The 57,671-nt window shown below is 57.1% G+C and carries 48 protein-coding genes (2 of these 48 cut by a window edge); 36 read left to right on the forward strand and 12 right to left on the reverse strand.

Features of this window, described 5'->3' with window-relative positions; genetic code table 11:
* Positions 1-1,707, forward strand: partial view of an NADP-dependent isocitrate dehydrogenase gene (locus MIH19_RS00465; RefSeq protein WP_249007038.1) — the 3' portion only. 534 nt of this gene lie to the left of the window's left edge; 1,707 of the gene's 2,241 nt are visible here — the last part of the coding sequence; its start codon lies beyond the left edge, outside the window; it ends in the stop codon at positions 1,705-1,707.
* A 90-nt stretch (positions 1,708-1,797) separates the two neighbouring features.
* Here MIH19_RS00465 and MIH19_RS00470 read toward each other — a convergent pair whose 3' ends face one another.
* Both MIH19_RS00470 and ybaK read right to left on the reverse strand, forming a co-directional pair.
* Entirely contained in the window at positions 1,798-2,751 is a 954-nt protein-coding gene (locus tag MIH19_RS00470) for an IS1595 family transposase (protein ID WP_249007039.1), read from the reverse strand.
* Positions 2,752-2,858: 107 nt separating this feature from the next.
* Entirely contained in the window at positions 2,859-3,329 is a 471-nt protein-coding gene (gene ybaK, locus MIH19_RS00475) for a Cys-tRNA(Pro) deacylase (protein ID WP_249007040.1), read from the reverse strand.
* 478 nt (positions 3,330-3,807) lie between these two features.
* On the opposite strand from ybaK, the gene MIH19_RS00480 reads away from it, so the two are divergent.
* The 3 genes from MIH19_RS00480 to MIH19_RS00490 all read left to right on the forward strand — a co-directional run bounded on the left by MIH19_RS00480 (position 3,808) and on the right by MIH19_RS00490 (position 6,651).
* Positions 3,808-4,209 (forward strand): PA2779 family protein, encoded by a 402-nt coding sequence (locus MIH19_RS00480; protein WP_249007041.1) that lies wholly within the window; start codon positions 3,808-3,810, stop codon positions 4,207-4,209.
* Between the two features lie 133 nt (positions 4,210-4,342).
* Positions 4,343-5,188, forward strand: a complete 846-nt coding sequence (locus MIH19_RS00485) for a PA2778 family cysteine peptidase (RefSeq protein ID WP_249007042.1) — start codon at positions 4,343-4,345, stop codon at positions 5,186-5,188.
* Positions 5,189-5,343: 155 nt separating this feature from the next.
* A complete protein-coding gene (locus MIH19_RS00490; RefSeq protein WP_249007043.1) occupies positions 5,344-6,651 on the forward strand; it encodes a serine hydrolase domain-containing protein in 1,308 nt (435 codons plus the stop codon).
* Between the two features lie 24 nt (positions 6,652-6,675).
* Here the strand turns inward: MIH19_RS00490 and MIH19_RS00495 are convergent, their stop codons facing one another.
* The gene (locus MIH19_RS00495; RefSeq protein WP_249007044.1) at positions 6,676-7,020 is read right to left on the reverse strand and encodes a hypothetical protein; all 345 of its coding nucleotides are present in this window, start codon (positions 7,018-7,020) and stop codon (positions 6,676-6,678) included.
* Positions 7,021-7,164: 144 nt separating this feature from the next.
* Positions 7,165-8,850, reverse strand: coding sequence for a BCCT family transporter (locus MIH19_RS00500; RefSeq protein ID WP_249007045.1), 1,686 nt, complete (start codon positions 8,848-8,850; stop codon positions 7,165-7,167).
* 302 nt (positions 8,851-9,152) lie between these two features.
* Between MIH19_RS00500 and MIH19_RS00505 the strand changes: the two genes are divergently transcribed.
* The 6 genes from MIH19_RS00505 to MIH19_RS00530 all read left to right on the forward strand — a co-directional run bounded on the left by MIH19_RS00505 (position 9,153) and on the right by MIH19_RS00530 (position 17,115).
* Positions 9,153-10,220: a dipeptidase gene (locus tag MIH19_RS00505; RefSeq protein WP_249007046.1), complete on the forward strand. Its 1,068-nt coding sequence runs from the start codon at positions 9,153-9,155 to the stop codon at positions 10,218-10,220.
* An 85-nt stretch (positions 10,221-10,305) separates the two neighbouring features.
* Positions 10,306-10,839, forward strand: coding sequence for a 4-vinyl reductase (locus tag MIH19_RS00510; protein ID WP_249007047.1), 534 nt, complete (start codon positions 10,306-10,308; stop codon positions 10,837-10,839).
* A gap of 10 nt (positions 10,840-10,849) precedes the next feature.
* A complete protein-coding gene (dgcA, locus tag MIH19_RS00515) occupies positions 10,850-12,916 on the forward strand; it encodes a dimethylglycine demethylation protein DgcA (protein ID WP_249007048.1) in 2,067 nt (688 codons plus the stop codon).
* A gap of 45 nt (positions 12,917-12,961) precedes the next feature.
* A complete protein-coding gene (locus tag MIH19_RS00520) occupies positions 12,962-14,944 on the forward strand; it encodes a (Fe-S)-binding protein (RefSeq protein ID WP_249007049.1) in 1,983 nt (660 codons plus the stop codon).
* Entirely contained in the window at positions 14,937-16,280 is a 1,344-nt protein-coding gene (locus MIH19_RS00525; protein ID WP_249007050.1) for an electron transfer flavoprotein subunit alpha/FixB family protein, read from the forward strand. Before MIH19_RS00520 ends, MIH19_RS00525 begins: the two co-directional genes overlap by 8 nt.
* Positions 16,270-17,115, forward strand: a complete 846-nt coding sequence (locus MIH19_RS00530) for an electron transfer flavoprotein subunit beta (protein WP_249007051.1) — start codon at positions 16,270-16,272, stop codon at positions 17,113-17,115. The genes MIH19_RS00525 and MIH19_RS00530 overlap by 11 nt, the downstream gene beginning before the upstream one ends.
* 5 nt (positions 17,116-17,120) lie before the next feature.
* Here MIH19_RS00530 and MIH19_RS00535 read toward each other — a convergent pair whose 3' ends face one another.
* On the reverse strand, positions 17,121-18,407 hold the full coding sequence (locus tag MIH19_RS00535) for an aromatic ring-hydroxylating dioxygenase subunit alpha (protein ID WP_249007052.1): 1,287 nt from the start codon (positions 18,405-18,407) through the stop codon (positions 17,121-17,123).
* A 312-nt stretch (positions 18,408-18,719) separates the two neighbouring features.
* Between MIH19_RS00535 and MIH19_RS00540 the strand changes: the two genes are divergently transcribed.
* The 10 genes from MIH19_RS00540 (at position 18,720) to MIH19_RS00585 (ending at position 31,453) form a co-directional block, all read left to right on the forward strand.
* The gene (locus tag MIH19_RS00540) at positions 18,720-19,814 is read left to right on the forward strand and encodes a hybrid-cluster NAD(P)-dependent oxidoreductase (protein ID WP_249009075.1); all 1,095 of its coding nucleotides are present in this window, start codon (positions 18,720-18,722) and stop codon (positions 19,812-19,814) included.
* Positions 19,815-19,950: 136 nt separating this feature from the next.
* On the forward strand, positions 19,951-21,255 hold the full coding sequence (gene glyA / locus MIH19_RS00545; protein ID WP_249007053.1) for a serine hydroxymethyltransferase: 1,305 nt from the start codon (positions 19,951-19,953) through the stop codon (positions 21,253-21,255).
* A gap of 52 nt (positions 21,256-21,307) precedes the next feature.
* Positions 21,308-22,558 carry a sarcosine oxidase subunit beta family protein gene (locus MIH19_RS00550; protein ID WP_249007054.1) on the forward strand — a complete coding sequence of 417 codons (1,251 nt, stop codon included), beginning with the start codon at positions 21,308-21,310 and terminating at the stop codon, positions 22,556-22,558.
* Between the two features lie 15 nt (positions 22,559-22,573).
* Entirely contained in the window at positions 22,574-22,921 is a 348-nt protein-coding gene (locus tag MIH19_RS00555; protein ID WP_249007055.1) for a sarcosine oxidase subunit delta, read from the forward strand.
* Positions 22,918-25,935 (forward strand): sarcosine oxidase subunit alpha family protein, encoded by a 3,018-nt coding sequence (locus MIH19_RS00560; protein WP_249007056.1) that lies wholly within the window; start codon positions 22,918-22,920, stop codon positions 25,933-25,935. The genes MIH19_RS00555 and MIH19_RS00560 overlap by 4 nt, the downstream gene beginning before the upstream one ends.
* Positions 25,928-26,584: a sarcosine oxidase subunit gamma family protein gene (gene soxG / locus MIH19_RS00565; protein ID WP_249007057.1), complete on the forward strand. Its 657-nt coding sequence runs from the start codon at positions 25,928-25,930 to the stop codon at positions 26,582-26,584. The genes MIH19_RS00560 and soxG overlap by 8 nt, the downstream gene beginning before the upstream one ends.
* The gene (fdhA, locus tag MIH19_RS00570) at positions 26,577-27,776 is read left to right on the forward strand and encodes a formaldehyde dehydrogenase, glutathione-independent (RefSeq protein ID WP_249007058.1); all 1,200 of its coding nucleotides are present in this window, start codon (positions 26,577-26,579) and stop codon (positions 27,774-27,776) included. The genes soxG and fdhA overlap by 8 nt, the downstream gene beginning before the upstream one ends.
* 128 nt (positions 27,777-27,904) lie before the next feature.
* On the forward strand, positions 27,905-28,999 hold the full coding sequence (locus MIH19_RS00575; protein WP_249007059.1) for a GlxA family transcriptional regulator: 1,095 nt from the start codon (positions 27,905-27,907) through the stop codon (positions 28,997-28,999).
* A gap of 130 nt (positions 29,000-29,129) precedes the next feature.
* Entirely contained in the window at positions 29,130-30,509 is a 1,380-nt protein-coding gene (locus MIH19_RS00580; protein ID WP_249007060.1) for an L-serine ammonia-lyase, read from the forward strand.
* A 77-nt stretch (positions 30,510-30,586) separates the two neighbouring features.
* Positions 30,587-31,453 (forward strand): formyltetrahydrofolate deformylase, encoded by an 867-nt coding sequence (locus MIH19_RS00585; protein ID WP_249007061.1) that lies wholly within the window; start codon positions 30,587-30,589, stop codon positions 31,451-31,453.
* An 18-nt stretch (positions 31,454-31,471) separates the two neighbouring features.
* Here the strand turns inward: MIH19_RS00585 and MIH19_RS00590 are convergent, their stop codons facing one another.
* Positions 31,472-32,020 carry a hypothetical protein gene (locus MIH19_RS00590; RefSeq protein WP_249007062.1) on the reverse strand — a complete coding sequence of 183 codons (549 nt, stop codon included), beginning with the start codon at positions 32,018-32,020 and terminating at the stop codon, positions 31,472-31,474.
* A 79-nt stretch (positions 32,021-32,099) separates the two neighbouring features.
* On the opposite strand from MIH19_RS00590, the gene queC reads away from it, so the two are divergent.
* Together queC and queE are read left to right on the forward strand one after the other, a co-directional pair.
* Positions 32,100-32,768, forward strand: coding sequence for a 7-cyano-7-deazaguanine synthase QueC (gene queC / locus MIH19_RS00595; protein ID WP_249007063.1), 669 nt, complete (start codon positions 32,100-32,102; stop codon positions 32,766-32,768).
* The gene (gene queE, locus MIH19_RS00600) at positions 32,768-33,424 is read left to right on the forward strand and encodes a 7-carboxy-7-deazaguanine synthase (protein WP_249007064.1); all 657 of its coding nucleotides are present in this window, start codon (positions 32,768-32,770) and stop codon (positions 33,422-33,424) included. The genes queC and queE overlap by 1 nt, the downstream gene beginning before the upstream one ends.
* Before the next feature lie 9 nt (positions 33,425-33,433).
* Here queE and MIH19_RS00605 read toward each other — a convergent pair whose 3' ends face one another.
* Complete coding sequence (locus MIH19_RS00605) at positions 33,434-35,197, reverse strand: ExeM/NucH family extracellular endonuclease (protein WP_249018613.1); 1,764 nt, start codon at positions 35,195-35,197, stop codon at positions 33,434-33,436.
* 39 nt (positions 35,198-35,236) lie between these two features.
* Positions 35,237-36,139, reverse strand: a complete 903-nt coding sequence (locus MIH19_RS00610; RefSeq protein WP_249007066.1) for a WYL domain-containing protein — start codon at positions 36,137-36,139, stop codon at positions 35,237-35,239.
* A gap of 273 nt (positions 36,140-36,412) precedes the next feature.
* Between MIH19_RS00610 and MIH19_RS00615 the strand changes: the two genes are divergently transcribed.
* The 4 genes from MIH19_RS00615 to MIH19_RS00630 all read left to right on the forward strand — a co-directional run bounded on the left by MIH19_RS00615 (position 36,413) and on the right by MIH19_RS00630 (position 40,492).
* On the forward strand, positions 36,413-37,738 hold the full coding sequence (locus tag MIH19_RS00615) for an MFS transporter (protein WP_249007067.1): 1,326 nt from the start codon (positions 36,413-36,415) through the stop codon (positions 37,736-37,738).
* Between the two features lie 176 nt (positions 37,739-37,914).
* Positions 37,915-38,340, forward strand: coding sequence for a MarR family transcriptional regulator (locus MIH19_RS00620; RefSeq protein ID WP_249007068.1), 426 nt, complete (start codon positions 37,915-37,917; stop codon positions 38,338-38,340).
* A 3-nt stretch (positions 38,341-38,343) separates the two neighbouring features.
* Positions 38,344-39,333 carry an MFS transporter gene (locus MIH19_RS00625; RefSeq protein WP_249007069.1) on the forward strand — a complete coding sequence of 330 codons (990 nt, stop codon included), beginning with the start codon at positions 38,344-38,346 and terminating at the stop codon, positions 39,331-39,333.
* A 148-nt stretch (positions 39,334-39,481) separates the two neighbouring features.
* Positions 39,482-40,492, forward strand: coding sequence for a L,D-transpeptidase family protein (locus MIH19_RS00630; protein ID WP_249007070.1), 1,011 nt, complete (start codon positions 39,482-39,484; stop codon positions 40,490-40,492).
* A gap of 98 nt (positions 40,493-40,590) precedes the next feature.
* Here the strand turns inward: MIH19_RS00630 and MIH19_RS00635 are convergent, their stop codons facing one another.
* The 3 genes from MIH19_RS00635 to MIH19_RS00645 all read right to left on the reverse strand — a co-directional run bounded on the left by MIH19_RS00635 (position 40,591) and on the right by MIH19_RS00645 (position 43,531).
* Positions 40,591-40,872: an Lpp/OprI family alanine-zipper lipoprotein gene (locus MIH19_RS00635; protein ID WP_249007071.1), complete on the reverse strand. Its 282-nt coding sequence runs from the start codon at positions 40,870-40,872 to the stop codon at positions 40,591-40,593.
* Positions 40,873-41,135: 263 nt separating this feature from the next.
* Entirely contained in the window at positions 41,136-41,699 is a 564-nt protein-coding gene (locus MIH19_RS00640) for a L,D-transpeptidase family protein (protein ID WP_249007072.1), read from the reverse strand.
* A gap of 65 nt (positions 41,700-41,764) precedes the next feature.
* The gene (locus MIH19_RS00645) at positions 41,765-43,531 is read right to left on the reverse strand and encodes a potassium/proton antiporter (protein ID WP_249007073.1); all 1,767 of its coding nucleotides are present in this window, start codon (positions 43,529-43,531) and stop codon (positions 41,765-41,767) included.
* 247 nt (positions 43,532-43,778) lie between these two features.
* Here MIH19_RS00645 and MIH19_RS00650 point away from each other — a divergent pair, with 247 nt between their 5' ends.
* From MIH19_RS00650 to MIH19_RS00665, 4 genes are all read left to right on the forward strand, one after another.
* Entirely contained in the window at positions 43,779-45,641 is a 1,863-nt protein-coding gene (locus MIH19_RS00650) for a DUF2235 domain-containing protein (protein ID WP_249007074.1), read from the forward strand.
* Complete coding sequence (locus MIH19_RS00655; RefSeq protein ID WP_249007075.1) at positions 45,638-46,249, forward strand: DUF2931 family protein; 612 nt, start codon at positions 45,638-45,640, stop codon at positions 46,247-46,249. The genes MIH19_RS00650 and MIH19_RS00655 overlap by 4 nt, the downstream gene beginning before the upstream one ends.
* Positions 46,243-46,452 (forward strand): hypothetical protein, encoded by a 210-nt coding sequence (locus MIH19_RS00660; protein ID WP_249007076.1) that lies wholly within the window; start codon positions 46,243-46,245, stop codon positions 46,450-46,452. Before MIH19_RS00655 ends, MIH19_RS00660 begins: the two co-directional genes overlap by 7 nt.
* An 802-nt stretch (positions 46,453-47,254) precedes the next feature.
* Complete coding sequence (locus tag MIH19_RS00665; protein ID WP_249007077.1) at positions 47,255-48,919, forward strand: OFA family MFS transporter; 1,665 nt, start codon at positions 47,255-47,257, stop codon at positions 48,917-48,919.
* 26 nt (positions 48,920-48,945) lie between these two features.
* Here MIH19_RS00665 and MIH19_RS00670 read toward each other — a convergent pair whose 3' ends face one another.
* A complete protein-coding gene (locus tag MIH19_RS00670; protein ID WP_249007078.1) occupies positions 48,946-50,022 on the reverse strand; it encodes a helix-turn-helix transcriptional regulator in 1,077 nt (358 codons plus the stop codon).
* Positions 50,023-50,156: 134 nt separating this feature from the next.
* Here MIH19_RS00670 and MIH19_RS00675 point away from each other — a divergent pair, with 134 nt between their 5' ends.
* From MIH19_RS00675 to MIH19_RS00700, 6 genes are all read left to right on the forward strand, one after another.
* The gene (locus MIH19_RS00675) at positions 50,157-50,654 is read left to right on the forward strand and encodes a formate dehydrogenase subunit gamma (RefSeq protein WP_249007079.1); all 498 of its coding nucleotides are present in this window, start codon (positions 50,157-50,159) and stop codon (positions 50,652-50,654) included.
* A gap of 17 nt (positions 50,655-50,671) precedes the next feature.
* Positions 50,672-52,231, forward strand: coding sequence for a formate dehydrogenase beta subunit (locus MIH19_RS00680; protein ID WP_249007080.1), 1,560 nt, complete (start codon positions 50,672-50,674; stop codon positions 52,229-52,231).
* Between the two features lies 1 nt (position 52,232).
* Entirely contained in the window at positions 52,233-55,154 is a 2,922-nt protein-coding gene (fdhF, locus tag MIH19_RS00685) for a formate dehydrogenase subunit alpha (RefSeq protein WP_249007081.1), read from the forward strand.
* A complete protein-coding gene (gene fdhD, locus MIH19_RS00690) occupies positions 55,135-56,007 on the forward strand; it encodes a formate dehydrogenase accessory sulfurtransferase FdhD (RefSeq protein WP_249007082.1) in 873 nt (290 codons plus the stop codon). The genes fdhF and fdhD overlap by 20 nt, the downstream gene beginning before the upstream one ends.
* Positions 56,004-56,231 (forward strand): formate dehydrogenase subunit delta, encoded by a 228-nt coding sequence (locus MIH19_RS00695; RefSeq protein WP_098420213.1) that lies wholly within the window; start codon positions 56,004-56,006, stop codon positions 56,229-56,231. The genes fdhD and MIH19_RS00695 overlap by 4 nt, the downstream gene beginning before the upstream one ends.
* Before the next feature lie 744 nt (positions 56,232-56,975).
* On the forward strand, positions 56,976-57,671 hold the 5' portion of the coding sequence (locus tag MIH19_RS00700) for an EAL domain-containing protein (RefSeq protein ID WP_249007083.1). 1,650 nt of this gene lie beyond the right edge of the window; the window shows 696 of its 2,346 coding nt (coding positions 1-696); it begins with the start codon at positions 56,976-56,978; the stop codon falls past the right edge of the window.

Raw genomic sequence — 57,671 nt, forward strand, 5'->3', positions numbered from 1 at the left:
AAAGGCGGCGATTTCTACTCCTCAGAGCAGTCCGTCACCCTGAACAAGGCCACCAACAGCCGCATTGTGTTCGAGAACACGAAAGGCGAGCAGACCGTTCTGAAAGCCGAACTGCCGCTGCTGGACGGCGAAGTGGTCGACGGCATGAACATGAGCAAAAAAGCGCTGTGCGCGTTCTTCGAAGCGGCTATTAAAGACTGCGAAGACACCGGCGTGATGTTCTCGCTGCACGTTAAAGCCACCATGATGAAAATCTCTCACCCGATCGTGTTTGGTCATGCAGTGAAGATTTACTACAAAGAACTGTTTGACCAGTTTGGCGATTTGTTCGACGAGATCGGCGTAAACCCGAACAACGGTTTGTCATCCGTGCTTGAGAAAATCAAGCTACTGCCAGAGTCAAAGCAGGAAGAAATTCAGGAAGCATTGCACAAAACCTACGAGCACCGCCCGGAAATCGCCATGGTGGACTCGGTCAAAGGTATCACCAACCTGCACATGCCCAGTGACATTATCGTAGACGCCTCCATGCCTGCGATGATCCGTAACTCTGGCAAAATGTGGGCCCGTGACGGCAAGCTGAAAGACACCAAGGCGGTCATGCCAGAGTCGACTTACGCCACTATTTACCAGGAAGCCATCAACTTCTGCAAAACCAACGGCGCGTTTGATCCCACCACCATGGGCACCGTGCCAAACGTCGGCCTGATGGCGCAGAAAGCCGAAGAATACGGCTCTCACGACAAAACATTTGAAATTAAAGAAGACGGCATTATTCGTGTGATCGCCGAAGACGGCACCGTACTGACAGAGCACAACGTGGAAACCGGCGACATCTGGCGCGCATGCCAGACTAAAGACCTGCCCATCCGCGACTGGGTCAAACTGGCGGTTAACCGTGCCCGAGCCACCGGCATGCCGGCTGTATTCTGGCTGGACGACGAGCGCGCCCACGATGCCCAGCTGATCGAGAAAGTGAACACCTACCTGAAAGATCACGACACCGATGGCCTGGACATCCGCATTATGTCGCCGGTACGTGCTATTCGCTGGACCATGGAACGCCTGATCCGCAGCCTGGACACCATTTCGGTAACCGGCAACGTGTTGCGTGATTACCTGACTGACCTGTTCCCGATTCTGGAGCTGGGCACCAGCGCCAAAATGCTGTCCATCGTACCGCTGCTGAACGGCGGTGGCCTGTACGAAACCGGTGCGGGCGGTTCTGCGCCCAAGCACGTGCAGCAACTGGTTGAAGAGAACCACTTGCGTTGGGACTCGCTGGGTGAATTTCTGGCCATTGCAGTATCGCTGGACGAGCTGGGTGCAAAGCATAACAACCACCGCGCACGTTTGCTGGGCCAAACTCTGGACAAAGCGACCGAAACCCTACTGGAAAATAACCAGTCTCCGTCGCGCTCTACTGGCGAGCTAGACAACCGTGGCAGCCACTTCCACCTGGCTCATTACTGGGCACAGGAATTGGCTGCGCAGGACGAAGACAAGGAATTGAAAACCTTCTTCGCCAAGCTGGCTGAAAAGCTGGGAGCCAACCAGGACAAGATTCTTGAAGAACTGAGAGTGATTCAAGGCAAAGCAGTAAACTTGGGCGGTTACTACCACGCGCCCGCAGGAAAAGTGAACGAAGTGATGCAGCCCAGCGCAACGCTGAACAAGCTGATGGAAGAAGCCCGCGCTTCGGTTTAACACCCTTAGTGTCGCAGCGGCCCGGCAAATAACCCGAGCCGCTGGATTGAAAAACCCGCAAAACGGTCACCGTCTTGCGGGTTTTTTTGGCTATGTCCCAATTAGTTGTTGCGATACTCGACCGGTTGCTTCCAGCAAACAGCATTCGGGAGTTAGCTCAGGGTATCGCTCCAGCAACCGTCGCCAACCCAAGTAGTTCTTCAGGTATTTGGTCGCCACACCGTGGAACCGAATCATCCAGTTTTTCAATCGACTGTCGTACGCATTGACGTTCTGGATATGAAAAGCACCGCGGACACGGGGCCGGCGAGCAGATACAGCCTGGTGCTCGATTCCCGCTTTTGTCGCAAAAGCCCGATAAACCGAGGCCCCGTCAGTACAGAGACAGACATCCGCTGCGACCAACGGCTTGAGTGCGCGGCTGACTTCGATGGCATTGAGCTTTGGCAAGATAAAATCTGCGGTTTCCCCGGTCCGATCACGCACCACCAGCACTGGAATTTGGTCGGGCCCCGTTCCGCGAGTTAGGCTGACTCCGCCCCGCTGACGGGCCTTGCGAGAGATTTTTCGCTGGCCTTTGAAGGACTCCAGAAAGAAGGTCTCATCCGCTTCCACGATGCCGGACTCGCGTAGAGCCTGATGCCCCGCAACCAGAGCCAAGAAGCGGTGGCGCCACAAGAAGGCCGTGTTCTTGTTGATGTGACACTCAGTCGCAGCCTGGCGCACGGTTTTGCCGTCGATTAGCGCCTGAGCGTAGCAGAACCATTGCTCACGTTTACGCAGGCGTGCCAACGGAGTTCCGGTCAACGGATTGCAAGTACGCCTGCATTGGGCGCAACGGTAACGCGGCAGATTGCGGCCTGAGCCCCACGGCCTGAGCTGCGATGCCTGGCAATGCGGACAGCAGGTGGGAGAGTGCTCGATGAGCAGCGTGTCCGCCGCGCCTGTATCGGCCTGTTGGAAATAGCGGTGTAGTTGATGCCGCTGGCTGGGTGTCAGCTGGCCTAGTTGCAAAATGAGGAAGTGAAAGGCTTTGTCGTTCATGGCATAACCTCCGATGAGGAGATATCTGCTCTAAGTATAGCTGCGCAACAACTAACTCAGACATAGCCTTTTTTTATGGGTAGAGATTTTACCCAGTCAGTCGGGCATCACTCTTGGCGCAACGCCACAAAGCGCCCCTGGGTGAGAGTGGCCAGGTCTTCCGGCGCCAGCTCAATTTCAAGCCCCCGCCGACCGGCGCTGACATGAATCTGTTCGAACAGCTGCGCTGACTCGTCAATGAACGTCGCCAGCGGCCGTTTTTGCCCCAGCGGGCTAACCCCACCCAGAACATAACCGCTGCTGCGCTGCACTTGCTGCTTGTCTGCCATGATGGCTTTTTTGCCGCTCGCTGCTTTGGCAATCAGCTTCATACTGAGCATGGCGTTCACCGGTACAATGGCTACCACCAGGGTCTTGGTATCCACCGCCACCACCAGAGTCTTGAACACGCAGGCCGGGTTTAGCCCAAGCTTTTCCGCAGCCTCAGTGCCATAGCCAGCGCTGGCAGGATCGTGTTGATACTGATGTAGTTGGTGTTCAATCCCCGCGTCGCGGGCGACATCAATAGCAGGGGTCATACTGGTTCCGGTGGAGTTTTTGCGCTGTGTCCGTTATCCAATCTATTTTTTTATCAGAGCTATCTAGTATCAGAACTATCGAGTATCAAGGCTATCTATTATTGAAACCGTCTAGTTCCCCAGCACATTGGTGTCACCTTTTTTCGATTTTTTGGCCGCTTTCTTTTCTTTTGCAGTCAAAAGCGGTTTCTTCTTCTCAGCTTTTTTACTGTCTTGTCCTTTGCTCATGTCTATTGCCTCTCGCCATAACTGATTGACCCAAAATTCAGTATGGCCCCAATTACGAATAACTGGAAGCACAGAACTCGGTGGTGAAGTAAGTTCCGAATAGGTGACCACATCAAGACCCTAACCGGAAGCTCGTTGGCTATCTTTTCAGTCGGCCCTCCTGTGCGTGAAAGCCAGTTGCGGCTACACTGATGTATTAAGTGATCCAACAATATACCCCCAAACATTAGAAGAACATGAGGAACAAACCATGCAGGCAATCAGAGGCTACATGCAATCTATTTCAGGCATCATGGCGATGGTTATGATGTTGATGTCAATGTGGGCAATACCCGCCTCTGCCAGCATTGTCGGCACCGGCGAATTATTAACAGAGCAGCGTGCCGATATTGACCGCCAGGCCCTGATGGAGATGCTGGAACGCGATGATGTAAAAGGTACTCTGGCCAGCATGGGGGTCGGAGAACAGGAAGTGCGTGACCGCATTCAAAGCCTGACACCCTCTGAGCTGACGGACTTCAAACAACAACTGGCTGCGGCACCGGCCGGTGAAGGTGTTGTCGGTATCATCGTGCTGTTTCTGCTGGTGTTCATCATCACCGATATGCTTTGCGCCACTGATATCTTCCCGTTCGTCAGGTGCCTGCGGTAATGACATCAGCATGTTTGCTTTTTTATTGAAACCAAGCAGGCTACTCACGGCCGCATTCTTGGGGGTTCTGCTCTCAGGGTGCGCCAGCCGGCCGCAGTGGCCAACGGGCTTCGAAAGCGCTGAGCTCACGGACGTGCCATTTCATCCTCAGGAACAGTATCAGTGTGGCCCCGCTTCGTTGGCGATGATGCTGAATGCACAGGGCGTGAGTGCCGCTCCTGATGAGTTGATTGACCGGGTGTACCTGCCAGAGCGCCAGGGAGCGTTGCAGGTTGAAATGGTGGCTGCTGCGCGCCAATACGGCATGTTGGTGTACCCGCTGGATCCCGACCTAACCAGCGTATTGACCGAGGTGAGTGCGGGCCACCCGGTGTTGGTGCTGCAAAATCTGCGTTTCAACTGGTGGCCGCAGTGGCACTTTGCCGTGGTTATCGGGTTTGATAGTGCCCAGGAAGCGCTGATTCTTCACACCGGAACGGAAAAAGGCTACCGGCAGAAAGTCTCCGTGTTCATGGCGACCTGGGATCGCTCAGGCCGGTGGGCCCGAATAATAGTGCCGCCAGGCCAAATTCCGGTAACGGCACAGCCGTTGCCTTACCTGATGGCCGCGCATGATCTGGAAACCACACAACAGCCTGTTGCAGCGGAGGCTGCCTATTTGGCCGCGGCAAAAGCCTGGCCGGATCAGCCCGCTGCGTTATTGGGGCTGGGCAACATTGCCTATCAACAAGGTCGCTGGGCCGCGGCAGCCGAACACTATCAGGCTATGACCTATCGGTTTCCAGGCATTGCATCGGGTTGGAACAACCTCGCCGAAGCGCGGCTGAAGCAAGGCTGCACCGAGGCGGCAGAGGCGGCCTCGACCACCGCGAACCGGATGGCCCCAGACCGTTTTTTTGTGATCACCCCGGAATCGTCGCTCCCCAAATCATCGGATACCAGAATGACCCGCGATTGCCCGGCACCGGCAGCGTATTAAAAGAGATTTCAGGCTTGAGGTTGTACGCTAGATTCTTTTGCACAGCGCCTCCTGCTCGGTCGTCATAATCGGTGTATTTTGGGCTAGGCCGTATAACAATTTAATCCACGCGAAAAGCCCGTAATTATGGCGCCGTGCCCTCATGGAGAAATAACATGCTCAGCCCCATAAAAACACTTACTCGCCGCGCCCTTCACACGTGCAGAGTGCCCGAGGATCTTGCCAGCGTGACCTGCCGTGATACGGCCGGGGAAAATCCAGTGTCGGTAGGGTTGCGACCAGAGTCGGTAGAGTCGGTAGAGGCGGTATGGCGCAGTGTCGAGAGTCTTTACCGCACTGGCGTGCATCCGGGTATCCAGATTTCATTGCGCCACCGGGGCGAGTCGGTGCTGCACCGCGCTATCGGTCATGCCCGGGGTAACGGCCCGGACGACAGCGTGGATACGCCGCGGGTAGCGATGACAACAGACACACCCGTCTGTTATTTCTCCGCGTCGAAAGCGGTGACGGCCTTTTTGATTCATCTGCTAGCCGAGCAGGGGTTGGTCAACCTGATGGACCCGGTGGCTTATTACTGCCCGGAATTTGCCCATAACGGCAAGCGCACCATCACCCTGCACCAGATACTGTCCCATCGCGGCGGTATTCCGGCAATTCCTGGTGACACGCCACCTGAGGTGCTGTGGAACCCGGAAGAAATCTGGCGCCTGCTGTGTGAGGAGCGGGCGATGCAGGTAGACGGTTCAAAAGTCTTTTATCACGCTATTACCGGCGGCTTTGTGTTGCAGCGAGTTCTCGAAACCGTCACTGGCCTGACGATTCAGCAGTATCTGGACCGTTATATTCGCAAGCCCATGGGGATGACCTGGTTTACCTATGGCGTAGCAGCGGCGGATTTAACCGTGCCGGCGGCTAACTACGCTACCGGCCCGCGGCCTACCTGGCCGATATCGCGGGTTGTAAAGCGGGCGTTGGGTGGCGATATCAAATCTGTGGAAGCGGTGACCAATGACCCTCGCTTTCAGCAGGCGGTCATACCCGCCGGCAATCTGTATGGCACCGCCGAGGAAATGGGGCGGTTTTTCCAGATGATGCTCAATGGCGGCGTGTGGGCTGGAAAGCGCATCTGCAGTGAAATTACGGTGCAGCGCGCAATCCAGCAGTTTGGGTCGCTGCAGCTCGATCGCACCCTTATGCTGCCTATGCGCTTCAGCGCCGGGATGATGCTGGGGGGCGACCCGGTAGGAGTCTGGGGGCCAAACACCCGTTATGCGTTTGGCCACGTGGGGCTAATCAACAAGTTTTGCTGGGCCGATTCGGCACGGGATATTTCAGTGAGCCTGCTGACCACCGGTTTCCCGATTGTGGGCCATCATTTACTGGCGCTGGGGAAATTTCTGTACAACGTCAGTACCGTGTTTCCGCAATTGCCTGAAGGCCAGCGGGTGCATGTCGGCGCGTAATTTACGGCTGCTTCAGACAGGAGACTAGAGCGTGCGCAGCTGGTCTTCCAGAATGCCCAGTACGGAAGAAAGAATGTCGCGAAAGTCGGTTAGGGTCTGCGTGCGCTGGATGATCAGCTCGCGGGCTTCGTCCAGGCGCTCAAGTTTCGGCACGATGCGGCGGATGCCTTCGGTGATCACTTCGTAAGGGTAGTGATGGTCTTGAACGCTGAGTTTGTTCAGCTCGGCCACTTCCTGGCTGAAAATACTGATGATGTCGTACAGCATGTCTTTGTGTTCGATGCAGCTGGCTTCCCAATAGGCGTCATCCAGCAGTTCCAGTAATGACTGGTATTCGCGCAGAGTATCTGTAACAGAGGTTTGCGGCATGGCTCGGGCTCGGCAAAGGTGATGAATCAGAACACACTTATGTAATTATAGCAGCGGCTGCCGGGCCAGGGGCGTAAATCATAACGCACTCTGGCCTCATCCAATGAATGGCCAGAATGGGTTATGAATCGGGTGATAGCCCTATCAACCTGCGGCAGGCACTGCCGCCCGCTTTTTCGCGTCCTTGGCGAGAACGCTGGACGCCCTTTTTCGTTTGATCGTCAGCAACTTTTGCTCGTGTTGTAAGCCCTTGGCGAGACTCACACACATTGCCAGCAGCACGATAGTGAACGGCAAACCGGTCGTTACCGAGCCCGCCTGCAAAGCGGTCAGGGCATCGGAGCCGCCAATCGTCAACAATGCGGCCGCAATAACGCCTTCCAATGTCGCCCAAAACACGCGTTGTGCCGTGGGTGAATCGGTTTTGCCACCCGAGGTAATACTGTCGATGACCAATGAGCCAGAGTCGGAGGAGGTCACGAAGAATACCAGCACCAGCACAATCGCCAGAACAGACGTGATTCCTGACAGCGGCAGGTTCTCCAGCATCTGAAACAGGGTCAGTGAAGAATCGCTGATGCCATCGGCCAGTGCACCAACGCCTGCTTTTGTCTGTGCTAGTCCATTGCCACCAAAGGCACTCATCCAGACGAACGTTACCAATGTTGGTACGAGGAGAACCGCGGTGAGAAATTCCCGAATCGTACGGCCCTTGGAGATGCGCGCGATAAACATGCCGACAAAGGGTGACCAGGAAATCCACCAGGCCCAATAGAAGATGGTCCAGCCGTGATAAAAGGTTTCATCCTCACGGCCGATTGGGTTGCTCAATGGCAGAAAGTGTTCGGCATAGGCCACGACTGTAGTGCCCAGGGTGCTGAGGAAAGTCATCAAAGATCCGGCAAAAATGACAAACAGCAACAGTGCGGCCGCCAGAACCATGTTGATATTGCTCATAAGCTTGACCCCGCCATCAAGGCCGCGCGTCACCGAAAAAAGCGCGACGGCGGTGACAACAACGATGATGCCCGTCTGTGTGCTCAGATCGGCAGGAATCCCGAACAGGTAATTCAGACCGCCGGCGGCCTGTTGTGCGCCGAAACCGAGGGAGGTGGCCAGGCCGAAAATAGTCGCGATGACCGCCGTGATATCGATGATATTACCGATGGGTCCGTATATCCGATTGCCAAGCAAGGGGTAAAAGGTCGAGCGTATCGTCAGCGGCAAGCCCTTATTGTAGGTAAAAAACGCCAGCGCTAACGCAACTACGCCATAAATCGCCCATGGGTGCAGCCCCCAGTGATACATCGTCGCTGCCATAGCGGCGCGCTCGGCTTCCACGGTGCCACCGGCAATGTTCAGCGGAGAGCCGTACCACTCGGTATAATAGCCAATAGGTTCAGCCACGCTCCAGAACATCAGGCCAATGCCCATGCCTGCTGCAAACAACATTGCAAACCATGAAGAGCGGCTGTAATCGGGTTTGGCTGTGTCACCACCAAGCCGGATTTTGCCTACAGGGAGTACAATCAAGGCCAGGCAGAACATCACGAAAATGTTACCACTTGACAAGAACAACCAGTCAAAAGTATTGATTGACCAGGTACGCGCCGCCATCAGCATCTCGCTGGCAGCTGCGGGGAAGATCAGCGAGCCCGCAACGAATACCAAAATTAGCAAAGCGCTGGTCAGGAAAACGGGATTATGAAGTTCCAGCCCCAGGGGGTGGATGTTGTGTTGTCCTATTTCGTAATCGGTATCGTAAACCGCTTCCAGTTCTTTTATCGTTTGCAATTGCTGTGTCTCATTGCTCTTGATGTTTCCATCCATTGTGGAGCCTCCTCTTTATTATTGTTGGGCGTGCGACAGACAGTCGCCGTAGCAGGGACAGAAAACCACATTGCCGCAAGATCAGTCAGTCTGCGGGCGACTGGCACGAGTCTCTCTGCGACGGGGAAGGCAAGCGCTTGGGTCCGATACCGCAGTGCCACCGGATGATGCGATCCCGCCGAATCAGGTGGGCCCTGATTCGCGCATGACGTTTTTGGGATTCTTTCGGTCGCAATCAGTCAATTTGGTCGATAGGGAGGACGCTATGCTGCGGCTATAACGTCTAATGCCTGGAGCCGACAATGTCCCTCATCAACCTGCACTCCGCTGCCGATTTGCACAGCAATGCCATCATTATCGATGGTTTGATCATCGCCAAATGGAGCCGTGAGCTCTTTGAAGATATGCGCAAGGGTGGGCTGACCGCCGCCAACTGCACGGTATCGGTGTGGGAGGATTTTCAAGGGACGATTGACAATATCGTCATGGTCAATCAGCTCATGCGCGACAGCACCGACCTGGTACACCAGGTTCATACCACCGAGGATATCCGGCAGGCCAAGCGCGAAGGCAAGACCGGCATCATCCTCGGCTTTCAGAACGCACACGCCTTCGAGGACCAGCTCGGCTACGTCGAGATATTCAAGCGCCTCGGCGTGGGTATCGTGCAGATGTGCTACAACACGCAGAACCTGGTCGGTACCGGTTGTTATGAGCGCGATGGTGGCTTGTCCGGTTTTGGTCGCGAGATAATCGCCGAAATGAACCGGGTGGGCATCATGTGCGATCTCTCTCACGTCGGCGCGGTCACGTCTGAAGAAGTCATCCTCGAGTCGAAAAAACCTGTTTGTTATTCCCATTGCTTGCCGGCCGGCCTTAAACAGCATCCGCGCAACAAGACCGACGAGCAGCTCAAGTTCATCGCCGACCGTGGCGGTTTCGTCGGCGTGACCATGTTCGCGCCCTTTCTGAAGAACGGCATCGATTCCACCGTTGACGACTACTGCGAAGCGATTGGCTACATCATGAATATCGTCGGTGAAGATGCAATTGGTATCGGCACCGATTTTACCCAGGGTCACGGCCCCGAATTCTTCGACATGCTCACCCACGATAAAGGCTATGCCCGGTCCCTGACCGAATTCGGCAAGATTGTTAACCCGTTGGGCATACGCACCGTGGGTGAGTTCCCCAACCTCACCGAGGCGCTGCTAAAAAACGGATTTTCCGAACCTCAGGTTCGCAAGATCATGGGCGAAAACTGGCTGCGGGTTCTTGGCGACGTCTGGGGCACGGAACAGAATCAGAGGCAGGAGTCTGACGCTGGGTTGGCGTCCGGGCAGGTCGTCGCGGCGGGTGATGTTGCGTGAGCTTTTCAGGGGTGATGCCCCGTTATGGCGTCCGTAACGATCCTGAAAACGACCGGGGATGGAAAATAATGCGAGGGGAGCGACCATGACGACGACGGCACCAGAACTGCCTATCGAGGTTGATAAGGAAACCGGCGTCTGGACAACCGATGCGTTGCCTATGCTTTACGTTCCGCGCCACTTTTTTGTCAATAATCACATGGCGATCGAGCAGGAAATAGGCGCTGTGCGTTATGCCGAAATTCTCTACGGCGCTGGTTACAAATCGGCATGGCACTGGTGTGAAAAGGAGGCCGAATTGCACGGCCTGGAAGGCGCAGCCGTGTTTGAGCATTACATGCTGCGCCTCTCGCAGCGTGGTTGGGGCCTGTTCACCATTGAGAAACTCGATATCGAGCAGGGGGTCGCACGCGTCCGCCTGGACCACAGTGCCTTTGTGTACGTTTACGGAAAAGTCGATCGCAAGGTCGACTATATGTTCACCGGCTGGTTTGCCGGCGCCATGGACCAGATTCAGGAAGCTTGGGGGCATTCGTTGCGGACCCGCGCTGAACAGATCCAGAGCGCGGCGGAACCTGGCTGCGACCACGGCATATTCATCGTTCAGCCCCTGAGTTAAGGACTTTCCCATGGCTTTCGAGGCGTTGTTCAAACCCATCCAGATTGGCACCCAGACTATCCGCAACCGCGTGGTCAGCACCGCCCACGCCGAGGTCTATGCAACCGATGGCGGCATGACCACCGAGCGCTACGTGCGCTATTACGAAGAGAAAGCCAAAGGCGGCTGCGGTCTGTGCATTTGCGGGGGCTCGTCGGTGGTGTCCATCGACAGTCCCCATAATTGGTGGAGTTCGGTAAATCTGGCCACCGATCGCATTATCCCCCACTTCCAAAACCTGGCGGACGCCGTGCACAAGCATGGCGGCAAGATCCTGATCCAAATCACCCATATGGGCCGCAGGTCCCGCTGGGATGGTTTCGACTGGCCCTCGCTCGTGTCGCCATCGGGTATACGTGAACCGGTCCATCGCGCGACCTGCAAGACCATCGAAGAAGAAGAGATCTGGCGCATCATTGGTGATTTCGTTCAGGCGGCGCGACGGGCGAAGGCTGGCGGCCTGGACGGCGTTGAACTATCGGCCGTGCACCAGCACCTGATCGATCAGTTCTGGAGCCCGCGTGTCAACAAACGCACCGACATGTGGGGCAAGACCTTCGAAGACCGCATGCGTTTCGGTCTTGAGGTTCTAAAGGCGGTTCGCGCCGAAGTCGGTGATGATTTCATCGTCGGCCTGCGCATCAGCGGCGACGAGTTCCATCCCGATGGCCTCAGCCATGACGACATGAAACAGATCGCGGCCTATTACGACGCGACCGGCATGGTCGACTATTTCGGCGTGGTCGGCTCCGGTTGCGACACCCATAACACTCTGGCGAACGTGATTCCAAATATGTCCTACCCGCCCGAGCCGTTTCTGCACCTGGCGGCGGGCATTAAAGCCGTTGTCGGTGTGCCGGTGATCCATGCCCAGAACATCAAGGATCCGAATCAGGCGCAGCGCATACTGGAGGCCGGCTACGTTGATCTGGTGGGGATGACGCGGGCGCAGATTGCCGACCCGCATATCGTCAATAAAATCAAACTGGGGCAGATAGACCAGATCAAGCAGTGCGTGGGTGCCAACTATTGTATCGATCGGCAGTACCAGGGGCTGGATGTGCTGTGCATCCAGAATGCGGCAACCTCGCGTGAGTATCAGGGTCTGCCGCATATCATCGACAAGAGTACCGGCCCGCGGCGCAAGGTAGTGGTCGTGGGCGGCGGTCCTGCGGGCATGGAGGCGGCGCGGGTGGCTGCGGAGCGTGGTCATGCTGTGACGCTGTACGAGGCGAGCCCAGCACTCGGCGGACAGATCACCATAGCTTCCAAGGCGCCGCAGCGCGATCAGATTGCCGGCATCACCCGCTGGTTTCAGCTCGAACTGGCCCGCCTTAACGTCGAAGTATGTCTCGGCGTACGAGCGGACGAAGGCGTGCTCGAGATGCGTCCAGACATCGTGATTGTCGCAACCGGCGGCACGCCTTTCCTGTCGCAGGTGCCCGAATGGGGTGCCGAAGACGGTCTTGTCGTCAGCACATGGGACATCCTCAACGGCGTTGTCGCGCCCGGCAAGAACGTGCTGGTGTACGACACAATCTGCGAATTCCCCGGCGTATCGGCGGCCGATTTCCTCTCTGAGAAAGGCGCCCAGGTCGAGATCGTGACCGACGACATCAAGCCCGGCGCGGCCGTTGGCGGCACCAGCTTCCCAACCTACTACCGTAGCCTGTACGCCAAGGAGGTGATCATGACCTCCGACCTGATGCTGCAGAAGGTCTATCGCGAAGGCGACAAGTTGGTGGCGGTACTCGAAAACGAATATACCGGCGTTCAGGAAGAGCGGGTAGTTGATCAGGTGGTGGTTGAAAACGGCGTACGACCCGATGAAGCGCTGTACTACGCGCTCAAGCCGCGCTCGCTGAACAAGGGCCAGGTCGACCTTGAGGCGCTGTTTGAAATCAGGCCGCAGCCATGCCTGAACACGCTGAGTGGCAACGGCAGCGATTTTCTGTTGTTCCGCCTGGGTGACTGCAACGCGCCACGCAACACTCACGCCGCCATTTACGATGCGCTCAGGTTGTGCAAGGACTTCTGAGGCGGTTGTCGGGCGGCCGCTCAAGTAGGTCACAGGAGAACCACCATGCTTGAAACTATCCTACCCATCCTGATATTCACGGCGCTGGTGCTGTTGATCATCGGGGCGGCTCGTCGGGTTATCCTGTGGCGACAGGGGCGTCCCTCGGATGTTGGCTTTTTCAGTGGGCTGGCGTCGGTGCCCCGGCGCTATCTTGTCGACCTCCACCACGTGGTGGAGCGCGACAAGTACATTTCCCGTACCCACGTGGCGACGGCCGGGGGGTTTGCCCTTGCGGCGCCGATCGCGATTGCGGTGCACGGCCTGGGCCTGAGCAGCGCCTGGCTGACATGGCCCTTGCTGGCGGCCACGCTATGCATGTTTGGTGGCAGCCTGTTTGTGGCCTTGCGTCGACGCAATCCGCCCGCCCGGCTCTCGAAAGGGCCCTGGATGCGTCTGCCCAAAAGCCTGGTTGCGTTCTCGCTGGGGGTTTTCGTTGTTACTCTGCCCGCAGCGGGTGTGGTGCCCGCTGCCATCGGCGGCTGGGTACTGGCCGTGCTTCTCGCGGCCGTGGTGGCCTGGGGCCTGGCTGAAATGTTTTTGGGTATGACCTGGGGTGGGCCGATGAAACACGCCTTCGCCGGTGTGCTGCATCTGGCTTTCCATCGCCGGCCGGAACGTTTCGGAGGCGGCCGTTCCACCGGCCTGAAAGCGCTTGATCTTGCCGACCCGCAGGCGCCGCTGGGCGCAGGAAAACCGGCGGATTTCACCTGGAACCAGCTACTGGGGTTCGATGCTTGCGTGCAATGCGGGCGTTGCGAAGCAGTCTGCCCGGCGTTTGCTGCGGGCCAGCCCCTTAACCCGAAAAAACTGATACAGGACATGGTGGTTGGGCTGGCCGGGGGCAGCGATGCCGGCTATCACGGGTCTCCGCACCCCGGCAAGCCGGTGGGCGAGCACCATGGCGCACTCGATGAGCCCATCATCGGTAGAGAAGGCAAGGCGTTGATCGACGCCGACACCCTGTGGTCCTGCACCACCTGCAGGGCCTGTGTCGAGGAATGTCCGATGATGATCGAGCATGTCGACGCCATCGTTGACATGCGCCGCCACATCACCCTGGAGTTGGGCACCACACCCAGACGTGGCGTCGAGGTTATCGAAAACCTGATTGCGACCGACAATCCCAGCGGCTTCGCCCCCGACTCGCGTATGCACTGGGCCGCGGATCTCAACCTGCCGCTAATGGCCGACGTGCGCGACGCGGCGGTCCTGCTATGGATTGGTGATGGCGCCTTCGACCAGCGTAACCAGAGAACACTGCGTGCGCTGGTCAGGATACTGCGCGCCGCCGACGTCGATTTCGCGGTGCTCGGCAATGACGAGCGCGATAGCGGTGATCTCGCTCGCCGCCTTGGCGACGAAGCAACCTTCCAGAGTCTTGCGAGGCGCAACATCGCAACGCTGTCACAGTATGGCTTCGGCTGTATTCTCACCTGCGATCCCCACAGCTTTCATGTGCTCAAGAACGAGTATTCCGAATTGGGCGGTGTTTATCAGGTTTATCATCACAGCACCTATATCGCCGAGCTGCTCGCCAAAGGACGCCTGGCGATTTCCCAGTGGAAAGGCGACAAGGTCACCTATCACGATCCCTGCTACCTGGGGCGCTACAACGGTGAGTACGAGGCGCCGCGCAACGTGCTCAAGGCGCTCGGCATGGAACTGGTGGAAATGCAACGCAGCGGCTTTCGCTCACGCTGCTGCGGCGGCGGCGGGGGCGCGGCGATCGTCGACGTTCCCGGTAAACGCCGGATTCCCGACATGCGCATGGATGACATCCGTGAAACCGGCGTGAGTGTGGTAGCCGTCGGTTGTCCGCAATGCACCGCCATGCTGGAGGGCGTGGTAGAACCGGGGCCGGAGGTTCGTGACATTGCTGAACTCGTGGCCGACTGCCTGGTGCCATCGGCGCAGAAAGATCAATCCGGCCGGAACGACAAGGCGGGCCAGCCGGTGCTAACCGTGGAGTTGCTCGCTGATGCGTGACGACACGGATTCTCTTCCGCGCCGCGACTCACGCAAGGAGCGGATCGCGCGCAACCGCCTGCACCCAGACCACGGCGCGGTGCTTGCGGAGATGCTTGGCACAAGCCGGATTGGACCATCGCTGTGGGCCGGCCCCAATGGGCTGGTGCGGCGCAACCCGCATCGAGTGGGATTTAGTGGGCCCAACGGCATCAAGCGAATCGACCGCAGCGGCGCCCAGACAGAGACGAGTCTAAACTCGCGAAATGAACGCCCGGCAGTGGCGGTCGACCCGCGTAAAACCGTTGAGATCGAGACTCCGGCTTTTCTGATTGCGGTGGTGCCTGATCTTCCCGGTGGGCGGCTATCGGCCCATGACCGGGACCTGCTCGGTTTGGCCCGGCAATTGGCCGATGCAGATCCGGCCATGCCCGGCGCTGTTTTGGCCATGGTCTTTGGCGCCATTCGGGAGGATGGCTTCGGAACTGCCGGTGTCGATCGACTACTGCACTCTTTAACACACTCTCTAACACACACTTTAATACACTCTGCCGATCAATCCCCCGGCCTGGGCGCATCCTCTAATACCCAGTGCAGCCCCGAAGAACGCCTGGCCGTGCTGGCTGACGTCGAGCGCGAGCTTTCGCCGCGGCACTGGCTTTTGCCAGACTCAGCGATAGGCGGCGCCGACCTGGGCCGCCGGTTGGCGGCGAGATTATCCGAACGCCCGGCAACACAGGTTTGGCAGATCAACCAGGACACGAAAGGCAAGCGCTGCAGCGGGCTAGGCGCTGCGGGCAGCACGGATATAAACCGACCGCTACCACGGTTGGTGTTGGCGCTGGCCGAATGCGCCGAACCCGTGGCCATGACCCGCCACGCGGCCCGGCCGATGACACTGCCGGCGCCATTGTCGCGGATACCGGGGCGCATCCAGGATCTCGGTGCCGTTGCCGTTAACCCCGCGACGGTCGCGTTGGGCGAAGCGGAGTTTATTCTGGCCGCCGGTCGTGGTGTGAGCGACTGGGCCGGATTTCACAACGCCGCGGCAATTATGGGGGCTACCGAAGGTGCCTCGCGCGTTGCGGTTGATGACGGTTTCATGGCGCGCGACCGCCAGGTCGGCGCCAGCGGCACATGGGTCACTGCACGGGTGTACTTCGCGGTGGGTATTTCCGGCGCAATCCAGCATCTGCAGGGTATACAAAGCTGCGACAAGGTTGTTTCGATCAACCTCGACCCGCACTGCGACATGGTCAAACGCGCCGACCTCGCCGTGATCGGCGACGCCGACGAAATTCTGGCGGCTCTGGTGGCGCTGCAGCAACGACTTCAGGAGAAGAAAGATGCCGCATAAGGTGCTCGCGAAAACGGCGCACGCCGACGGCCCCGGTATTGCCGTGCTGGTCTCGATAGGGCGCCATCCGCTGACCGGGCGCACGCGGCGCGCTGACCAGGATGCGCGCGCGTACGAGCTGGCATTCTCCATTGCCGGTGCCCGCACAGCGCTGGTGCACGCTGGACAAAACGATGCCGAAAGCGAGCCGGCGCTGCGCGGCTATCTCGGGATGGTCGGCGCGCCCGAGGCTGGCGAAAACACCGTGGAGCGATTGGCGCTGATAGAACAGGCAGCCGGCGCCGATGTGCTGCCGGCGCTGGCCGACGCGCTGCGTGAGCTGGCGCCAGAGCTGGTACTTTGCGGCATGCGCGCCGAAACCGGTGAAGGTTCGGGAATGCTTCCCTATCTGCTGGCCGAGTGGCTCGGCTGGCCCATTGTAAGTGGTGTGGCACAGGTAGAAAGCGTAAACGACGGCGTCGTGACGCTGCTGCAGGCTCTGCCGCGCGGCCAGCGACGCCGGCTCTCGGTGCGGCTTCCTGCGATCGTAACGGTCGATAGCGCAGCACCCGGCGCGCGTCCCTCGGCTTTCGGTCCGGCGCGCAGGGGCGTGCTTGCGGTGTCCGCCGCCGCGTCCATGCCTGACGAAGTGCGGGCCGGATGGCTTACCGCACCGGCGCGCAAGCGACCCAAACGGTTGAAGATCATCACCGCGTCGTCGGCGCGGGACCGCTTTAAAGCAGCAGCGGCGAAGACGCAGGGCGGCGGCGGTAAGGTGTTGACCGGCGTCAGTTCCGAGATCGGAGCTGACGCCATCCAGGCGCTGCTGAAGGAGGAAGGGGTGCTGCCGAGCTGACGCCCTTATTTCCCGACTACACGCAAATGATCCTGGCCGTAACCCAGGCTGCTGAGCATCTGTTCGCTATACCATTGCACGAAGTCGATGACGCCGTATTCGTAAGTCTCTGAATACGGGCCTGGCTGGTAGGCTCTGGAGTTGATACCAAGCTGATTTTCCTCCACCAGACGCCGATCTTGATTGTTGGTTGCGTCCCAGACCCGCCGCATGTGGGTCAGATCGTAGTCGACGCCTTCGACGGCATCCTTGTGTACCAGCCACTTGGTGGTGACCACCGTTTCCTGGGGTCCTAGCGGTAGCACGCGAAACACCACCGCGTGATCCCCCATGAAGTGATTCCAGGAATTGGGCAGATGAAGGATGCGCAGCGAACCCATGTCAGGATTCTGGATTCGGCCCATCAGTTTTTTGCAAGCAGGTTTACCGTCCATTGTCATGGCGACCGTACCCTCCAATAGGGGGGTTCTGGTAAGGCGGTTACGCTGACCGAAACGCTGTAGCTTCCAGGGTATATTCTGGGCACTCCATTCGGCCTGCTTGCGCGCGACCAGCGCCTTGTACTCGGGTGTGGCGCGGGGATCCTCGGTGTCATCGAACTCCTGCAGGCTATTTAGCAATTCGGGGTGCGCAGCACTGCAGTGATAGCACTCGCGGTTATTTTCGACCACCAGCTTCCAGTTGGCCTTTTCAACCAGCGTCGATTCGGCGGCGACTTTGACGTTGTCCATGTCATAGGGCTCAAGGTACTCCCCGAGCGTGGCGAGAAAGTCATCGACGGCGGGTGGATCTTCGGCCAGACAGATCAGAATAAAGCCGCCACCGGTTTTGACATACACGGGTTTTAATCCGTATTCGGACGGATCGAAGGCGTCGCCCATATTGCTGCCCGCGTACAGGAGGCGTCCATCGAGCTCGTAAGTCCATTGATGGTAGGGGCACACCAGCTTGGCAACTTTGCCCTGAGCCTTGCTGCACAGGCGCGAACCGCGATGGCGACAGACGTTGTAAAACCCCCGCACAGCGCCTGTATTGTCGCGCATCACGATCACGGAGTTACTGCCCACCTCGACCGTTATGTAGCTGCCTTTGGTTGGGATTTCGCACGTCATTCCGGCGAAAATCCATTCCTTCTCAAATATCTCTTCCATGTCGAGTCTGAACATTCTCGCGTCATTGTAGAGGGCTTGTGGCAAAGAGAAAGTCTGGCGCCTGCTCTGCAGCATCTCAGCCATCACACTGCGCGGGTCATTCATTGGGTCGTCAAAACCTGCGGTAAAATTATGGTCCATCGCTTTCTCTCCTCACGGTGTGAATGATTGTCTCAGATGCCATCTGACTTAGAGCTGAGTGTGGACCAGGTTCAGGAAGCAGAGTTGTCTATTCACGACATGCGCAGCGCTGGCGACGACATGCCGTGTCAGGGCCGTGATGGCAGTTCCAGATACGCCAGTGTCGTAAATAGGCAAGTCGCCCCAGGGACAGGCGGCCAGAATGGCTCTGCCGACCATGCTTCAGGTGGATCATGCATCAGTGATTATAGTGATAGCGATACTTGGCCCAGGTTGCCGTTGCCTGCAGACCGCTCAGACGAGAAAGAGTCTATGACTATGCAGTTTCTCAATCCCGTTAACACGCAGACTTGGAGCAATGGCCGCCACGTGGTGCGCTGCACCCAGGCGATCCAGGAAACCTGGGATGTGCGCACCTTTTGTTTCGTTGCGGAACAGCCGATCCTGTTCTATTTCAAGCCCGGCCAGTTCGTCACGTTGGAGCTGGAAATCGACGGCGAGCAAATCATGCGCTCCTACAGTATTTCCAGCTCCCCATCGGTGCCTTACAGCTTTTCGATTACGGTAAAGCGCATACCCGGCGGCAAGGTTTCCAACTGGCTCCACGATAACCTCGTTGAAGGTTTCGAGCTTGCGGTGCACGGACCGATTGGCGACTTCAATGCCATCGATTACCCCACCGAGAATATCCTGATGCTCTCCGGTGGTGTTGGCATAACGCCGGTCATGTCGATGGCCCGCTGGTTTTTCGATACCAATGCCAATGTTAACGCCTGCTTTATCCACAGTGCCCGCACCCCCCGGGACGTCATCTTCAGTCGCGAGCTCGACCACATGTGCTCGCGCATCGCCAGCTTCAATGTGCATGTCATCTGCGAGCGGCAGGAGCCCGGCCAACCCTGGGTCGGCTATAGGGGCTATTTGAACCAGCAGATGCTGGAGCTGATCGCGCCGGACTTCATGAATTTTGAGGTGTTTTGCTGCGGCCCGCCCCCTTACATGCGTGCGGTCAGACGGATCCTGGGCGAAGCGGGTTTCGACATGGCTCGTTACCACGAGGAGTCGTTCGGCTCGACACCGGCGGAGGTTGCGGAAGACGTTATCGAGCACGCCGAGGCCGCTGCCGAGGCACTCGACCAGGCTGATCTGGTCGGTGTTACCTTCGCCGACAGCGACAAGCACGTGCGCGTGCCACGGGGCGAGACTGTTCACGCCGCTGCGGCCAAGGTGGGCCTGCACATTCCGAAGGCTTGCGGCATGGGCTTGTGCGGCACCTGCCGGGTTGAGCTGAAAGCCGGCACGGTAGATATGCAGCACAACGGCGGCATTACTGAAGAAGACCAGGAGGCGGGCTTCATCCTTGCCTGTTGCAGTCGGCCATTGAGTGACGTTGTTGTGGGTTACTGAGAATGTCGCAAACAGGATTTGCACTGACGCTGTTAAGCACTTTTTTAGTCGGCCACAGGGCTACCATCGAAACACGGTTTAACGCCTGGCGCCTTCGCCACGCCCTGCACACCAGAAATTTTTGAGGAGATGCTACATGTTCACCCGTGAAGACCGGTTACAGGGGTTTGATGACGTTTTGATGGACGCCATCGATGCGGAGTCCGCACGTCAGGAAGCGCACATCGAGCTGATCGCTTCTGAAAATTACGCCAGCCCGCGGGTGATGCAGGCACAAGGTACTGTGCTGACCAATAAATACGCCGAGGGGTATCCGGGGCGGCGCTATTACGGCGGCTGCGAACATGTCGATACGGTGGAGAGTCTGGCAATCGGGCGCGCCTGCGAACTGTTCGGCGCCCGCTACGCCAACGTGCAGCCCCACTCGGGCGCGCAAGCCAATGCCGCCGTTTTCATGGCGCTGGTGAAACCTGGCGATACCATTCTAGGGATGAGCCTTGCCCATGGCGGCCACCTGACGCACGGCGCGGCGCCGAACTTTTCCGGTAAACACTATAACGCGGTGCAGTACGGGCTTGATCCGGTTACCAGCGAAATCGATTACGAGGAGGTCGAGCGGCTGGCCCACGAGCACAAACCGAAAATGATCATCGCCGGCTTTTCCGCCTATTCGCGGGTGGTCGACTGGGCGCGCTTTCGGTCGATCGCCGATTCGGTTAGCGCCTGGCTGATGGTCGATATGGCTCACGTCGCCGGTTTGGTGGCTGCGGGGCTTTATCCAAGCCCGATCACCCATGCCCATGTTGTGACCACAACGACCCACAAAACCCTGCGCGGTCCGCGTGGCGGGCTCATTCTCAGCGCGGTTGATGACGAAGCGCTGCACAAAAAGCTCAATGGCGCAGTCTTCCCCGGCCAGCAGGGCGGCCCGCTGATGCACGTCATCGCGGCTAAGGCGGCGGCCTTGAAGGAGGCGATGGGTGAAGACTTTGTTCAGTATCAGCGTCAGGTCATAAAAAATGCCCGCGCAATGGCCGCGGTATTTGTCGAGCGTGGCTTCGACGTGGTTTCAGGGGGCACCGACAATCACCTCTTTCTGGTCTCGCTGATTCAGCAGGGCATTACCGGAAAGGATGCCGATGCCCTGCTGGGTCGCAGCCATATCACGGTTAACAAGAACGCGGTGCCCAACGATCCCCAGAGCCCGTTCGTGACCTCCGGGCTCAGGATTGGCACACCGGCGGTAACAACCCGGGGTTTCGTCGAAGCCGAGTGTACGACACTTGCGGTGTGGATCTGTGATCTGCTCGACGCGCTGGCCAGCGGTGGCGATACCGCAGCCATCGAGGCCGCGGTGCGAGAGAAGGTCGCAACGCTATGCCAGCGTTTTCCGGTGTATCAGGCGATCAGCGCGCGACGTCCCGCCGCCACCGCTGCTTGACGCCACACCGCCCGATTTCCCACAGAACAGTCTGACAAGGGGGTTGCTCGCTATGGAACGGTATTCGGTTTTTGGACTCATCAAACACGCCCTGAGTTATCACGAGAACTGGCAAAAAACCTGGCGTAGCCCCACGCCGAAGAAAGAATACGACGTGATCATCATCGGCGGCGGCGGTCACGGCCTCGCCACCGCCTACTACCTTGCCAAACGCTACGGCGTCACCAACGTGGCGGTTATCGAGAAGGGTTGGCTGGGCGGCGGCAATACCGCACGCAACACCACGATCGTGCGCTCAAACTACCTCTGGGACGAGTCGGCAGCGCTGTACGAGCACTCGATGAAGCTGTGGGAAGGGCTGTCGCAGGACCTGAACTACAACGTCATGTTCTCACAGCGCGGTGTGCTCAACCTTGGGCATACCCTGCAGGACATGCGCGACATTCAGCGCAGGGTCAATGCCAACCGTCTTAACGGCATCGATGGCGAAGTGCTCGATGCCCGCCAGGTCGCGGAGCGGGTTCCCATAATGGACTGCTCCGGCAGCACCCGTTACCCGGTGCTGGGCGCCTCGTGGCAGCCGCGGGCAGGCGTGGCCCGCCATGACGCCGTGGCCTGGGGCTATGCCCGCGGCGCGGACCGGCTTGGGGTCGACCTGATCCAGCAGACCGAAGTCACCGGGCTCAATATCCACAATGGCAAGATTATCGGTGTGCATACCAGTCGCGGCGATATCAATGCCAGAACAGTGGGCTGTGTGGTCGCCGGTAACTCCGGCGTGGTCGCTGGCATGGCCGGCATCAAGCTGCCCATCGAGTCGCACCCTCTGCAGGCATTCGTGTCAGAGCCGCTCAAGCCGATTCTCGACACGGTTGTCATGTCTAACCACGTGCACGGGTATATCAGCCAGACGGACAAGGGCGATCTGGTCATTGGCGCCGGCATTGACGGGTACAACGGTTATGGCCAACGCGGCAGTTACCCGACGATTGAACACACCATGCAGGCGATTATTGAACTGTTCCCGATCTTCTCACGGGTGCGCATGAACCGGCAGTGGGGCGGCATTGTCGACACCACGCCAGATGCCTGTCCGATCCTTTCTGCCACACCGGTTGAAGGGCTGTTTTTCAACTGCGGCTGGGGCACTGGTGGCTTCAAGGCCACCCCGGGTTCGGGCGATGTCTTCGCCTGGACTTTGGCGAACGGTCGGCCACATGCCCTGGCGGCGCCGTTTTCAATCGATCGCTTCTACACCGGCTCGCTGATTGACGAGCACGGCGCCGCAGGCGTCGCTCACTAAAGGAGAGCCCGGACCATGTTCTACATTCATTGCCCCTACTGCGCCGAGCGACGGTCTGAGGAAGAGTTTCACTGCGTGGGCCAGGCCCATATCCAGCGCCCGGAGAATCCGGAGGCGGCGTCAGACAGAGAATGGGGCGACTACCTGTTCTTCCGTGACAACCCCAGAGGACTGCATCAGGAAATGTGGGTACATGCGGCAGGCTGTCGCAAGTTCTTCAACGTTGCCCGCAACACCGTCAGCTACGAGATCCTCGAAACGTATCGCATGGGTGAACAAGCCAGCGTCACTGTCGGCACGGCAGCGCACGGTCGTGAAGGGCAGGTTGAGCAGGTACACAAAGTACAGGGGGTCCGTGCATGAATCAGGTCAATCGTCTGGCAAAGGGTGGGCGCATTGATCGTGGTCGTCCACTGACGTTTTCGTTCAACGGTCAGACCTGTCACGGCTACATCGGTGACACGCTGGCTTCCGCGTTGCTCGCCAATGGCGTAAATATCGTCAACCGCAGTTTCAAGTACTCGCGCCCGCGCGGCATTGTCGCCGCCGGCGCCGAAGAGCCCAATGCGATCATGCAATTAGGGGCGACGGAGGCGACGCAGGTTCCCAACGTGCGGGCCACCCAGCAGGCGCTGTTCGATGGGCTGTGTGCTCGCAGCACCAACCCTCACAGCAACTTGCTAAGCACCGTCGGCGAACTGTTCAGCCCGATGATCCCGCCCGGTTTCTACTACAAGACATTCATGGCGCCGGCGTCAATGTGGATGACCTATGAAAAGGTGATCCGCAAGGCGGCTGGTCTGGGGCGCAGCCCACGCGAAATAGACCCGGACCATTATGAACACAGCAAGCAACACTGCGACGTGCTGGTGATCGGCGCTGGTCCTGCTGGGCTGGCCGCTGCCCTCGCGGCCGGCAGGAGCGGCGCGCGCGTCATCTTGTGCGATGAGCAGGAAGAGTTGGGCGGGTCCCTGCTTTGTTCGCGGGAAATGCTTGACGGCAAAGAGGCCTCCGTATGGGTAGCCGCCGTGGTGGCCGAACTGGCAGGCATGGACAACGTTCTCCCGTTGCCGCGTACCACGGCCAACGGCTTGCACGACCATCAGTTCGTAACACTGTACGAACGCCGCACAGAACACCTTGGTGATCGCGCACCGGAGGTCAACGGCCACCGGCTGGCGCGCGCCTGTATGTATCACGTTCGTGCAGCGCAAATTGTTCTTGCTACAGGCGCTCACCAAAGGCCGCTGGTTTACGCGAAGAACGATGTGCCGGGCAACCTGCTGGCTGGCGCCGTATCCACCTACATTCGCAGATACGGCGTTGTACCAGGCAAGCGCCTTGTTGTCTCGACCTGCCACGACGACGGCTACCGCGCCGCACTCGACTGGGCGGAAGCTGGCCATGAGGTTGTCGCCATCGTTGATGCCCGGGACCGTGCCGATGGCCACTGGAGTGAAATGGCGCGTGCGCAAGGGCTGAACATCATCATGGGCAGCGCTGTTATCGAGGCGAAAGGCAAAAACCGGGTGACCGGTGCGCGAATTGCCAGCATCGACGTCGCCCGCTTTCAGACGACGGGTGCGGTCAGAGAATTGAGTTGCGACACCATTGCCAGCTCTGGTGGCTACAGCCCAGTGGTGCACCTGTCCTCGCACACCAACTCGCGGCCGGTCTGGCGTGAAGACATTCTTGGTTTCGTGCCGGCAGAACTGCCTGGCTTGACGCCCGTCGGTGGTGCCTGCGGCGTGTACGCGCTCGGCGATGTGCTCAAGGGCGGCGCCGAAGCAGGTGCCGAGGCCGCAATTGGGTGTGGTGACACGTCGGCGGCAATCGACCTGCCCGACGTCGAACGCCTTGAGACCGGCGAAGCTCTGGGTCTGTATCAAGTACCTCATGAGAAGCCGACTTTGCGTGCGCCCAAGCAGTTCGTCGATCTGCAGAACGACGTGACCGCAGCGGCCATAGAGCTTGCTACCCGTGAAGGGTTCGAAGCCATCGAGCACGTCAAGCGCTACACCGCGCTGGGGTTCGGCACCGATCAGGGCAAACTGGGTAATATCAACGGCATGGCAATCGCCGCCCGCTGCCTCAATCAGACCATAGCTGACACCGGCACCACGATATTCCGCCCTAACTACACTCCGGTGAGCTTTGGTGCAATCGCCGGGCGCCATCGCCGCGACCTGTTCGACCCCGAGCGCTACACCGCATTGCACGAGTGGCACCTTGCGCGTGGTGCAAAGTTTGAAGATGTCGGCCAGTGGAAGCGGCCCTGGTACTTCCCCATTAATAATGAAGAGACGATGCACGATGCAGTCGTGCGCGAGTGTCGTGCCGTGCGCGAGAAGGTGGGTATGCTTGATGCTTCTACCCTGGGCAAGATCGATATTCAGGGCAAGGACGTTCGCGAGTTCCTTGGTCGGATCTACACCAACGGCTGGGAAAAACTTGCGGTCGGCAAGGCGCGCTACGGCCTGATGTGTAAGGACGACGGTATGGTGATGGATGACGGGGTAACCACCTGCCTTGCCGACAACCACTTTTTGATGACTACAACCACTGGAGGCGCTGCTCGGGTTCTGGAGTGGCTTGAGCTGTGGCATCAGACCGAGTGGCCCGAACTCGATGTCAGCTTCACCTCGGTTACCGATCACTGGGCAACCATGGTCATCACCGGGCCAGAAGCACGCCGCCTGCTTGAAGAAGTTACTGACATTGACCTTGATCGTGACAGCTTTAAGTTCTTGGACTGGCGCGAGGGTATGGTGGCCGGCGTACCGGCACGGGTGTATCGGATTTCTTTCACCGGAGAGCTCAGTTATGAGGTCAACGTGCAGGCTCACTATGCCATGCATGTTTGCAAGACCCTGTTCCAGTATGGCGACAAGTACGGCCTGACGCCGTACGGCACCGAAACCATGCACGTGCTGCGGGCCGAAAAGGGGTTCATTATCGTTGGCCAGGAAACCGATGGTTCGATAACGCCCGAGGATCTTGGAATGCAGTGGTGCGTTGGCTACAACAAGCCGTTTTCCTGGATCGGCAAGCGCTCGCTCACACGGCCGGATACCTGTCGCGAGGATCGCAAACAAATGGTCGGGCTCAAACCCGTGGATGGGACGGTCGTGCTTCAGGAAGGAGCGCAGATCGTTTTCGATCCGCAGCAGCCAATACCCATGACCATGGTCGGACATGTGACATCGAGCTACTACAGCCCGACGCTGAGCCATGGTTTCGCGCTGGCGTTAGTCAAGGGCGGTCAGAAGCTCATCGGCGAGCGGGTCTATTGTCCGATGACCGGTGGCGTTACCCATGCCGCAGAAATCGTCAGTCCGATCTTCTATGACCCCAAGGGGGAGCGCCAGAATGTCTAAGGTCGCCATTTTTGAACAACGTGCGCCGGACACGATCGCGGCCGAATCGCCGCTGCATTATTCGCTTCACCGGCATGCTGTCTCTGCTCATAAAGAAGGGGCTAGCGTAGTCATGGCTGAACGTGCCTTTCTGGGCCACCTGATTGTGCGGGGCACTGCGGACGTGTTGCGTGCGGCGGTAAAAGAAATGGTCGGTATTGCCTTGCCCGAAACCGCCTGCGGCCTGAACGTTGACGGGGAAAAAAGCATCCAGTGGCTGTCACCGGACGAGTGGCTGGTGATTTTGCCGCCGGGTGAGGAATTTGCCACCGAGAAGGCGTTGCGCGAGGCACTGGGGGAAGCCACCTATGCAATCGTTAACGTCAGCGGCGGTCAGACAGTGCTGGCACTGTCGGGACCCAGCGCGCACGAGGTGCTGATGAAGTCGACACCCTGTGACGTGCATCCGCACGCATTCCCCGTTGGCAGAGGAGTGTCGACGGTGTTCGCCAAGACCACAGTGCTGCTTCGCCGTCCTGATGCAGAGCACTGGGAGCTGGTGATCCGGCGCAGTTTCGCCGATTACCTGTATCGCTGGTTGCTGGACGCAGGCGAAGAGTATGGGATCACCACAAAACACGCTGAAAATGAGGATAATATCAATGAGTGACAATCGCGGTGTTGTTTATATAGGCCCGGGCAAAGTTGAAGTCCAGTCCATTCCGTTTCCGAAACTGGAGAACCCGCAGGGCCGCAGGATCGGCCACGGCGTACTGCTCAAGGTGATCACGACCAACATCTGTGGTTCGGACCAGCATATGGTCCGCGGCCGCACGTCGGCGCTTGCAGGGCTGGTGCTGGGTCACGAGATTACCGGCGAAGTGATTGAGATCGGCTCTGATGTCGAGAACTTCAAGGTTGGCGATCTGGCGTCGGTGCCGTTCAACGTAGCTTGCGGGCGCTGCCGTACCTGCAAGGAGCAGGACACCGGCGTCTGCCTCACCGTCAACCCGTCGCGCGCTGGCGGCGCGTACGGTTACGTGGATATGGGAGGCTGGGTCGGTGGTCAGGCCGATTATGTGATGGTGCCCTATGCCGACTTCAATCTGCTGAAACTGCCGCACCGCGATCTTTCAATGGAAAAGATCCGTGACCTCACCTGTCTATCCGATATTCTGCCAACAGGCTATCACGGCGCGGTAACAGCAGGCGTCGGTCCAGGTAGTACGGTATATATCGCCGGTGCAGGACCGGTCGGGCTCGCCGCGGCAGCCTCGTCGCGCTTGCTGGGCGCGGCGGTAGTCATCGTCGGCGACGTCAATCCGACCCGCCTGACCCATGCGAAATCTCAGGGGTTCGAGGTGGTGGACCTGTCGCAGGACGCTTCTCTGGGCGATCAGATCGCCGAACTGCTTGGCATACCCGAGGTGGATTGTGCGGTAGACGCCGTAGGGTTCGAGGCTCGCGGTCATGGGCATGAGGGCGCCCAGGAAGAGGCCCCGGCGATTGTGCTCAATTCGCTGATGGAGATTACCCGTGCTGCAGGCAAGCTGGGTATTCCCGGCCTGTATGTCACCGAGGATCCGGGCTCTGCAGATACAGCCGCCCAGAAGGGTAACCTGAGCCTGCGTTTTGGCCTTGGCTGGGCAAAGTCCCATAGCTTCCACACCGGCCAGACACCGGTGATGAAGTACAACCGCCAGTTGATGCAGGCCATCATGTGGGATCGTATCAAGATAGCGGATGTCGTCGGGGTCGAGGTTATCTCGCTGAACGATGCGCCGCTCGGTTACGGCGAGTTTGATGCGGGCGTGCCCAAAAAATTCGTCATCGATCCGCACAACTCGCTTAAGCGGGCATAGCCGAGAATACAGACATTAGCGATGTCAAATTGCTAGGATATGCAACAAGGGGCCAGTTTAGCGCGCCACCCTGGGTGCGCCGCGACGGCTGGAAGCCCTGGTATTAACCAGCAGGGAGGAATTGTCTGATGACGAGCACCAATGAGCGCCAGGATAAAGACACGCTACATGCGGCTATTCCTGCCCAGGGGCCGATTCAGACGCTCGGTTTCCTCCTGCTGGACAACTTCACCCTTATTTCGATGGCGGCCGCCATCGAGCCGCTGCGAATGGCCAACCAGCTGGCCGGTCGTACACTTTATAACTGGGTGACCTTAAGCCTGGACGGAACACCCGTGCGAGCCAGCGACGGCGTGCTGGTCACGCCGGATACTGCAACGTCCGCAGCGCCGCCGATAGACACAGTCATCGTTTGTGGCGGCGTGGGCGTCGAGCGCAGCGCCTCCCGCGAACATCTCGCTTGGTTGAAGGCTCAGGCACGACTCTCGCGCAGGCTCGGCGCGGTTTGTACGGGCAGCTGGGCGCTGGCCAGGGCCGGACTGCTGGATGGCTACGAGGTCAGCGTGCATTGGGAATACATGGTCATGATGAAAGAGACTTTTCATCGCGTCACCCTGACCGATCGGCTTTTCTGCATTGACCGGGATCGGTCAACGGCGTCCGGTGGCACCGCGCCGCTGGATATGATGCTCAGTCTGATCGCCCGCGATCATTCCAGAGCGCTCTCTTGCGCTATCTCTGAAATGTTCATTTATGACCTGGTGCGTAACGAGCAAGACCTGCAGCGGGTGCCGCTGAAACACTGGTTTGGCAGTACCCAACCCAAACTACTGGAAATCGTTGCCCTGATGGAGGCCAATCTCGAAGAGCCCATTTGTCTGGATGAGCTTGCAGTCTTCGTGTTGATGTCGCGGCGCCAGCTCGAACGGCTGTTTCAAAAGCATCTGCTCTGCTCGCCCTCACGGTACTACATCAAACTGCGCCTGACCCGTGCACGCCAGCTGCTCAAGCAAAGCCCGCTGTCGATCGTCGAAGTCGCCTCCGCATGCGGCTTCGTCTCCACCTCGCATTTTTCCAGGTGTTACCGTGAGTATTTCGGTATTCCGCCACGCAGTGAGAGAATTAACGGGGTGTCCTGCCCGTCCGGTGCACGGGCTGGAGGCGCGGCAACCGCCTTGATAGATGCTCAGGGCGAGCCGACCTACGGTAGCGTTCAGACATAACACTGATAGAAAATGACGCTTTTGGAAGCCAGCCAGTCGTATCCAAGCGGCTCTGGGCCAAAACGGCAGCGTATGCTTCATTCTCGTCAGGGATCTGACATCAGGAAACCGCATTCACCCGAGGTGATCCATGTCCATCAGTGTCTTCGACCTGTTCAAAATCGGGATCGGACCCTCCAGCTCGCATACCGTCGGCCCCATGCGTGCCGCCTATGATTTTGTCCAGGCGCTTCGCCACCAGGGAATGCTGGAGCAGGTAAGGCGCATAGAGATTCACTTGTTTGGTTCGCTGTCGGCTACCGGCGTGGGCCACGGGACGGATCGTGCCGCCATTATGGGGCTAATGGGGGAACAACCGCAGACCATTGATCCGGTCGTTATCGGCCCGGCTATGGAGGCGCTTCAAGAGACCCAGACCCTGCTGCTCGATGCCCGGTTTCCGATTAATTTCAACGCAAACCGCGACATGCAATGGCATTCAGAGAATCTTTTGCATCATCCGAATGCGATGCGGGTGATCGCCCATACAAATAGCGACGAGCTTTATCGCAACACCTACTACTCAGTCGGCGGCGGCTTCGTGATCGATGAGGCCCAGGCCGCGCAGGGTGATTTCGACACCGACACGACGCCCCTGCCCTACGAGTTCAATACGGCGGCTGAACTGCTTGCCCTGTGCAAGACGCACGGCCTGAGTATTTCCGGGGTGATGCTGGAAAACGAAAAAGCGTGGCGCGACGAGGCCACTATTCGTGCCCAGCTGATAGGGCTCTGGGAGGCCATGCAGGCCTGCGTGCAAAACGGCTTGCGCAATGAGGGCATGATCCCCGGCGGACTATTCGTGAGGCGCCGGGCAGCGGCCTGGCATGCACGCTTGCTGGCCAAGAAAAACAACGGCAGCTTGATTGCCTCCACCTCATCCGCGATGGACTGGCTCAATCTCTTTGCCCTGGCTGTCAACGAAGAGAATGCCGCCGGCGGGCGGATGGTGACGGCGCCGACGAACGGCGCAGCTGGCATCATTCCGGCGGTGTTACATTACTACATGCAGTTTCAGCCTGATGCGAACGATCGCGATGTGGTCAATTATCTGCTCACCGCCGCCGCCGTCGGTATTCTATGCAAGAAAAACGCTTCAATCTCAGGCGCAGAAGTGGGGTGTCAGGGCGAGGTCGGATCGGCCTGCGCGATGGCCGCCGCCGGGCTTGCAGAGATCCTGGGCGGAACCCCGGCGCAGGTTGAGAATGCGGCGGAAATCGGTCTGGAGCACAACCTTGGTTTGACCTGCGACCCCATCGGCGGTCTGGTCCAGGTGCCCTGCATCGAGCGCAATGCCATCGCCTCGGTCAAGGCGGTCAATGCAGCGCACATGGCGCTGGCGGGCGACGGTGAGCACATCGTTTCGCTTGACAAGGTTATTCGAACGATGCGCGACACCGGGCGCGACATGCATGACAAATACAAGGAAACCTCGCGGGGCGGCCTGGCGGTCAATATCGTCGAGTGCTGACGCTTTGCAATCCCATCCATCTAACCATCAACGAACGACACGGTATGCGTTCAGAACGCGCTGCCCGGGAGGACAAAATGCCCCTGAATGACGCGCGCTACATTTTAACCGCCACCGGGCCAAGCGCTCAGGGCCAGGTGGCCGGTATAACCGCCTTCATCAACAACCTGGATGGTTACGTCGAAGAGTTCAATCAGTTTGACGATGTGGAAGAGGAGAACTTCTTTGCGCGCGCCTGTTTTCGTATCAAGGCCGCAGCGAATCCCGGCTATGCTGCGCTGATTGAGGCGTTCACGAAGACCGCTACCCGGTTTTTCATGGAATGGAGTATCACCGACGCCGACCATCGGCCCAGAGTGCTGATATTTGGATCCCGACTGGACCATTGTGTGCGCGACATTCTCTACCGCTGGCGGTCTGGCGAGCTCAACATGGAAGTCATGGGCCTCATCTCGAATCACGAAAACCTGGCGCCCATAGCGGCGGAACACGGTATTCCCTACTTTTTCCTGCCGGTTACGGACGCGTCCCGCAGTCAGCAAGAAGCGCGGCTGATGGAAATAGTCCATGAAACCGAAAGCGAACTCATGATTCTGGCCAGGTACATGCAGGTGCTGTCAGACTCGCTGTGCGAGCAATTAGTAGGGCGGGCCATCAATATCCACCACTCTTTCCTGCCTGGTTTCAAGGGCGCGCGGCCTTATCACCAGGCGTACAAAAGAGGGGTAAAGGTGATTGGCGCGACGGCCCATTATATTACGACGGACCTAGATGAAGGCCCGATCATCGATCAGATAGTAGAACGCGTCGACCACAGCCTCACGCCCGTCAAACTGGAATCCCTCGGGCGCAACTGTGAATGCGTTGCGCTGCACCGTGCGGTAAAGCTGCACATTGAGCGGCGCGTATTCCTTAACGGGATGCGGACGGTCATATTTGTCTAGGAGGCTGACGCGAAAACGTTAACGGTTAAGTCGTTGCCAGGTGTGCGATAAAATCAGGGCGTCGTTTTCGGCCCGGTGCACCGGTAAACCCAGTTCGCTGATGACGTGTTGGCGGGCATCAGGCCATAGCTTAACCTGCCGGCTGTTGAGTAGCACCGACACCGATTCCAGCTGAAATTCCGGTTCTATGGCGGCCGCGCGAAATAACCGATGCAGCCAGAAGCTGTCGAAAGTGAAGGCATCACAGAACACCTGTTCCGGCAGCAGGCGATTTAGGGCACGCGCTACGGTTGCCACATCTTCGCCGTTCTGGGTCAGTTCATCGCGTTCAATGCCGTGAATCTGCTCTGCGCTTTCTGACCAGTCCAGCCAGGTCTCACAGGGCTTTATTAGCCAGCTATGCAGGTATTTACCATTCAGGCACAGGCCAGCCTCAATAGGATAGCTTGCGATAAGATCTAGACTGGATGCTTCGAAATCGATAAAGGCTGGAATCTGGTTACTTATAACGTCACCTGTTATAGCTGGAATGCATTTGTAAATGAGTTTACCTTGCCGCCAGTGCATGTGCGAACCCAACCTGCCGGCACGCTGTTACAATAAAGCCTATGAAAGCACATCGACCGCCCACCTAACGGACGCCTGAATGACTGACACCGTGGTTGTAATTTATTCCGGAGGCATGGATTCCTTCACCTTATTGCACAAGGCACGTGCTGACGGCTTGAACGTTCATGCCATATCTTTCAACTACGGCCAGCGCCATGTGCGCGAACTGGACTGTGCCCAAGAGGTTTGCCATCGACTTGCTGTACCACACAAAGTGATTGATATTCGCGCCATGAGCGACGTAATGGCAGGCTCTGCGTTAACGTCTGAAACCATTGACGTGCCTGAGGGGGATTACCAGGAAGGTTCTATGAAATCTACCGTGGTGCCCAATCGCAATATGATCTTGCTGGCACTGGCCACCGGCTATGCCGTCACTGTAGAAGCCAGCGCCGTATGGTTCGGCGCTCACGGCGGCGACCACGCGATTTACCCGGATTGCCGTCCTGAGTTTGTGGAAAAAATGGACGCAGTGTGTAAAGTTGCAAACTACCAGCCGGTCGCGGTGGAAGCTCCGTTCATGAACTTCACCAAAGGCGACATTCTGGCCCTCGGTTTACAGTTGAAACTGGATTACAGCCATACCTGGACCTGTTACAACGGCCGTAGCAAAGCCTGTGGCCGTTGCAGTTCCTGTGTGGAACGCTTGCAGGCGTTTGCCGAACATCAGCAACAGGACCCTGTTGCCTACGAGGCCCACCACTGATGTACCGGGTAAAAGAAGCGTTTTATACCCTGCAGGGCGAAGGTGCCCAGGCCGGTCGCGCAGCGGTTTTCTGCCGTTTCAGCAAATGCAATTTGTGGACGGGCCGGGAAAAAGACCGTGCCACCGCAGTGTGTGACTTTTGCGACACCGACTTTGTGGGTACCGACGGCCAGAATGGCGGTGTTTTTGCTACGCCTGAGGCTTTGGCAGCGCATGTTGCGGGGTTGTGGCCTGTAGCACCTGGCAAACCCTATGTGGTGTGCACGGGCGGCGAGCCGCTGCTGCAGCTAGACTCTTCATTGATTAGTGCCCTGCACCAGGCCGGATTTGAAATTGGCGTTGAAACCAATGGTACCCTGCCGGCGCCTGCCGGCATCGACTGGCTCTGCGTGAGCCCGAAGGCCGATGCGCCAGTGGTCATTGAACGCTGCAACGAACTTAAGCTGGTGTACCCACAGCCAAAAGCCCTGCCCGAGCGCTTTTTGCACATACAGGCTGATCATTTCTTTTTGTCGCCCATGGCCTCGCCGTCAGTGCCGGAAACCAGCACGGATGTGATCAAGCTGAGTAATACGCGTAAAGCGACGGATTACTGTCTGGCGAATCCACGCTGGCGCCTGACGTTGCAAATGCACAAAATTATCGGTATTGATTGAGCGCGGGCTTTACAGCTTTATATCGGTAATCAATGGGTTGTGGTCAGAAGAGCGCCAAGACTGCGGGCTTGAATGGCTGCGGTAATCCGCCATTCGAGGCTGATCTGCGTTGATATTCCACACCCTTGCCGACAGCACCCGCGGCTTTAACGCCGTGGATGCCAAGGCGTGATCCAGTGACCCCCGAGCCCCTTTAAAACGATAGCTGTAGTGTTCACAGCGCGCCGGCGTGCACGGGTGGAAGTGCGCGACCATACTGGTGTAGCCGGCGCGGGCCAGTTCGCTGATGGGCTGCTCTTTGCTGTAGCTGTTGAAATCGCCGGTGATCAGGGTGCCTGCCAAGGCGTTTCTTTTGTCTAGCTGCCCCAGTTGATCCAGCTGCTTGTGCAGTGTTTTTGCCTGTTTTACTCTCACCGCGTTGTAGCAACCCTGGCCATCGCTCTGTTGTGCGTTTTCACCACGGGCGTTGCGGCAAGATTTTGATTTCAGATGCACGCTCACCAGTCTGAGCGGCAGGCCGCCGCTCTTCAGGGCAAAGCGTTGGGTTAACGCGGGGCGGCCGCCGTCGCCCGACAGATACTGCGCTGGCCCAAGCGCGTTTACCCGATCTTCGCGGTACAGCAAGCCGTTGCGGATGGCGTCTTTTTGCATGGCCGAGTTAACCGGCACTACAAAGCGCCAGTGTGGCCCAAGACTGGCGGCTAACTGGGCGATGGCGCTGTTGTTGCCATAGCCATCGTTTTCCAGTTCAGACAGCGCGAGCAAATCGGCACCAGCCTGATTCAGGCCCGAGCTTAAACGCTGCAGCTGGCGCTGGTACTGGGCCTGTGTTTCTGCCCCGCGGCTGGTTGGAAAACCTTGGCCGCGGCCATCACCGTTGAACAGGTTATTCAGATTCAGAGTCATAACCCGCAGATTCGAGCCGGTTGGCCTTGTCGGCGCCGGGTCAGGTAACGGAGGCGGTTTCAGGCTGGGTATCTGGTCAGGCTGTAAGCGCCAGGCGCCGTAGCGATAATCCAATACGCCAGTCAGGCCGCGAACCTGGGTGCCGGCGACCAGACTGGAAACAGCCGAACCCGGCTGAGCGGCGTTGTAGGCTGGCAGCCAGTTCAGTGAAGGCGGGTTGCGGCGGGCGTGGCCATCATCCAGTATCAGGGTGTTCAGGGAGGCCAGGTCTGCGTGGTGCAGGGCGGCTGCTCCCGGGGCCATGAACTCGGTGGATATCAAGGGGTCTTTGGCTGCCAACGATACGTCACCAAAGCGCGTTAGCTGATAGCTGTCGGTAATCTTGAGTGGGTCGTTAATGCGGACGCGCATGTTTTCCAGGCTTTCAGGCGTTCTTGTCCAAGGCAAAGACATTTCCACCGGGGCTGGCAGTGCGTGGGTGCCGCACACCTTTAAATCACTCACTGCAACCAGCTCTGTCAGCCCATAGTGTTCTTTGACTTTGCCGGTGACGCGCAGACGTTGGCCAGAACGGCCCCCTTTATGACGGGTATAAACAAACAGTGCGGAAGAGCGAGTAGAGGCAGCAGGCGTATTCGCCTGCTGCAGGTAAAACCCGGAAAAGCCGCCGGTCTGGCGTGAGTCTTGGGTTAATACGCCTTCAACGGTAACGGTTTGACCCACCAGCGCCGAGGTGTCTGTATTACCTTGAACCTCAGTAATGACTGTTGCAGATTGTCCACAGGTATTTGCTGCTGCCAGCGCTGGGAATACCAGCACTGAACAGCAGAATAGTCGGATAAAAATCGACTCAGGACGTGTGATCACACGCGGAACTTATGGCACAGTCGAGCACTTAACTTAACCTTAACCACAGGCGGCGATGGTTTTAAGTGCCTGCTCGCGTTTACTGCCAAAGCCCAGACTGTCCGGGTTGATAAGTTCCAGCTGCTGCACCAGTGGGTCAGGATGCTGGGTGTTTATGGTAATGCCTAGCTGCGCCAGAATATAGGGCGCCAGTGCAGCGCGGCTGGTTACCGTTAATTTGCCGTGTTGCATGTCGTAATCGTTGGCAATAATAAGCTGCTGAGGCTGTGACAGGCGCTGGTCTGGCGCCACTTCCAATGTAAGCTGACGATTCCAGTCGTTGTCTTGGGAAATACTGTGGCGAACTTTCTGGCGCAGCAGTTCAGGAACGCTGCGTAGACGGCTGATGGCAAAGTCGCGGAATTCGCGATTGGCATCACACCAGGCACGAACGTGCCATTGATTGCCTGCGCAGACCATTGTATGCGGTTCCAATACGCTGTGAACAGCCTCCGGGCGGCTGAGAGATACGTAGCTGGCTCGGAGTTGTCGGCCGCCGCGAATAGCGCTGACCACGGCGCGCATGGTGGCTGGATCAATCACCCGTCCGGGGCTTGAAACCGAATGGCTGCCGGGTAGCCGCACCTCCAGTGAGGCAAACACACTGCTGAGCTGTTGTTGGCTGGCCACCAGATCCTGGTATTCGCTGATTTCGCCGCGAGTAACCACCGGCTTGAAATTGCTGGCTGGCACGTAGCCCTTCAAGTGACGGTCGTATTCCAAATTACCAGGCGCCAGTTCACGCAGATAGGTGTTAATGTCTTTGGATGCTTGTTGGCGGCCAATACCGAAACTATAACAAATGTGGTTGGTTGTCAGTCGACCTTCCCACAATGCAACGGCCTCAATCAGGCGATATCGAACCAACAAATCCCAACGGATGGGCCATTCTGTTTTTTTCATAACGATGAACTCATCAATTGTACGTGAGTTGATTATGGTACATTTTCACAAACCTGGGATCTGTTACGGCGCATTAATGTAAAAAATAGTAAAATTTCCTGTTCGCACTGGCCAGAACACTCAGTAGCAGCGGCAAGTGCCTAGTGCATTAGCGATGTGTCAGCTGGTTTAATGGCGGTGCTCGAAAAGTACTGCAGTTTGACCGGAAAATACCTGTTTCTGCGATCAACGCCATCACACTATACCCTCATCTGGTAGTTCCGGAGTTTTGTCATGACCCGAATGGTCGCCTCATTGTTTGCGCTGCTTCTTAGCATCGTGCTGCTGAACGGCGGAAACGCTTTTCTGATGACGTTGCTGGGTATCCGCTTGAGCATTGAGGGCGTTGCGCCGGATACCATTGGTACGGTTTTGGTGTGCTACTCCATTGGCTTTGTGCTGGGCACTTTGTTTGTGCAAAAAGTGGTGTCGCGGGTAGGGCATATTCGAGCCTTTGCGGTGTTTGCGACCATCGCTGCGGTGGCATCGTTGCTGTATCCCATGGCCCTTGACATGGTTTTCTGGGCAGTTTTGCGAGCGGTTTCGGGATTTAGCATGGCTGGCGTTCTGGTGGTCATTGAAAGCTGGTTTTCCAGCCGCGCGACCAACTCCAATCGCAGTACCCTGTTTGCGGTGTATCAGGTGGTGTATTTGCTGGCGGCTGTGGGTGGCCAGTTATTGATCAATGTGGGTAATCCCGCAGATTATGTGCCTTACTCCCTGGCTGCGATTTTGTTAGTGCTGGCCCTGGTGCCCCTGGCGATGACGCGAATGGAGGCGCCAGAAATCGCGCCTTCACCGAGACTCTCGGTGTTTACGTTGGCGCGCGAGTCGTTCACCGGCGTGGCCGGAGCCGTGATGGCCGGCATACTGATTGGCAGTTTTTACGCATTGGGGCCGGTTTACGCCACTCTGGTGGGCCTGGATGTAAGCCAGACCGCGAACTTTATGGCCAGCGCTATTCTTGCCGCCATGCTTCTGGCCTGGCCGATCGGCATTTTGTGCGATCGCTTTGACCGACGTCGAATCATGTTCTGGATATCGGTGTTGGCGGCCATTGCTGCGTTGTTGGTCACTATGCTGGGTAGCCATCAGTTACTGGCACTTACGCTGGCGGTGGCTGTATTTACAGGCCTGTCTGCAAGCATTTATCCGGTGGCCGTGGCGATCACCAACGACCGTATGGAAAGTTCTCGTATTGTTGCAGCCAGTGCGACGTTGCTGCTCAGTTATGGCATTGGCAGCGTGATCGGGCCAGTGGTGCTGTCTAAACTGATACAGCTTTTGGGCCCAGAGGGCCTGTTTTATGGTTACGCCGCTGCGCTGATCGTGTTGGCTGCGGCGACCAGTTATCGCATTACCCACACCGAGGACATCGCGGTGGAGGATCAGGAGCAATTTGTGCCGGCTATGCCTGAAACGTCTACGGTTTTGGCCGAAATGGATCCCCGCAACGCGGAGTTTACCGATTCGCCAGAGGTCGTAGTGGATGCGGCAAAAGGCGAGCCGGATAGAAGCTCAATAGCGACAGACAGCCTCCAGAATGCGCCTGCCCGCTAATAAGGCGGGCGCTGTGGTTTCCCTGCTTTCAAATATTGCTTACTATTGCAAACCTGTATTTAAGCGCACGGTTAGCATGCTATTATCGAATTTTTCATAAAGTAAGCTTTTGGCATCGTCAGCTCTGCGGCTTTCACGGCGCCGGCAGTCTGTCAAAAACTCAGGAGCAATCACCGATGAGAGAGCAGTTTCCGTTTACCATTGCACGTGTCACCCGTCGCTGGCGCAAAATGCTCGACGAACGGTTGAAAGGTCTGGGCGTTACCCAGGCGAGGTGGAGTACCATGTTCTATTTAAAATCGGGTGGTGAAGGTTTAACCCAGCGCGAACTGGCCAGTTTAATGGCCATTGAAAATCCGACACTGGTGCGTCTGTTAGACAGCCTGGAAGGCCAGGAGTTGATTGAGCGCCGCCCTTGTCCGAATGACCGCCGCGCCCGCCGCCTGCATTTGACCGACGGTGGCCGTGCGTTTATGGACGAGATGACGTCTCGCGCAGATCGCCTGCGTGACGAAATGCTGGAAGGCGTTAGCGAAGAAGATATTGAAGTTACGCTGCGGGTTTTTGGAACCATTCTGGAAAACGCGCACAAGCAAAGGTAAACGGTGGCAGACAATTCGGTAGCGGGGCTGCAACAGCGCTACGGCTATCGCTGGCGTTGGCTTGCCGTCGCCACGGTTATGGCCGGCACCATGTCAACGGTGCTGAGTGCTACCGTGGTGAACGTGGCGCTGTATGACATTATGCTGGAGTTTGGGGTGCGCCAGGGCCAAATTCACTGGCTAGCCACCGGTTTTATTGCAGCCATGACAACCACCATGCTGGCCTCCTCCTGGTTGCTGGACCATTTTGGTATCCGCAAAACTCTCGCGACAGCCATGGCGCTGTTCACCGTGATCTCCGTGCTGGGAGGCTTTGCCGCAAGTCCAGAACAGCTTATTGCGGCGCGCATCGGTCAGGGCGCCATGGCTGGATTGATGCAGCCCATGGCCATGTTCTTGGTATTCCGAATTTTCCCTCGTAATCAACGCGGCCAAGCCATGGGCATTTACGGCATGGGCCTGGCGTTGTTCGGCTCCACCTACCTGATTCCTTTATTCGCTCAGACGGCATTGGGGTCCAGCGCCACCGAGGCCGGTTTGTTAATGCTGCCTGCGGGCATCGTTCTGGGCATTGTGTTTCCTGTTGCCGGCAACATGGCGGACAAACACAGCAGTCGCAAACTGGTTATTTTTGGCATTCTGGCGTTTACCTTGTCGGCCACACTGTTTGCGTTGTCTGGCTTCGAGACACCTTTGGGCTGGCTGGCCTTGTGGGCAGCGGTGGGCAGAGTTGGTATAGGTTTTATGTTGCCGGCACTGTCGATGGGTGCGCTGAATCCTTTGGCGCCGGAGGAGCTGGGCGCAGGGTCCAGCACCATCAGCTTTACCAGACAGCTTGGAGGGGCCTTCGGTGTCAACATGGTCGCATTGGCCATCGAACACGGTGATCATCGAAACGGCATGCCCACCGTAGAGGCGTTTCAGTTTGCCTGGTGGATGGTGGCGGTATTTTTGGCGTTGGCGATTATTCCAGTGTGGAAAATGCGCACCTGAAAGCGCCGGTATTGATTGCCTTTTGCAGCGAAGCGCCAGTAATCTACTTGCTCTGCCGCCGGGCTCCTTTTGTGGCCTGTGCGCAATGGAACTCCTGGCTGGGTTCAGGGTCTGAACTTTGTCTATTTCTGTCTTCGAGTAGAATGTTATGGGTGTGAAAATGCGTTTATTGACACTGTTGCTGAGTGCAGCTTTTGCGCCTTTGCTGCTGGCCCAGGGCGCAGCTAAACCTCTTCCGGCTGATAAGGCAGCAAGAGTGGCTACCTACAGTATTCAGGGCGATGTGGCCGGGCAGTTGAGTGTGTTTAAAACTCGCTATGAAGACACGTTTGCAGGTATCGGTAGCGCCGAGGCTCTGGGTTATTTGGAGCTGGTGAAAGCCAACCCCGGGGTAGACCCCTGGCTGCCCGGCGAAGGCACCAGTATTACTTTGCCCCGACACTATGTTATGCCGGATGCGAAGCGCGAAGGTATTGTGATCAACCTGGCGGAATATCGCCTTTATTACTTTAGTGGCAACGGGGTTCAGGTATACCCGGTGGGCGTTGGTACCGAAGAAAACCCATCACCGTTAACCAATGCGCAAGTGACCATGGCGCTGACTTCGCCAGCCTGGTATCCGCCGGAGAGTATTCGCGCCGAGCACGCCGCTGAAGGTGATTTTTTGCCGCGCATGATTCCGCCGGGGCCAGATAACCCGTTGGGTAGCCATGCGCTTATGCTGAGTGAGCAAGGCTATTTGATTCACGGCACCAATAAAAAGTTTGGTGTTGGCATGGCGGTCAGCCACGGTTGTTTCCGCATGTATAACGAAGACATTTCGCGTTTTGCTTATCAGATTGCAAAGGGTACACCGGTGCAGATAGTACGCCAGCCGGTGAAAGTAGGGGTTGCCAACGGTCAGGTATGGCTGGAGGTGCATCGGCCCCGGGAAGAATATTCGGCAGCAGATCGCAACAAGCTTTGGCTGGCTACTCTGGAGCAGCTTGAGCGTTTGGCGGTAACTCACCCAGAGGTGGAAGTGCGACGCAGGGCCATTGAAATTGCGGTTGATCAGGCAAGCGGTTTGCCCACGGTGATCGGTGAGAAAACCACATCGGTGGCGAAAGGTGACCCCGTAAAGGCCGCGGAAGACGTAGGTCAACAGCTGTATTTTTGAGCACGGGCGCCATCGCGCGTCTGGGGTATTTGTTCAAAATACAAAATTCGGACATAAAAAAGGCCGGGGTTACCGGCCTTTTTCTTATAGTGCAAAGCTTACTTCTTGCTGGCTCGGTCAAGCATGCGTTTGGCGCGCTCGTTGGCTTCGTCAGCGGATTTTTGAGCAGCTTTGGCAGCAGCCAGAGCTTGATCAGCTGTCTGCTTGGCAGAGCGGGCAGAGCTGGCGGCGCTGTTGGCAGTGTTCATTGCATTTTCAGCCGTTTGCTCAGCTGAACTAGCTGTAGCATTGGCTTCCATCATAGCGGCGTCATCAGTAGTGGCACAGCCAGCAGTCAGAGCGGTTGCCAGTGCAAGCCCAGCGATCGTCAGTTTACGCATTGCAAATCCCCTTATTAGTCGTTGTATTTCCCGAAGTCCGGTGATCAATGTAGCTGACATCCCGTCAACTCGCCACCTGCCAAAACAGGCCCGATAAGCGATTGACCACCGAAGCAATCAATAGTGTAAATCAGTCTGCCACCAAATGTTAACTAAGCGTAGGTGAATGTCCGAAGCTTATGACAACAACGTAATCTTACACGGCGTTTCATGTCAGAAAACTATTCTAGTGCCGGCACTTAGCTTACCTTCCAACAAGGGCCTCAGGGCAGGATTTCAATCGGGGTGCCATCGTTTACCAGTTGCCAGATTTCATCAATCTCTTGATTGCTGACGGCAATGCAGCCGTCAGTCCAATCAAGTCCAAAAAAAGCAAAAGCAAAATCGTCGTCAGTGCCGTTGGGCAGGCCGTGAATCATGATGCTGCCGCCTGGGTTCAGGCCCCAGTTTTCGGCCATTTCACGGTCTCTGGCGCTGGGGTAGGAAATGTGAATAGACTTGTAAAATGAACTGCCTGCGTTGCGCCAATCCAGGGAGTATTCGCCTTCGGGGGTGCGGCTGTCGCCCTCGTAAAGCTTATGGCCCTGAGGATTGTCACCTAGTGAAATTCGATATTGGCGGATAACCTGCTCACCACTGAGTAACTGCAGCGAACGCTTGCCTTTTTGCACCAGTACTTTGGTGATGGACGGTAGCTGGTCGATGTCTGACGAATGCGGAAATGGAAGACGGGTGTCTGCTCGCGCCAGCAAATCCGAAGCCAGAACTTGTGGTGTGAGTAAAGTCAGCAGCAGTGAACACAAAACAAAAAATCGACCCATATTCATAAAACCGACTTACCAATGATTAATGTTAATTTAGAATGTTTATATCATGACTGAAGGTGCAGTTGTTAATGGGTTTTGTCATCTTTGGTGTTGTTATGTTTTGCCTCGGCTGCGTTTTGCTGAGCGTCCATTTTCAGGCCTACCTTGGCAACGGTGTCGCCGTTCATTGAACGCACCACCAGCGTAACCGGCCCCAGAGCAACCAGGTCGCCAATAACCGGGCGGCCCTTGGTCCGTTGGGCAAAGCATTCAGCGAGTGACAAGTCGGGCGGAAGTTCATCAAATTCAATGCCGTAAACCTGTTCTACATCGCCCAGCAGAGCGTCGCCGTTCAGCACAAAGTCGCCAAAGAACGCACGTTCGGCCAAGTGGCTAGGCGTGTAGGCACCGCTGAGAGATTTGTTCAGCTCCGGTAAAACGCCTGGCGTGGAAAATACGGCGATAACGTCGCCCTGAATCACTTCAAGATCGGCTTGTGACTGCAGGCACAATCGGTTTCGGAATACGCCGGCCACCGCTGTGTTATCTGGAAGCTTGAGCTGGTCCAGGCGCCGCGGCAGTTCCCAGTTTTTGCCCCGCAGTGGGAACAGCATTAATTCATGATCGCCGGCGGCCGGAGCGTCTAGCGGAAAGCGGCGAAACGGGGCGTTGTCGGCGGGTACTTCCAGCTTCAGCCAGCGCGCCAAAGGTGCCATGGTGGTGCCCTGAACCAGCAATGATACCAGCACGATAAAGAAGGCAGCGTGGAACACCAGTTGCGCGTCTGGCAGGCCGGCAATAATGGGGAACAGTGCCAGCACAATAGGCACCGCACCGCGCAGACCCACCCAGCTGATAAAACCCAGCTCACGGCGGTTGAAGCCAAATGGCCAGAGTGTGGCCATTACGGTGAGCGGCCGAATCACGAAAATGAGTGCCAGCGCCAATATCAGGCCTCCGCCCGCCAGAGGCAGTAACTCCGACGGGGCCACCAAAAGCCCAAGCATAAGAAACAGGCACAGCTGCGCCAGCCACGCCAGACCGTCGTGCACCTGCAGAATCATCGGCATCATGCGCACAGGCCGGTTGCCAATGACCACACCGGTCAGGTAAATCGCCAAAAAACCACTGCCACCCAAAGCGTTGGTGGCTGAAAATACCGCGATACCACCGGCGGCCACCAGCAGTGGGTAAAGCGGCGGTGCCAGGCGCATCCGATTGGCTAGCGCGACAACGGCGACGCCACCAATTAATCCGGCAATGCTGCCAATACCAAACTGTTCCACCAGTAACCGTAGGGCGGGGCCAACGTTGTTCTCACCTGCGTTGCCAATCAGCGTGACCATCAGCAACGTCAGGAAAATGGCCATGGGGTCGTTGCTGCCAGACTCGATTTCCAACGTGGCGCTGACACGCTCGTTAAGATGAACGCCGCTGCCTTGCAGCATCGAGAACACCACTGCAGCGTCGGTAGACGAGATAATGGCGCCGACCAGTAGCGCCAGCATCCAATGCAAATCAAACACCCACCAAGCGACGACGGCGGCGCCAGTAGCGGTTAGAAAAACACCGAGGGTAGCTAATACCAAAGCGGGGCGCAGACCAACACGGAAGGTTTCAGCACGGGTGCGCATACCACCGTCTAGCAGAATCACGCCCAGGGCCAGATTGGCGATCAGAAACGCCAGCTGGTAATCATCAAAACGAATGCCGCCTGGCCCGTCTTCGCCCATCATCATGCCGACCACCAAAAAAATCAGCAGCACAGGCATACCTACCCGGCTAGATAGCGGGCTTAAAACAATGCTGATCACCAGCATCAGGGCACCCACCAGGGTGAGCATCGGGTCCATCACAACTCCACATCAAGAATGGCAAGCAGGGCCAGGCAAGGGTCGCCTTGGCCTGCTGTAAGTCTGCCCATAGCCGGTACGGTTAACAAGCAGAGTTGAAAAGGGTTACGCCAGCTTTATAGTGGGGCCCAACTTTAACCATTGGTTGGTGATGGTATCTTGACAAAAAAATGTATAGGCTGCTTTTGGCTTAAGACAAGCCGGTTTTCGGAGTAAAACCGGTGTTCACCCAAGGAAGGAATATCTCATGAGCAACCTCATGGTCGCCTGCGTTGGCGACACCCACGTTTGCCCCATCCCCGGCCACGGCAGCAGTCCCATTATTGCGAACGGCGCGACCGCAAGCGTGGATGGCGTACCCATCGCCCGGGTGGGCGATGCCTGCGGCTGCGGTGCCGTGATCGTTCAGGGCTATCCACTGGCCCTGCTGGACGGCCGCCCCCTTGCCCACATGGGCAGCCCTACCTCCCACGGTGGCCAGATCATCACCGGCAAACCCCGTGTCCTATTAGGCGTAGCCACCTTCACGGCACCGGTGGTGGATTTCGCCAAGGCTGGCGCCTTGAACAGCCAGGGCCAACTGACCCCGGAAGCTGAACAGGCGCTGAACAAAGACCCTTTCGGCTTTGTTGAGTGGGCCAAAGCCAAAGGCGCACTGGTAGACGAAGGCCTGGAAGGTGCGACCCCGGAAGAAATCGAAGCTTCGAAGCGCTATTCAGAAGGCCGGTCTGACCTGCGTGCCAAAGTGACCGTTGAAGCCGGCGTGTTCTTCGACGGCACCGGCAACAGCATCGGTAACACCGGTGCCTTTGAGCGAAAAGTAGATGAATGCTTGACCGCTCAGGCAGCAGGAGCCATCAGTGAGGAAACCTGCAGCGCTGAAATCTCGCAACTGATGGAGGGGAGCTATCTTAATGCTGAGACCAATGTGGCAAAGCTCCACACGCTCTATCAACCCTTGTCCACCGACACGGTCACCGTAGAGAATCATCGTATTCGCGCGTATGTCTCGGGCGTTGGCACCAAATCCGGTAAAGAGGATGACGCCTGGGCCATGGGGACTGGTATGGGGGAGCGAGGCGTTCTTGCCAAGATTGAGTTAGCAGTGAAACTTCTGTCGACTGATCTTTCCAATATACTAACAGCTCAAATGGATGAGCTGATTCTGGATGTCTTCGGCTTCAGCCGCGGCGCGGCTACGGCCCGACATTTCGTGAATGACGTGCGAGATGGTGTCAGCGGTGTATTGGGCCAGGCTTTTCAAAAGCTGGGCATTGCCTGGCCGAAAACCGTCACTATTCGCTTTCTGGGCTTGTTTGATACCGTTGCCGCCGTTGTTGATATACTGGGCGCCGACTTTTCCGCCCACAATACCAACAACGGTGAGGTGCGCGTAGACATCACCGCCGACGCGGTTCAGAGAGCCGTACACCTGACCGCCCGGGACGAATGGCGTTACAACTTCTCTCTCAACAGCCTGCGCGGGCCGGATGGCAGCCTGCCGGGTCATTTTAACGAGTGGGTACTGCCCGGGGCGCACTCCGACATTGGCGGTGGCTACCCCGAAAATTTCCACGAACACATTAAAGTAGTCCAGTCCCGTAAGTTCCTCGGCCACCACCCCAGAGAAAGCTATGAGTACGCAACAGTACTGATGGAGCGCAGGCAGCTGATTGATCAAGGTTGGCTGGGGCCAAATAACCCTGAAGCCACGTTAACGGTTGAAGAAGCCTACCGGCGGAGGCTAAAAGAAGGCGAAGTCGAATTGCAGTTCCAACTCTGGCTGGACCGGCGAGTACAGGCCGAGTATTCCCGTGTAGCCCTGCGGCAAATGTATCGGTTGGCGAAAGATGCGGGTGTGCCACTTGACCCGGTAGACCCTGCCGATCCGGATATCATCTTGCCGGATGAACTCCAATCTATAGCTGCCCAGATCACCCGTCACATCAACGAAGGTCATCCACTGCAATTAATGCCCAAAGAAGAAGCCTTACTTCGCCAACGCTACATTCATCACTCGGCCCATTATCAGACCGCCGGACCACTTTTTCCATTCAAACCCGCACCCGGTGGCATGCGGAACATCCATCCAAACAGGGGACTCAAATGATGAGAAGACTCGTAGTGCTTGTAACAGTAATCTGCACGAGCCTACTGTTAAGTGGCTGCTCCTTTGCGGGCAAGCCTGAATGGGATAAACAGGTGAAATATCGACTCAAGGTCAGTGTGCCTCGACATTACGATGCTTGGGTCAAGCGGTTGCAGTTTGAGGCGACAGGTGAGCGAGCTTGGTGGTGGCCGGTTGGCATCACCAATTGTTGCTGGAAAGATCTGGGGAGCGACGGTAGCGAATTGGAGCCCATGCCCGACTACATTTACATCAGTTGGTTTTCACTTGCCGAACAGCAGTCTTACGCCAGACTGATCCACATACCTGACCCGGAAGCGTTGCGTGAACGAATGGAGCAACTTGCACCGGTTCATAAGATTGGCAAGCTGTATAATCTTCCTCGCTATAACCTGGTGCTGGGCCTCGCTCCAGGAGGGACCGTTGTCATGTGGATTATGAGTAAAGCTGAAACCGCCATCGAAGTGGGACGCTATAAAGCAGTCAAAATAGACACTCACCCTGAGTATTATGAGAAGAGAACTGAACGCTATTTATCGGATCATGGCGACTATCTCAAGGAGCACGGCCTTCGGCTTGACCGATGGTAAAGATGGTTTTCTACCGGCGCGCGTGGGTGCTGCTCGGGGCCCACTCCGACTTTGGCGGTGGCTACCCCGAGAATTTCCACGAACACGTCCAGGTAACCCAGCCCCGTAAGTTCCTCGGCCACCACCCCAAAGAAAGCTATGAGTACGCAAGGGTACTGATGGAGCGCAGGCAGATGATTGATCAAGGTTGGCTGGGGCAATAACCCTGAAGCCACGTTAACGGTTGAAGAAGCCTTACTTCGCCAACGCTACATCCACCACTCAGCCCATTACCAGACCGCCGGACCACTTTTTCCATTCAAACCCGCACCCGGTGGCGTGCGGGACATACATCCAAACGGGGGCTCAAATGATGAAAAGGTTCGTGATGTTTGCAACGATACTCTTTTATGAGTGCGTTGTCGGGCGGCTGCTCCATAGCGAGCACTCCCAAATGGGATCGCCCTGTAACGTACGGCGTTCGAGTAGCTGTCCCACGTCATTACGACGCCTGGGTCAAGACATTACAGTTTGAAGCGACAGGTGATCGAGCTTGGTGGTGGCCGGTTGGCATCATCACTTGCTGCTGGAAAGGTCTGGGGAGAGGCGGCGGCGAACTTGAACCCATGCCCGAATGACAAGCAAGGCCAGGCAAGGGTCGCGTTGGCCTGCTGTAAGTCTGCCCATAGCCGGTACGGTTAACAAGCAGAGTTGAAAAGGGTTACGCCGGGTTTGTCGCTGGCTTTGCCGGCTGGGTTCAATCATTTGCGCCTCCGTTGTAGCAAACTGCGTGCAGGCGTTGTTGTTGGGCGCTAAAGGGAGGTTGCCGAGAGGTGTATATATGCATAAAAATTCATATGTTAAATATCTATTTGTTGTTTGACTATCGAAAGAATCACATTAATACTCAGCTTCTCTTACTTATCAGTCAGTGATATATGTTCTCTTGTGCATATTTCAGTGCTGAGTGATCAGTTTCAAGCTGTGAGAAATAACAAAACGACAACAACAAAATAGAGGTGATTGATGGACGGCATAACACAGGACCGTTTACAAAACGGCGACGAGGCGCGCTCCAAACCCGGTTTTTTTGACCGTGAGAACACGGTTGCAGGCCCCAATTTCAATCGTTGGCTGGTGCCCACTGCGGCGCTGGCGATTCACCTTTGCATCGGCATGGCCTACGGCTTTTCGGTGTTTTGGCTGCCCATGGCCAATTTGGTGACGACGGCAGACCCGGTGGCCTGCGCCGATATCGGCATACTTCAGGCCATGACAACCACGTCCTGCAACTGGGCCGTCAGCCATGTGACTTACACCTTCGGTATTTTTATAGCCATGCTGGGCATTTCGGCCGCGGTGTGGGGTGCCTGGCTGGAACACGCAGGCCCGCGTAAAGCCGGCGCCATCGCAGCGGTATGCTGGGGTGGAGGCATGATTCTGGGCGGCGTAGGTGTGATGACCCATCAACTGTGGTTGCTGTATCTGGGCTGCGGTGTGCTGGGTGGTATTGGCCAGGGTTTGGGTTACATCACTCCGGTGTCTACGTTGATTAAATGGTTCCCCGACCGCCGCGGCATGGCGACCGGCTTTGCAATTATGGGTTTTGGCGGTGGTGCCATGGTGGGTGCTCCATTGGCGGTTTGGCTGATGGGCTATTTTTCTGCGGACGGTGGCAAGGGTGTTGCCAGTACGTTGATGGTAATGGGCGTCATCTACTTTTTTGTGATGATGGCCGGCGCTCTGGGCTTTCGCGTGCCACCCAATGGTTGGAAGCCAACGGGTTGGGAACCACCCCAGGGTAAACAAGCCAACGCCATGATCACTCACGGCCATGTACACCTCAGTAGAGCCTGGAAAACCCATCAGTTCTGGATGATCTGGAGCGTGCTGTTTTTGAACGTAACAGCGGGTATTGGGGTGATTTCCATGGCCAGCCCCATGCTGCAGGATGTTTTCGGCGGCGCCCTTGTGGGCATTAAAGACTCTGCAGTGGCGCTCACTGCCGCGCAGAAAACAGCCGTTGTGGCAGCAGCTGCCGGGCTGGTTGGCCTGATCAGTCTGTTCAATAGCGTTGGTCGCCTGTTCTGGGCATCGCTTTCGGACAAGCTTGGCCGCAAAAACACCTATCTCATCTTCTTTGTTCTCGGCATTGCCATGTATTGCCTGTTGCCCACCTGGGGACACCTGGGTATGGCCGGCATGTTCGTCATTTCCATTTGCGTGATTTTGAGTATGTATGGCGGTGGTTTCGCCACCGTACCCGCGTATCTGGCCGATATTTTCGGCACTCAAATGGTGGGTGCGATTCATGGCCGGCTGCTAACCGCCTGGACGGCAGCAGGGCTTGTTGGGCCGGTGGTTATCGCGTTGATTCGCGAGGTGCAGCTGGAGGCGGGAATAGAGCCTGCTCTAGTGTATGACCGCACGCTATACATTATGGCGGGGTTGTTGGTAGTGGGTCTGATCTGTAACAGCCTGATCAAGCCGGTAGACCATTCACTGCACATGACTGACGACGAATTGGAAGGCGAGCGCAGGTTGCAGCGCGACAGCGGTGTGTCATCTCACGCCCAAACCGCCGCTCGTGGCGCTTTCGGAGTTACCGGTGTGCTGGCCTGGATGGCGGTGGGTATTCCGTTCCTGATCGGCTTGTACATTGCTCTGGCTAAAGCGGCGGCGTTGTTTTAAGTAGCAAAGCCTGGATGTATTCCAGGTTACTGGTCTGAAGCGATCAGCTCGTCAAAGCCGGTAATCTGGCCGGGTTGGTCGAGCTGGTAGCCTGGAACGCCGTCGATGCGTGCAAGCAGTTCGGGTTCACGTAGTAGTTCGGTTAGGTGTGCTAGCGTGCTTCGGGGTAAATAATCCGGGCGATAAATCAGCAAGTAATGTTCGCAGGCCAGTTCCAAAAAATTCAGGCCGAACTGCTCGGCTGCGGCTTGCAGGCCAAAGCCCACATCGGCCATGCCGGAGGCCACAAACGCCGCTACTGCGGTGTGCGTGAACTCTTGTTGGCCGCTGCGGTTAACGTTGTTTACATCCAATCCCTGCTGTTCTAGTAGCAAATTGAACAAGATGCGGGTACCGGAATTCAGGTCGCGGCTAATAAAGCGCAATCCGGATTCGCTGAAGTCTTTCAGGCTGCGCACCTGCGGATGTTCGCCTTTGCGCAGCATCAGGCCTTCGCGTCGGGTCACAAAACGAATCAGTCGATGGCTGCCGTCGCTGAGTAAATCCCGGTAGTGGGTCAGAACCTGGCGAGCCAGCTGGGGGCAGGTAGGCAGGTGAAAGCTGGCAATGTCGCATTCACCGCGATTGAGCGCCGACAGGGCTTCCGCGGGATTGCGGTACTGCAGATTGATGTTCAGCTGGTCTGCCACTTCAGGTAATAGCGTCACAACGTAACCGTGGCTTGCGTGCAGGCGCAGTGTGGGTTTGGTGTCGGCTAGCAGTTGCTGAATCTGGTCGTTCAGTTCAGCCGTCATGCTGTCTATTTGTGGTCCTAAGCGTGCGCCAACGCGATGTTCTGCCCACAGCAGTTTTTCGCCCAGGGGCGACAACTGGGAGCCTTGTCCTTTACGCATGATGACCAGTGGCAGGCCAATAATATGGCCGCCACGGTTGAGTAGATTCCATGCGTGGCGATAGGAAATTCCCGCGGTTGTTGCGGCCAAGGTGAGTTTGCCGGTGTCGCGAATGCCTTCAAGCAGGCGAAACAGAACCGGCTCAAATAATTCGCCGTTGGCGGTACGAAAAATCCAGGCGGGTGAGATGTTCAGCTTTCTGTTATGCACTTTTATTCATATTCCGTAGGTTGGGGCAGAGTGCTAGTTTAGGCACTATTGGGCGAACGACTACTGTACCAGAACAAAAACAGGTAGGAACAATTATGCATATGTCAGAAGTATCCGACTCAAAGGCGACGGTTATGTCCATGCCTGTGGCAGGCGATTGGAGCCCTGAGATTATTCGTCGGGAAGTCGCTGCCCTCCAGCATAAACCCGGTGCGCTTTTACCCATTCTGCACGCTATACAAGACCGCGTTGGCTATGTGCCAGAAGGTGCTGTACCTATTATTGCGGAAATGTTGCAGCAGACCCGCGCCGACATTCACGGTGTTATCACTTTTTACCACCATTTCCGCACTCACCCGTCCGGCAGCAATCTGCTGGAGGTGTGCCGTGCCGAAGCCTGCCAGGCTCGCGGTGGGCGCGCTCTTGAGCGTCATGTTCAGGAGCGCCTGAGTGTGGGCTATCACGATACCACCGCCGACAACGAGTTCACTCTTGTGCCTGTGTATTGCCTGGGCAACTGCGCCTGCGGCCCGTCTATCCGTGTGAACAATGACATTATCGGCCGCGTAACACCGCAGAAATTCGACCATCTGGTAGACGCCCTCACAACGTCTGTTCTTCAGCTAAAATAAAGGCAGGAGCAAACTCCATGACAACAACAATTTATGTGCCGTGCGATACCACCGCCTTGTCTTTGGGCGCAGATCGCGTAGCACAAAAGCTTCAACAAGCAGCAGCTCAAAAAAGTATTGAGCTTAATCTTGTGCGCAACGGCTCCCGTGGTCTGTTCTGGCTGGAACCGTTGGTCGAAGTACAAACCGCTTATGGCCGCGTGGCTTATGGTCCGGTGGAACCGGAACAGGTGGACGAGTTGGTGGCTGCTGGTTTGTTTGACGGTAACCCTGAGCATCCATTGTTTCTGGGCGATATTTCCCAGCACTCTTATTTGCAGCAACAACAGCGCCTGACCTTCGCCCGCATTGGCATTACCGACCCGATCTGTGTTGAAGACTATATCGCTCACGGTGGTTTTGTCGGTTTGAAAAAAGCCGCCGCACTGCCCCCCCAAGGGATTGTGGATGAAGTAAAAGCGTCTGGCCTGCGCGGTCGTGGCGGCGCTGCTTTCCCGGCTGGCATAAAATGGCAGACCGTGCTGGACGAGCCCCAAAACCAGCAGAAATACGTGGTGTGCAACGCCGATGAAGGCGATTCCGGTACCTTCGCCGACCGTCTGGTGATGGAGTGCGACCCTTACATGCTAATAGAAGGCATGATCATTGCGGGCCTGGCGGTGGGTGCCACTCTGGGCTTTATTTACGTGCGCTCGGAATACCTGCTGTCGCAAAAAATGCTGGACGAAGCCATCCGCAGGGCCGAGATGCTGGGGTATTTGGGCGATAACGTCTGCGGTAACGGCCGCAGCTTTCGTTTGGAAGTTCGTTTGGGCGCTGGCGCCTATATTTGCGGCGAAGAAACCTCGCTGCTGGAAAGCCTGGAAGGCAAGCGCGGGCTGGTTCGCTCCAAACCTCCACTGCCTGCCATAAAAGGCCTCTTTGGCCAGCCTACGGTGGTGAACAACGTGCTGTCTCTGGCCGCCGTGCCCTACATCATGGCTCACGGCGGCAAAGCTTACGCAGACTACGGTATGGGTCGCTCCCTGGGCACTCTGCCCATTCAGCTGGCGGGCAACATTAAACAAGGAGGCCTGATTGAGATTGCCTTCGGCGTGAGCTTGCGCAAAGTGCTGGAAGATTTTGGCGGTGGTACTTTTACCGGCCGGCCCATGAGAGCGGTGCAGGTAGGCGGTCCGTTGATGGCGTATCTGCCGGAAAATCAGTGGGATACGCCCATGGATTACGAAGCTTTCGCCAAATTGGGCGCAGGCATTGGCCACGGCGGTGTCGTAGCATTTGATGACACCGTGGATATGGGCGAGCAGGCTCGTTTTGCCATGGAGTTCTGTGCCGTTGAATCCTGTGGCAAGTGCACGCCCTGCCGAATTGGCTCAGTGCGCGGTGTCGAAGTGATCGACCGCATACGTGCCGGTACCAACCGCGATAACAACTTGGTGTTGCTGCAGGAACTGTGCGAAACCATGGTGGACGGCTCGCTGTGTGCCATGGGCGGTATGACGCCCTTCCCGGTACAAAGCGTGATGAAACACTTTCCCGAAGACTTGATGGCCCGCCCGCGCCCAGTGGAGGCATGACATGTTGAATTATTATGACCCCGGCACCCAAAGCTACGAAGCCGGTAAAAGTATCCTGAACCCCGATTTTGATTTTGGTACTCCGGCAAGGGTTTCCGAAACCCTGGTGACGGTGTCTATCGACGGTCGCGAGATTGCCGTACCCGAAGGCACCTCGGTACTTCGGGCGGCGGCGCTGGCTGGCATCAACATCCCCAAACTGTGCGCGTCTGACAACCTGGAACCTTTTGGCTCGTGTCGCTTGTGCGCGGTAGAGATCGAAGGTCGCCGCGGCTACCCGGCTTCGTGCACCACGTCGGTGTCTGAAGGCATGGACGTGACCACTCAGACCGGAAAACTGGCAAAATTGCGCCGTAATATCATGGAGCTGTATATTTCTGACCACCCGTTGGACTGCCTGACGTGTCCGGCCAACGGTGACTGCGAATTGCAGGACGTGGCCGGTGTTGTGGGCCTGCGGGAAGTGCGTTACGGTTTTGATGGCAAGAATCATTTAGATGCAGAAATTGACGATTCAAACCCCTACTTCAGTTTCGACCCCAGCAAGTGCATCGTGTGTTCACGCTGCGTGCGCGCCTGTGAAGAAGTGCAGGGCACGTTTGCGCTGACTATCGAAGGTCGCGGTTTTGATTCCATCGTCTCTGCCAGCCAGAACGAGCCGTTTATGGATTCCGAATGCGTGTCTTGTGGCGCTTGTGTGCAAGCTTGCCCCACCTCCACGCTGATGGAAAAGAGCGTGATCGACGCCGGCCAGCCGGAACACAGCGTGATCACCACCTGCGCCTACTGTGGCGTGGGTTGCTCGTTCAAAGCCGAAATGAAAGGCGAAGAAGTGGTGCGCATGGTGCCCTACAAAGGCGGCGAGGCGAACCACGGCCACTCTTGTGTGAAAGGCCGTTTTGCTTTTGGTTATGCCACCCATAAAGATCGCATCAAAGAACCGATGATTCGCGAATCAATAAACGATCCGTGGCAAGTGGTGTCCTGGGACGAAGCATTGGCGTTTTCCGCCAAAAAGCTCAAAGGTATTCAGGCCGAGTTCGGCCGTGAAAGCATTGGTGGCATTACGTCTTCACGCTGCACCAACGAAGAGACCTATCTGGTGCAAAAGCTGGTGCGGACGGCGTTTGGCAACAACAACACCGACACCTGCGCGCGAGTGTGTCATTCCCCCACCGGTTACGGCTTAAAAACCACCTTGGGCGAGTCCGCCGGCACCCAGACTTTTGATTCAGTGATGAAAGCCGACGCCATTGTGGTGATTGGTGCTAACCCCACTGACGCTCACCCGGTGTTCGGTTCGCTGATGCGCCGGCGCTTGCGCCAAGGTGCCAAGCTGGTGGTGATTGATCCACGCCGCATCGACGTTTTGAAAACACCCCACGCCGACGAAGGTCTGCACTTACCGCTGCGCCCCGGCACTAACGTGGCCATGGTAAACGCCATGGCTCATGTGGTGATAACCGAGGGCCTGGAAGACAAAGAGTTTATAAACAGCCGTTGCGATACGGAGGCCTATAACGCCTGGCGCACCTTTATTGCCGAGGAGCGTAACTCTCCGGAAGCCATGGAAGAAGTCACCGGCGTACCGGCTGCCAAGGTTCGGGAAGCGGCGCGAATTTACGCCGAAGCCGAAAATGGTGCGATTTACTATGGCCTTGGCGTTACCGAGCACAGCCAGGGTTCTACTATGGTGATGGGCATTGCCAACCTGGCGCTGGCCACCGGCAACATCGGCCGCGAAGGCGGCGGTGTGAACCCGCTGCGGGGCCAGAACAACGTGCAGGGCTCCTGCGATATGGGGTCTTTCCCCCACGAATTGCCGGGTTACCAGCACGTAAGTGACCCGGAAGTGCGAGAACGCTTTAAGGCGGTGTGGGGTGTGGAAATTGACCACGAGCCCGGGCTGCGCATTCCCAACATGTTTGACGCCGCCATCGCCGGTACCTTCAAAGCGTTGTATGTGCAGGGCGAGGATATCGCCCAATCAGACCCCAACACCCACCATGTGGAAGCCGCTTTAAAAGCACTGGACTGCCTGATTGTGCAGGATATTTTCCTGAACGAAACCGCCAAATTTGCTCACGTGTTGCTGCCGGGTTCGACCTTTCTGGAAAAGAACGGCACTTTCACCAACGCCGAGCGCCGCATCAACCGCGTGCGCAAAGTGATGGAGCCGATTGCCGGCATGGAAGACTGGGAAGTCACCGTGGCGCTGTCGAACGCCTTGGGTTACCCGATGCACTACAACCATCCTTCAGAAATCATGGATGAAATTGCCTCGCTAACGCCCACCTTTACCGGCGTAAATTACGACAAGCTGGAACGGCTGGGCAGCATTCAGTGGCCGTGTAACGATGAGCATCCAGACGGCACGCCAACCATGCACACTCTGGACTTTCCCATTGGCAAGGGTCGCTTTGCGGTGACCGAATACTTGGCCACCGAAGAACGTTCCAGCCGTCGCTTCCCGCTGCTGCTGACCACCGGGCGCATATTGTCGCAGTACAATGTGGGCGCTCAAACACGGCGCACAAAGAACAGCGATTGGCACGAGGAAGACCTGCTGGAACTGCACCCCAGTGATGCTGAATTGCGCGGTGTAAAAGAAGGCGACTGGCTGGGTATCAGTAGCCGCGTAGGCCACACCGTGCTGCGGGCGAAGCTTAGTACCCGCATGCTACCCGGCGTGGTCTTCACCACCTTCCATCACCCGGGCAGCGGCGCCAACGTCATTACCACCGACAACTCGGATTGGGCCACCAACTGCCCGGAGTACAAGGTGACCGCGGTGCAGGTTGAAAAAGTGTCCCAGCCGTCTGACTGGCAGCGCAACTTTGTCGACTTCGACAAGCGCCAGCTGGACTTTGCGAAATCGGCTATGGAGCATTCGGGTGATGTCCATGCAAGCGCCCTCAAATAACGGGTCGCCTGATGCCATGGCCGCACTTACTGGTGAGTGTCCCTCACCGGTAAGTGCGGCGGCGGTAAGCGTGCGCGGAGGCATTGAACGTGGCCCTGGGCAGGATCGGGTCGCCGAAGAAGTGCCGGTGGCTATGGTCTACAACGGCGTTTCCCATGCGGTGATGATGGCGTCGCCCTGTGATCTGGAAGACTTTGCTCTGGGTTTCAGTATCAGTGAAGGTATTCTTGAAAAACCAGAACAATTGTTCAGCATCGAGATAAAACCCACGCCAGACGGCGTGGAAATAGACATGCACATTGCCGGCGACTGCTATGCACGCTTGCGCGAGCAGCGCCGTAACATGGTGGGGCGCACCGGTTGCGGGCTTTGCGGTACCGAATCTTTGGCCCACGTTGCGCGGGCTATTGCCCGGGTTCCGGTGCAGCCGTTGCCCGCAGACGACGCGGTTCAGGCCGCGCTTCATAGCTTGAAAAATTATCAGCCGTTGCAGTCGCAAACCGGCGCGACCCACGGGGCTGCCTGGTGCGATAGCCGCGGGCAGATTGTTCAGGCACGAGAAGACGTTGGCCGCCATAACGCCTTGGATAAGTTGATCGGAGCTCGCTTGAGTGAGGGTGGCGATCAGGCTTTTGACAAAGGTTTCGCGTTGATCTCCAGCCGCGCCAGTTTTGAAATGGTGCAGAAAAGCGCCAGCGTTGGCATCAGCACGTTGGTGGCGGTATCCGCGCCAACGGCGCTTGCTATCCGAGAAGCCCGCGAAAGCGGCATGAACCTTATCGGCTTTGCCCGCCCGGGCCGCCACGTCATCTACACCGGAAGCGATGACACCGCTCAGGAGAATACATTGTGAGTGACCAGCAATTAACCAACCTGATCAAAATGATCGACCAAATTATTGCCAACAATTTACATCATGGTGACGACGACCAGGTGACCGACGTTGCCGCCGGCCACCTACAGAAATTCTGGGCTCGGAGCATGAAGCAGCAGGTGATCGCTTACGCCAACAGCGAAGGAGCGGAGTTGTCGCCGTTGGCGCAAAAAACCATCGCTAAGCTGCAAGCTGTATCTTAGCTTTCTGCTGCACCACAGCGTCGCGTACGTTGCTATCCCCTTTTGCCAGCGCCAGGCTCTATCGCGGATGTGTCATAAGGGGTAAAAGGAAGTGCCTGAAAGTGTCATTTTTTCAAGAGGTTAACCTCGCGGATTGACCAGGCATAAACTACCGCTACCCAAAATAGTATCCAAAAACCAGCCTTTTTGCCGCTGTCTCTAAGCCGGATTGCAGCCGGTTTCGTCGACGGGTATACCAATTTCTATGCAGGCCGGTTGTAGTTCCTGTAGTTCCTGTGTGAAATCGAGAAACAGCACCGGTTAACCCAATGACTGGTCAGGGCTCCGGTCGACCTGTGACATTCCCGCAAAATTCCGTCATGAACTCGATACCCTTGCCTGGCAGAGGATCTATAGTCATGTACATAGCAAGCTAATTCATGGCAATTAATGCTGCGCGCACCAGTGAGTATGGTCGTGGTTTTGCATTGGAGGCTGTGAAGTGTGCAGCCTGGCTCAGCTTACCCAACGTTCAAACTGTGAAATTCATGGTATTGTTAATGGTACGCCTGCGCCTGCCGAGCTCGGTCAGTATCACTGTGCATGGCAAACAGTCTGTGGATAAGTGCTTATAGCGAAGGCTTGGCGCCGAGAGCACTTTAAACCGGGTATTGGGTTCAGTCGTAATATTACGTAGCGGTCGATTTAGACGGCCGCAACATTATCTACCCGGCACTATCTACCCGACACTATGGGAAGAAGTTTATGGACCCCGTAACTCGGGAAAAACGCCGCCTCGCCGCACTCGAGCGACTGGCGATCATGGACACAGGTTCAGAAGAACGCTTCGATCGCCTGATTAACCTAGCGCGGCGCTTCTACAAAACCCCTATTGCCCTGTTTTCGCTGTTGGATGAAAAGCGGCAATGGTTCAAATCCAGACGTGGTCTGGATGTCAGTGAGACACCTCGCTGCGGCGCTTTTTGCGACCAAACCATCAGACAGGATTCGGTGTTCGTCGTCGCCGACGCGGCCAAAGATGAGCGCTTTTGCAGCAACTCTATGGTAACGGGTGAACCACACATCCGGTTTTATGCCGGTATGCCCGTGCGGGAGCCCGGTGGGTTCAAAATTGGCACTCTGTGCATTTTGGATCGTAAACCGCGTGACATTCCGGAACACGAGCTGGATGTATTAAGAGCGCTTGCCAGCTTGATTGAAGATGAAGTGGAACGTTTTTACCACGCGTCGCAGTATCAGACGCAGGTTCCAGTGTCGCGGTTGAACCGCGCCATTCAGCGTGCCCAGAACACTTTCCACACAGATGATGATCAGGACGCCGTGTTTGAAATTTTGTTAAGCGATCTGCTGGTGTTGACCGACAGCCAGTTCGGATTTATCGGCGAGGTGCTGACTAATAGCTACAATAGCCCTTATCTGCGCGTAGGCGCCATAACCGAT

Source organism: Marinobacter sp. M1C (assembly GCF_023314135.1).
Taxonomy (GTDB): domain Bacteria; phylum Pseudomonadota; class Gammaproteobacteria; order Pseudomonadales; family Oleiphilaceae; genus Marinobacter.

Bases quoted from the DNA above. Each gene is read 5' to 3' on its own strand.
- MIH19_RS00470 (WP_249007039.1), bottom strand. From the start codon at position 2,751: ATGAACGACAAAGCCTTTCACTTCCTCATTTTGCAACTAGGCCAGCTG.
- ybaK (WP_249007040.1), bottom strand. From the start codon at position 3,329: ATGACCCCTGCTATTGATGTCGCCCGCGACGCGGGGATTGAACACCAA.
- MIH19_RS00480 (WP_249007041.1), top strand. From the start codon at position 3,808: ATGCAGGCAATCAGAGGCTACATGCAATCTATTTCAGGCATCATGGCG.
- MIH19_RS00490 (WP_249007043.1), top strand. From the start codon at position 5,344: ATGCTCAGCCCCATAAAAACACTTACTCGCCGCGCCCTTCACACGTGC.
- MIH19_RS00495 (WP_249007044.1), bottom strand. From the start codon at position 7,020: ATGCCGCAAACCTCTGTTACAGATACTCTGCGCGAATACCAGTCATTA.
- MIH19_RS00500 (WP_249007045.1), bottom strand. From the start codon at position 8,850: ATGGATGGAAACATCAAGAGCAATGAGACACAGCAATTGCAAACGATA.
- MIH19_RS00505 (WP_249007046.1), top strand. From the start codon at position 9,153: ATGTCCCTCATCAACCTGCACTCCGCTGCCGATTTGCACAGCAATGCC.
- MIH19_RS00510 (WP_249007047.1), top strand. From the start codon at position 10,306: ATGACGACGACGGCACCAGAACTGCCTATCGAGGTTGATAAGGAAACC.
- dgcA (WP_249007048.1), top strand. From the start codon at position 10,850: ATGGCTTTCGAGGCGTTGTTCAAACCCATCCAGATTGGCACCCAGACT.
- MIH19_RS00520 (WP_249007049.1), top strand. From the start codon at position 12,962: ATGCTTGAAACTATCCTACCCATCCTGATATTCACGGCGCTGGTGCTG.
- MIH19_RS00525 (WP_249007050.1), top strand. From the start codon at position 14,937: ATGCGTGACGACACGGATTCTCTTCCGCGCCGCGACTCACGCAAGGAG.
- MIH19_RS00530 (WP_249007051.1), top strand. From the start codon at position 16,270: ATGCCGCATAAGGTGCTCGCGAAAACGGCGCACGCCGACGGCCCCGGT.
- MIH19_RS00535 (WP_249007052.1), bottom strand. From the start codon at position 18,407: ATGGACCATAATTTTACCGCAGGTTTTGACGACCCAATGAATGACCCG.
- MIH19_RS00540 (WP_249009075.1), top strand. From the start codon at position 18,720: ATGACTATGCAGTTTCTCAATCCCGTTAACACGCAGACTTGGAGCAAT.
- glyA (WP_249007053.1), top strand. From the start codon at position 19,951: ATGTTCACCCGTGAAGACCGGTTACAGGGGTTTGATGACGTTTTGATG.
- MIH19_RS00550 (WP_249007054.1), top strand. From the start codon at position 21,308: ATGGAACGGTATTCGGTTTTTGGACTCATCAAACACGCCCTGAGTTAT.
- MIH19_RS00555 (WP_249007055.1), top strand. From the start codon at position 22,574: ATGTTCTACATTCATTGCCCCTACTGCGCCGAGCGACGGTCTGAGGAA.
- MIH19_RS00560 (WP_249007056.1), top strand. From the start codon at position 22,918: ATGAATCAGGTCAATCGTCTGGCAAAGGGTGGGCGCATTGATCGTGGT.
- soxG (WP_249007057.1), top strand. From the start codon at position 25,928: ATGTCTAAGGTCGCCATTTTTGAACAACGTGCGCCGGACACGATCGCG.
- fdhA (WP_249007058.1), top strand. From the start codon at position 26,577: ATGAGTGACAATCGCGGTGTTGTTTATATAGGCCCGGGCAAAGTTGAA.
- MIH19_RS00575 (WP_249007059.1), top strand. From the start codon at position 27,905: ATGACGAGCACCAATGAGCGCCAGGATAAAGACACGCTACATGCGGCT.
- MIH19_RS00580 (WP_249007060.1), top strand. From the start codon at position 29,130: ATGTCCATCAGTGTCTTCGACCTGTTCAAAATCGGGATCGGACCCTCC.
- MIH19_RS00585 (WP_249007061.1), top strand. From the start codon at position 30,587: ATGCCCCTGAATGACGCGCGCTACATTTTAACCGCCACCGGGCCAAGC.
- MIH19_RS00590 (WP_249007062.1), bottom strand. From the start codon at position 32,020: ATGCACTGGCGGCAAGGTAAACTCATTTACAAATGCATTCCAGCTATA.
- queC (WP_249007063.1), top strand. From the start codon at position 32,100: ATGACTGACACCGTGGTTGTAATTTATTCCGGAGGCATGGATTCCTTC.
- queE (WP_249007064.1), top strand. From the start codon at position 32,768: ATGTACCGGGTAAAAGAAGCGTTTTATACCCTGCAGGGCGAAGGTGCC.
- MIH19_RS00610 (WP_249007066.1), bottom strand. From the start codon at position 36,139: ATGAAAAAAACAGAATGGCCCATCCGTTGGGATTTGTTGGTTCGATAT.
- MIH19_RS00615 (WP_249007067.1), top strand. From the start codon at position 36,413: ATGACCCGAATGGTCGCCTCATTGTTTGCGCTGCTTCTTAGCATCGTG.
- MIH19_RS00620 (WP_249007068.1), top strand. From the start codon at position 37,915: ATGAGAGAGCAGTTTCCGTTTACCATTGCACGTGTCACCCGTCGCTGG.
- MIH19_RS00630 (WP_249007070.1), top strand. From the start codon at position 39,482: ATGGGTGTGAAAATGCGTTTATTGACACTGTTGCTGAGTGCAGCTTTT.
- MIH19_RS00635 (WP_249007071.1), bottom strand. From the start codon at position 40,872: ATGCGTAAACTGACGATCGCTGGGCTTGCACTGGCAACCGCTCTGACT.
- MIH19_RS00640 (WP_249007072.1), bottom strand. From the start codon at position 41,699: ATGAATATGGGTCGATTTTTTGTTTTGTGTTCACTGCTGCTGACTTTA.
- MIH19_RS00645 (WP_249007073.1), bottom strand. From the start codon at position 43,531: ATGGACCCGATGCTCACCCTGGTGGGTGCCCTGATGCTGGTGATCAGC.
- MIH19_RS00650 (WP_249007074.1), top strand. From the start codon at position 43,779: ATGAGCAACCTCATGGTCGCCTGCGTTGGCGACACCCACGTTTGCCCC.
- MIH19_RS00655 (WP_249007075.1), top strand. From the start codon at position 45,638: ATGATGAGAAGACTCGTAGTGCTTGTAACAGTAATCTGCACGAGCCTA.
- MIH19_RS00660 (WP_249007076.1), top strand. From the start codon at position 46,243: ATGGTAAAGATGGTTTTCTACCGGCGCGCGTGGGTGCTGCTCGGGGCC.
- MIH19_RS00665 (WP_249007077.1), top strand. From the start codon at position 47,255: ATGGACGGCATAACACAGGACCGTTTACAAAACGGCGACGAGGCGCGC.
- MIH19_RS00675 (WP_249007079.1), top strand. From the start codon at position 50,157: ATGTCCATGCCTGTGGCAGGCGATTGGAGCCCTGAGATTATTCGTCGG.
- MIH19_RS00680 (WP_249007080.1), top strand. From the start codon at position 50,672: ATGACAACAACAATTTATGTGCCGTGCGATACCACCGCCTTGTCTTTG.
- fdhF (WP_249007081.1), top strand. From the start codon at position 52,233: ATGTTGAATTATTATGACCCCGGCACCCAAAGCTACGAAGCCGGTAAA.
- fdhD (WP_249007082.1), top strand. From the start codon at position 55,135: ATGCAAGCGCCCTCAAATAACGGGTCGCCTGATGCCATGGCCGCACTT.